Consider the following 57,671-nt stretch of genomic DNA (forward strand, 5'->3'; position numbering starts at 1 on the left):
AATAGGCATTTTGCCTTTTATCGAAGTCTGAAAAACTTTTGTCCTCGTGGCTATATCCTGTATTTCGCTTGGCAATACGGATAGCTTCTTTTAGGTCGGTTACTTCAATTTCGTAACCGTTCAAATCCGTTACTTTCATAGTGTTACAATTTTGCGTTCCAAAAGAGTTTCCAATATCTCATAATCGCTTTCGTACTCTTCTCCCTCAAAGTGGTAGAGGTCTGTTTCTTCATTCTGTTCGTAGGCTTCAAAATCATCATCGCCCAAAAATATATCGCTGAGTATGCCGTCCCGATAAGTTGCTCTGCCGTAAACAAGGTTTCCCATTTCCTCATAGTCCTGTACGAAATTCACTTTATAGAGGCTTGCTATTCCCTGCAACACTTCAATATTTGGCGACCACTTTGTTTCATATTGAAATTGTCCTTCATCGCCCTCGTGCCAATAGATATTGAAGAAATACCCACCGTTGGTATCTTCCATAAATTCGGGAAATTGCCCTTGCTCGGTTTTTTCTTCCTTTTCTTTCATTGATTGAAAAAGTTCCTGTATCGCTGTGATTGCTTCGGGAGTTCCCTCGAATACAACCGTATTACTGCACCAATTTGCCATAATGAATATTTTGATAGGCTACCACCGATTAAGGCGGTAGCCTGTTGTTAATTAATTAAGGTTTAGGATTTCTGCACCGTTCAAAGCAAAACCACTACACAATTCAAATGCTTTCTGTGATTTGAGTTGGGCAGTACCACCCAATACAATGCTCTGTAACTTGGCTTCATCGTTCTTATAATTTCTTACGTTCTGATAGTAGCCTGTAACAGCATTGTACGCTCCGAACAATGTGCCTTTGGTGGTGTCCATTTGCTGTGTGTCGCTTATCATCGCATAGGCAAAAGCATCCTCAACGGTATTTTTAAACACGGTGGAAATTTCATCTTCCGCACCTTTTTTAATTAAATCAAGGGTTTCCTTGTTCGGACAAAGTGCCAATTGGATTAACTTTCTTACTTCTCGGTCTGTTACCTTTACTTTTGCCCAATTGTTGAAAATGCCCTCCAATTGGTTACTCAAAGTATTCGCCAATCCCATAATCTTGTGAGCATTCTCGATACGTCCTTTTGCTCCCGATGTGTGTTTGATACGAACTACATTGGTCATACTGCGTAACGAAGCGTTCAGCGTGTTTTGGCAAACGATACGGATAGGAGTAAATGCGGCTGTGATACTTCCGCTACCATCGTGCGAAGTGGTTAGGAAAATGTACTTTTCCGTTACATCATCGCCATTCCCTACACGGATATAGTCGGGCAATTTGGCTGTGATAAAAATACGTTCCCCATTTCCCAATGCTCCTGCGGTTTCATAGAGAATACCCTCGCCACCGCCTACAATAGCATCAAAGAAATTAAAGGCTTCACGGTTTTGTACGATATGGTAATCCTTACCAACTACGCCCAATACTGCATTGTTATCGGTGCGTATGTTGGCGAAATAGTTAGGTACTGCCAATTCGCTACTACCTATCTCTATGCCGTTGGAGGTTTCGATAATGCCCGAACCTTTGGTAAATAGTGGGGATTTTACGACTTCGTAATCTAATCCTGCGTGTCTGATAGCTTCTTCACTCGTTGGGTATTGCTCCACGATTTGTCCTAAACCGTGCCACGCCTTTTGCTGAACGCTGAAAAATGAATAACGTCCTGTTCTTTCGTTGAAATTGATATTATGTGCCATAATGCTTAAAATTTTGATGTTAAAAAATGATTGAATACTCGTTGTTAAAATGGGAGGTCGTCATCTGTTCCCTGTGCTGTAACCTTGTTATTATCGTCTTGTGCAGTAGCCTGTGTGGTTTCGGTTCTCCTGCTACCTCCGTGCAGTTTGATGTTTGAGGTATGGAAATTCAGACCTGCTCTTGCTTCTCCGTCTTTGCTTACCCACGCCCTTGTACTTACTCGTCCTGTGAGTTCTACCAAAGTGCCTTTGGTCAGTAGCCTTGCCACCTTTGCAGAAATCCAATAGGCACAATCGAAGTAGGTTGTTTGCTCTACTCGTTCGCCCTGCTTGTTACGGTAGCTGTCGTTGGTCGCTACTGAAAAGTTTACTACCTGTTTTTCGTTTGACGTTGTGCGTACTTCCGCATCCCTTGTCAGTCTTCCTGTGATGTTCATAATCGTCTTGTTTTAAAAGTTTTACATTTTGTTACGTTCGCTTTTCTCGTTTCCTGCTTCCTGTTGTGGTTTGCTCCGCTTCGCTTCGCATAATTTTTTCCAAAAGAAAAACCGGAAAAAAGAAAGCAGATAATCCAAGCGGGAAACAGCGAAAACCAAGAAAAAAAATGATTTAATGGGGGTTCCTTTAGGGGGAAACCGTTCATTCATTTTTTTATTGGTGGGTGTGTGCGGTGGCTGCCCGCTATAACTTAGCTGCCTTTTTACCGGTTGATTGTGGAAATATTCTGTTCTAAATTTTATGGTATTAATGACCAGGCTATGATAGCCTGTAATTGAGATTTGAAAAACGGAATAGCAGGGCGTGATAGATGGGGATTTCGTTTTTCAATTTTCTATTTCGGAAGTAGGTAATAAGCTCTTTTACAGTGTTGGATTGAGTAGAGGAAAGTAAATGTGCTTTGCCTACACGAAAAGTATAGGCACAAAAAAAGCAGAACCGTTAAGTTCTGCTCTGTTGTGGAGTAATAATAGTTAATCAGATTGCTGCTAAAAATGCTTCTTCCATAGCCTGAAATTTTGGGGCAACTAAATCCATATCCTTACTTATTTTTTGGCTTGTGATTTTAGCATAAATCTGTGTAGTGGAAATGTTTTTATGTCCCATCATTTTGCTAAGGCTTTCAAGAGGTACGCCCTCGGTCAAAAACATTGTTCCGAAAGTATGCCTTGCCGTGTGAAAAGTTACCTTTTGCTCCGTAATGATTTCCGCTTCGACAATCAATTTACCTACGTGAGTATTGCAGGTTACATTGGTCGGAACCGGGAAGATAAATTCATTCCTTGTCGTACCTTGATATTTCTCAATGATGCGTTTAGGGATTTCCATTAATCGAACATTGGACGCAATATCTGATTTCTTTCTTCTGCTGATAATCCACTGATGACCGTCAAAGAAAGATTGAATGTTGTTCCTTGTCAGTTTTTTTATATCCGCATAAGCAAGTCCAGTAAAACAACTGAAAATGAAAAGGTCTTTTACAAGTTCATACCGTGTGTGCGATGGTACGCACATCATCAGCTTTTCTACGTCTTCTTTAAGAATATAACCCCTGTCGGTTTCTTCCATATTGATTTCGTAATCCTGAAACGGATTATCACGTATCAAGCCTTTCTTAATAGCCAGCTCCACCAGACTTAATACAGGCATCGTGTAAACCCAAACCGTATTATGCGCAGACTGTAAGTCGTACCGGAGGTAAAAATCAAATTCACGGATAAAATCGGCAGTCAATTCCCGAAAAGCCATATCATCACGATGATAGCGTTCTTTTATAAAGGTGGTAAGATGATTGTAAACTGTGATATACTTGTTATAGGTACTTTGCGAACGTTCTTCCTTTTCGACCAATTTTTTAAAATCCTCATTTTGGTCGTTGAAGACTTTTAGTATTGCATCATCCATTACACCAACACCCAAAAAGGACAGCTTTACTTTCTGTGAGGTAGCAAAGCCCTCGTGTTTCAGCATATCTTCATAAATCTTGTCGATACGCCCACGTATATTATCTAATTTTTGGTTGATGCTTAAAGCTGTTGCACTTTTACCTTCAACTCTTCCGTACTTTAAATCCCAATTATTGGGGTTTATTTCTAACTTTGTTCCGAAAGTTTTAGCTGTTCCATCAATGGTAATACGTGCCATAATCGGGGCATTACCATTCTTTTTCAGTTCGTTCTTTTTCAAATAGAAAAGTAGTTTGAACGTGGACTTTTTTGTCTGTTCCATAACTCAAATGTTTAATGTTTAAAATTAAATTACATTGAGTTACAAGGGAATGTAAAAAAGGGTGCAAAAGACTGAAATATAATCAGTTAAGCTGTGTGTTTACCTTTGTTAATCGGTAACGAATTAGTAACCTAACCTTGTATTTTCAAGCCCAAAACCTATCAGACACCGAGTTCCAAACTAAGACTACTGTTTTATAAAGCATTGTATAGCAACGGTTTTAATCGTTTTGCGTATTTTTGCTTTTTACTAATCTTTTTTTAATAAAAAAGAAAAAGCTTCACCTAATATATTCTTGATCTCTTTCGTATAATCTTCATTTGTATAACTGGTATTAAATAACATTTTTTTTGATTTTAGTTTACCATTTTTAAAACTTACAAAAACACCTTTTGTGATTTTTGTTTAATTATTATTTAAAAATAATAAACAAAATTAGTATTTTTATAATTGAATTTTTTTATTTAACTTTTTTTGTAGAATTAAGTTTTAAAAACTAAAGAATCAACCGTAATTTTAGAATATGAATTATTTAGTTATCGCTTTTCAAGCTATTGTCGGAATCAGTATTTTAAATGTATGGCTCTTACAAAATAATAAAGCAACACGGTGGCGAGGAGGAAGCGCTACTACGATTTTAGAAGAGTTTGAAAAATATGGAATATCAAAGACACTATGCTATATTACAGGCTTCTTAAAAGTAACCCTTGCTATTTCACTTATCGCTTCGATATGGTATCCTGTGCTAAAGCAACCAGCAGCTTTAGGTTTAGCAACTTTGTTATTAGGCTCTATAGCAATGCATGTCAAAATAAAAGACCCTTTACTTAAATCCTTTCCTGCAGCATTATTTTTAGTTATGTGCTTGTTTATTGCTTTCGTTTGAATTTTATACTAAAGAAAGTCTATCATAATATTCAAAACAGATATATAGGTTAATAAGTGCAAACACGAGTGATGGTAATGATTGTAAAAGACTGTCTCTTATTTTTATTCTTACTAGAAATCCCAAAAGCATTAGAAGTGTTAACCCTGCGGACGCTATAAAGACCAAATCTGGTAAAAGAAAGTAACCAAAAACCAAACCCAAAGAACCCAATAATTGAAAATACCCCGTTAATAATCTTTTTTGTGTATCAAGGCCAAATCGAATAAACTCTTGAGTCATTTTCTTCGAGCTTAAACAATTAATACCATAGAATAAGAAGGCACTACTTGATAAAAACACAGTAATATTTAAGATACTCATATTGTATAATTGTTTTTTAAAGGATGCTATTAACCAATTAACGATTTCATAACTGTAAAGTTTGTAAATAGGTCTCTCCATTTTCAAAATGCTTTTGCTGTTTCTCAGCAGGCATTTTGTCAAACATACGCACCAACATTCCTAATCGTGGATTTGACAAAAAGAAATCACGATGTGTATGCATAAATCGCCAAAAAAGACCATCCCAAGTCGCTTGCCAATCTCCATTTTTATAATTACTCATTTTCATTAGATAGTTACTGCCACTTATATAAGGTTTACTAGCCATTAAACCACCATCTGCAAATTGACTCATTCCGTAAATATTGGTAACCATTACCCAATCATAAGAATCAATAAAGAGTTCCATAAACCACTTATAAACTTCGTCTGGGTCGAACTCACAGAGCATCATAAAATTGCCTAGAACCATCAGTCGTTCTATGTGATGACAATAGCCCGTTTTCAATACTTTTTTAATGGTTTGGTCAATGGGTGGAATACCTGTAGCACCGACATAAAACGAAGCAGGAATTTTCTTTTTAAACTTCCAGAAATTAGTGGTACGTTCTTCGCTTCCTCTAGCTTCATAGATACCTCTTATAAACTCTCGCCATCCTATAATTTGACGTACAAAACCTTCTATGGAATTAATAGGTACATTGTTTCCTTCCGCATACGCTAAACAAGACTCAATAATCTCTTTAGGTGTAATTAAACCCACATTGAGCATAGGGGTTAATACACTATGATTTAGTATCGAATTTTCAGCTACAATGGCATCTTCATATACACCGAACTCCATAAAGCGTTGCTCAAAAAATTGATTGAGCCATGAGGTAGTTGCTTCAAAACTGGTTGGATATAATGAATGCTCTGTAATACTACCTAAATGTTTAGAAAAGTGTTTTTTAACATACTGTTTCGCCTCTTCATAAAAATCATCTACATCTGGAAATTGTATAGATGGTGGTGTCTTTTTAGGAGGGTATTTCTTTCTATTCTCGGTGTCAAATGTCCATTTTCCACCTATCGGTTTTCCATCAGAATCAATAAGTATATTTCGTTTTTTACGCTGTTCTGTATAAAAGGTGGTTTGATGGTATTTCTTTTTGTCGCTTCTAAAAAAAGTAGTTAGCTCTTCCTTCTTATTTAAAAATAAAGGCGAATGATATTGAGTGGATGTTATTCCGCTTTCACGAAAGCATATATCTAAACGTTTCTGAAGCCAGTTATCTGTTGGGTCAATATAGTTGATATGTTCAATACCTTGGCGTTTTAAATCAGGAATAAGCAGTCTGATATCTGAAATTTCTTCTATCGCTTCAACATAATGTACAACGAGGTTTTTACCGTTCTGAAGAAAATGGGCATAGCGTTTCATTGTCGCTCTATGGAATCCTATTTTTTGTTTGTGGAATAGGTACTGCTTAAAGAATAAGTATTCTTCAATTAAGTACACAGGAGCATCTACCTCAAAAATCGGTGATTCTTGAAATAATTGATGTGGAAATATAAGATTGACCTGTTTCATTTATTTCTTCTACAGCGTTCACTACAACATTTAACTTCTTCCCAATTCTTTTCCCATTTTTTACGCCACGCAAATGGACGTTGGCAAACAATACATATCTTTTGCGGGAGATGTTCTTTTTTCATAATTAAAATTCAGGTACTGCATTTACTCTCACAAAGGGGTGTTTTTCAATTTTACTCAACGAATAATAACTGTTCAAGCCTGAAATACCAACACTATTTGCAGCCTCCAAATCAATATCATCATCTACCAATGAAGTATCGGGAAAAATGAGGTGTTCTATTTCTCCAATAATTAAAACGGTCCCATTTTGTTTAATATCAAGCGCTTCTTTAAAACGCATTCCCATTTTAAATGTGCTTTCTTTTACAAACGGAGCTTTAAAATTTTCGATAGTTTCTTCGGAAAGATTACAACGTTCAAATTCTGAAACCGACGCATCAAATTTTGCCGAAGTATAGTGAGCATTTTTAACAAACTCTGGATGAATATGGTTAATCGTGTATACTCCGTTTTCTTGAATATTTCGATACGTATGACCAACTTCTGCAGTTTGAGGTCTAGACACAAAACCAATAAGTGCAGGATTACTTCCTAAATGCACTACCGAGCTAAAGATAGCTAAATTAGTTTGTCCTTTACTGTCTATAGAACCTATAAGATTTGCAGGTTTTATGCCTGTGACCGAATTAATGATTTTTAATCGAGTAATACGGTCTAACTGTTCTATATCTTTTTTAGTGTAAATCATTATGTGTTCTATTTACGTGTGTGTTTAAAAGTCGTTTCTTCTCTTTTTGCACAGCAGGATGCTTCTTATGTCCCCAAATTTTATCTCTTGCGATCCGTGCGCTTTCTTGCAAGTCTACAATGGGTAATGGATAATCTTCACCAATAGTAACACCACAAAACGTTTGTTCCATTTTTGTCATTTTCCAAGGCTCGTGAATGTGAGTTACAGGAATAGTAGCAAGCTCTGGAATCCATTTTTTTATAAATATACCTTGTGGGTCGTGCTCTTGTGAGTTTTTTACAGGGTTGTATAAACGTACGGTATTAATTCCAGTTGTACCTGCTTGCATTTGAAACTGCGGATAATGAATACCTGGTTCGTAATCTAAAAACTGTCTCGCCAAATGGTAGGTACCATCTCGCCAATCTTGGTCAAGATTTAGAGTTAAAAATGAAACGACCATTGCTCGCATTCTAAAATTAATCCACCCTGTTTGTTCTACAGCACGCATACAGGCATCAATTAGAGGATAGCCCGTAGTGCCCGTTTTCCAAGCTTTAATAAAGTTTTCATTTTTTTTATGAGGTAATAGTTCATAACCTCTATTGATACAATCTGTCTCATAGCTGCATTCTACTTCAAATTTTTGAATGAAATGACAATGCCAATGCAATCTGGTGAGCATAGCGGAGAAAGCTCTATTATTTTTGGTTCCGTTAGGATGTGTACCTATAAATTGAAAAGCTTGTTTTACACTTATATTTCCCCATGCCAAATAGGGTGATAGTCTGCTACACCCTGTTCTGCTTTCAGTTGGTTTAGAAATATGCTTTTGGTAATTAAAACCTCTTTTGGCTGTGAACGATTTTAAATACCGCCACGCATTTTGTTCACCAGCAGGTTGAAACTGTTTTTGGTATTCTTTTAGTTGATTCACTAATTTTTCAGGAAACACAAACGGGTGTTGAAGCCTTTCTTGCTTAGAAACTGAATAAGCGTTTTGAATCACTGGATGATGCATTGTAGTGCGCCAGTGTTTGTTCCAAGCATCTCTGTTTTTAATACCTCTTAGAATACCATCTCGCTGTGATTCTTCCCAAATGATACTATGCTGTTTACAAAACGAATTTATTTTTTTATCGCGTTGCCAGGTGAGTTGGGTTCCGCTTTCGCGAAAGCTAAATAGCGTTTTTATATTATAAGATAATTGCAAGTATTCAAATACATCAATGGCCTCGCCATAAAATACATCTACACCCCTATTAAAAGGCGATAGTGTCTTGTTTAATGCTGTAATAGAATGATAGATAAACTGTAAATGTCTTGGACTGGTATCTGGATATGCAATAAGAGAAGGCTCAAACAAATATATAATACGATATGGAATACCAGCACGTTCTGCCTTTAGTAGAGGCTCGTGGTCTTGAGAACGTATATCACGCTTTAACCAAACAATATGTATAGCTTTCCTTTTCAATAGGTTAGCTGTTTTTTACACTTTTTCCAAAAGGAAAAGAAAGAAGGGTAATAGCCTTGTACAGTAAACATCCAATCTCTCGGTTCTTCAATACCATCATAATACTTATTTAAAGGATGTTCCTTATAGTAGATATTTCCAAAGTTATGACTTGTAATAAGGTCATTAAATTCTCCAACATAAATTTGAATATTTGGTATGTTTTCTTCGGAAATAGTAATGATAAAATCAAGTGTCTTTTGCGAAATAGGATATTGATTAAAATGCGAAGGTTCTAATAGTAGAATTCTATTTGTTGAAATATCTTTTTTCCAAAGTGGGTCTAGATTGTAAAAGTTATAGATACAGGTAGGGAGTGTTTCATCAATTACAATTGACTCCAATTTAGGCAATGGTGTTTTTAATTTTAATAAAGGTGTATCCTTTAAAATCTCAGGAATCGTAATAGAAGTTAAAGCTTCATAGGGTACATCTAAAAAAGTGCCTTTTTGTTGTGTAAAACAATATTTATTGATGTTATCTTGATTGGCAACATATTTTTTATTTGCATTGGCTCCGGCCACCCATTGCCAACTCAGGGCATTACTCGCCCAATCTGCATCCAGTAAATGGTAGTACATCCATTGCGCAGGAACTTTCCAATGGCTTTGTCTCATATTACAAGCTATGGACGCTATGTACATTCTTAAGTGGTTGTGTATATATCCTGTTTTATAAAATTCTTGAATGCCTCTGTCTATAGCTTCAATTCCTGTATTGGCATCAACAATCGCCTTTGAAACAGCCATATTAGAAACAGGCTTTTGTTCGTGTTTTAAATCATTGTTTATGGCATCACCTTTGGCTATCCAAATTTGTTGCCAGTAATCTCTCCAAGCCAATTCTTGAATAAATTTTTCAATTTGAGTAGGTTTATAACCTCGGTTAAGAACTTCAGAAAGTATAAATTTTGTAGAGATAATGCCCCTAGAAATATAAGGGGACAAATAAGTGATTGAACCATTTATATAATCGCGAGTCGAACCATATTTAAGCGGGTCTATGTTTCTAACACGCTGAAGAATTTCTGCATAAGAAGTTGGAAATATGGAATCTTGATGTTCAAATAATTCCATTTAACGCTTACTTATTTTATTCCCTGAAATTGCCTTTTGGCGAGAACATTTAAAACGTGAGATATCAGGATTACGCTTTTTTAAATGCTTTTGGCTAACACCGCTATTTATACGCTTGCGCCAAAGCTTAAAACTCGATGCTTTAAGATTGCTACGCATCACTTTAATAACCTCTTTTTCAGGTAATTCAAACTGGAATAGAATCTCTTCAAAAGGAGTTCGGTCTTCCCAAGCCATTTCTATAATGCGGTCTAGTTCTCTCTCTGTGAATTGTTTTGTGTTTGCCATACTAGAGCTATATTTTTTTCCAAATTTGGTCTGTGTTCAAATAAAAACTACCAAGAGCATTGAAACTTAATTGTTCTGGCGCTATGATGGAAAGAAAGGATTCTACTTTTTCTCTTTTGTACCAATGATATACTTCGCCAAGGATGGGCTCAAAAGTAAATTTTGCATTAAGTAGGAGTTTATTATACTCAAACTCCTGCAATACTTTTTCGTATTCACCTTTAAGCTCTAAATATTTGGTTTCAACCTTGTGGTTTATTTTATAGATGCTTCCATTTTTCCAAGCAATTGTATCTGTAGTAGTTATTACTGGCGCACCAACAGAAGTAGCATAAGTCTTTATTGCAGCATCATATTTTTGAGTTTTTTTATCAAAAACTACATTATCTGGTTTTTTATCTTCTGCCATTTTTAATCAAAGCTTATTAACTCAGTTTTTCTAGTTGTTTCATTACTTCTTCTGCATCATAGGCTTTCTGATCGCTCATTTTTCTATTCGTAGTAGATAAACTGTGAGCTTCCCTTAAAAGCTTTTCATACTGAGCTTGTAATTTTTCTTTCTCTGATTTCTTTTTTAATAATCCGAACATATTGTTGTTTATAATATCTAGAAATAGGTTTCTAGAAAATACCCCACAAAGATACGATATGTTTAATTATTTTTAGTTAATGTTAAACAAAATGAATTCATTGTTATTATGAATCTTTAACAAAAAAAATCAGTTATGATATTATCATTATTAATGTAAATCAATAAGCGTTAATTGTTTTTTTTAAAATGTATTTAATGTTTGTATTGATATATCTCTTTTGTAGATCCGCTTATCGATAAGGAGCAAATAAACCACATTACCTCTAAATCTAAAGTTTATAATAAACTGAATGATAGTACAGGATACATTGTTTTTAGTAATAAGGTGTTTATACAAGTGTTAGAAGGAAAAGAAACCGATATAAGAAACTTGCTTGCGAAAATAAAAACAGATAATCGTCATATAGGAATTTCTTTATTGGCAAGTGGAGAGATAGAAGAGAAACCATTTACTGGATGGAATACCATTAGTGAAACTACTTATGGCTTGGATTTTAATCAGCATATCCATTTTGAAAATAACATAAGGGAATTAGCTAAGTCAGCCGATTAGAATACAAAAGCTTCAAGTATTTTTTGGAATTACTTGTATGATTTGTCAACTCCCAAACATTAAAATCTATTTAGTTGAATTGAAATTAGATTATCTAAAGCCAATCAGCACTTTCCCCTTCATTTCACGAAAAGCTACATTTTGAGAAAAGAGCTTCTTAAAAAATCTTGAACCCAGTCGCAGAAAAAGCGACAGCGTTCGCCTAGCAAAAAGATTACCACAACCCTTTCTTCACAAGAAAGAAAATTCTGCCCGAGACGAACTGCATAACCGTTCGCTAGCCCATTCGACTGCGCTCAGGACAAGATCACTTTTATAAGTTCTTACTCGTTCACAATTTTAGTGTTGGTTACCGAAAAGGTAACGGCGATGGCGCTATGGGAAGTAAGTGATTGAAATTGAATTGAACCTAATCTGTATCATTTTGCTATAAATGAAATCGGTAATTATATGGCAACATAGAATTCAATATCAAAAGAAAAGGAAAACGCTCAAGATATAATAAGTGTAATTTTAAAGGAAAAAGCATATCAAATTACATCAATATAAACCATCTATTATGGATTTATAAATTATATTAAATATTTGATCATCAATTAATTAAATTATACAACTTTCATTTAACACTAAAAAACAATGATGTTAAAAGCACCTAAAATTGCTTTTCAGCCTTAGTTAAAAAGTATAAAAATCCTGAAATGAAGGAATCGAATAGCAAGAGGGTAACGGGCAAAGCCACGTTACGAATATTAGATTTTTTTAAAAAAGCCTTATTTATAGGAGGTTCGTGAAGTTTTTGTTTTTTTAAGAATTTGACGTGATATACTGCTTTTTAGTAAAAACAATTGTTATTCGCCATAAGCAGGCATCTATTTTACTAAAAACCATGGATAAAGGATACGAAAAAGAAGAATTTGAAACTTTAAAAATCAAAAGTTCAGTAGCTGGTCAATTTAGAAAATTTAGTGAAATGTTGTCAAAATCTCAATCGATAACATTGCTCTTAATGTTAATTTTTTTTTTTAGGAAAATGGAATTTCACCAACGGAGCGTTTAGGACCTCGGATGGAAACCTTGGAAAACAGAATTTCCATACTTATCAAGAAACGAATGAACGACATGATCGCTATCATGAAAGATATCGAAAAGTCGCAGACCAAACCTACTAAGTAACAAGATCAATTATATAGTCCACTTAAATACTGTATTGACGCGTTTCAATAATGACCAATGTATTAGACAGGGTCACATTGCTTTGTATATGGCACTGTTCCAGAAATGGAATAGGTCATTCTTTAAAAAGATATTTATGATCAACCGAAATGAGATCATGTACATGGCAAAGTTCAGATCAAAAACAACGCATCTCAATCATATCAGAGATCTGTATGAGTGGAGTTATCTGAAATACCAACCATCTTTCGGTCCGAGAAAAGGTTCAAGAATCAACATGTCCAAATTTGGGACAAGTATCGAACATGCTCTGTACCCTACCTTACCAGAATCTAGCCAACAGTATCCCGAAACCAGGCCAAAAGTTGGTACTCTCTTTAAAAATAAAAACAATAAAAAACTATATAAACTGACTAAGCCAAAAAATGAAGAGGCTGTCATTAATTTTTTTAATAAAAATGGATGGCCAGAAATAGAAGGAATCAAATCTCACACATTCTTAAAATCCAAAAACTATCAAATTGAAAATGGCTCGAAAATAGATGATTGGAAAATAGCTGCACTAAAGTTCTCGAAAAATGATTTCCAAAAAATTTAACCCTGATTTGAGCTGACCAATTTTTGGCTGCGTAAATCGAATGAGTCAAGTGTGGAAAAAAAACAAGCGTTATTCGCTATGGAATTATTTAAACTTATTCCTCAAAATTTCCATATCCTTGCTTACTTTCATATCTAAGATTTTAGCGTAATGCTGTGTGGTTTTCAAATTAGTATGACCAAGCATCTTACTCACGGATTCAATAGGTACCCCATTAGTAAGCGTAACTGTAGTCGCAAAGGTATGTCTGGCTAAATGAAAGGTTAGGTTTTTAGTAATACCAGCTAAAGTCGCAATCTCTTTTATATATGCATTCATTTTTTGATTACTGAGAACAGGTAAAACCAAGTCTTTTTCTTTTAGTAGCTCATTATCTTTGTACTTTTCAATTATTGTTTGAGCAATGGGTAAAATCGGGATATTGCTTCTGGTATCGGTTTTAGAGCGTTTGGTCTTAACCCATTCTTCACCATCCACACTTAAAACGATGTCACCTTTATTCAATTTTTTGACATCGGCATATGCCAGACCCGTGAAACAAACAAAAGATAAAAATATCTCGTACTTGGTCGAGTCGTTCCATTTTGAGTTCTATCTCGATAATTCTTTGAATTTCTTCTTCATTCAAGAACTCACGCTCAACAATTTTTAGTTTGGCTTTCCAATATAAGAATGGGTCTTTATCAATCCAATCATTGGCGTGCGCAATTCGGATAATCTTTTTAAAGTTAGTGATGTATTTAATTGCAGAGTTGTGCGCACATTTTCGAGTTGTTTTAAGGTAGTATTCCAATCCTGTAATGAATTTATGATCTACATCCTTTACAGGAACATCATTTTTCTTGTATTTCTTCTTAATAAAATCTGTTACGTGTTTTTTGCATGTGCGATACCGTTCAGCAGTTCCAGCCGCAAAATCTTTTCCTATGAGGCTATCAACTTTATCATTATGCTCTTGTAATATTTCTAGAAGCATTTTTTTTGTTTTGTCTTTACCTACATATACATCGAGTAATTGAGCAGCAGTATACGTTGTTCCGTCTCGTTGAAACTTTTGTTCTATGGTGTAGATTTTATTTTTAATAAAGTCAATTTCTCTATTTATTTCCTGATTCTCTGACGAATTCCCTAATGCTTTCTGTAATCTACTATTCCATAAATCGGTATGCACTTTTCGATTAATACTACACTCGGCCCGCTTACCGTCTATAGTTATACGCAGATAAATATTGGTATAACTCTGAAGATTAGCTTTACTTTTTTTGACATAAAATAATATGGAGAGCTGAACTGACACCGAATGAATTTAAAACTTACTTCAATGTAGTAAAAAATAATCAAATCAGTATTATTTTAAACAACTGTATATCAATTATTTAACATCTATTCGGTGTCAGTTTTAGATAGTTTTTAAGTGACACCGAATTAGCCCCTTTTAGATTGCTATTATTTGATATTAAATGAAATCAATAAAAATGAAAAACCCTCTAAATCAATGATTTAGAGGGTTTTTGTTGCCGTTTATAGGACTTTCTGCGGAGAAAGAGGAACTATCCATTATATTTAAAGGTGCTGATAATCAAGTAGTTGATTTTTCAAAAACCATAATTACGCACCGAACTACGCACCTATTTTTCAACCACTTGAAATACAGTGATTTACATTTTATTTTTTACGTGATATTATTTTAGCTACAAAAAATGAATAAATTATTTTGAAACAAATTGGGCGCAAAATTATTTTTGCATTTTCTTAAACTTTAACATTTAAAAATCTTTTACTCCGAGGGTTCGAATGTTTTTATCTAGGTTCGGGAGTAAATTAATTTTATCCGTAAATTCCGAAATAATAGGAGAATATATTTCTGAGTTTTTGACCAAATTTATTGAAACGTTAAGCTGACTATCATAACCCGAAGGTAAGTGGTTCGAGTCCAGTTCCGGCTACTAGTAAAATCAAGCCTCTCAGTTTCCTGAGAGGCTTTTTTGTCTTGGGTACAGTTTAGGTACAGAATTGACATTGCTTTTGATAAATAAATTTTAGCTCAAAGTCAATTTATACGAGTAAAACCGATACCTAGTTTAAAATTCTATAACCGTTATTAATTTCTAATTTAATTGACCCTTAAATTATTACATTGACAAAATTTTAGCAATTTATTTTTTTTATTTATATTTAGAACTTAATCCTAATTTTTATTTAAAAATATGGCAAATGTTTTATGGTTACAAGGAGGGGCTTGCAGTGGCAACACAATGTCTTTTCTTAACGCAGAAGAACCAACTGTTGTAGAACTTATAACAGACTTCGGTTTAAATATTCTCTGGCACCCAACTACGGGTTTGCAAATTGGAGACCAAGTTCAAGACTTACTTAAAGATATTCTAGCAGGAAAGGTCCAAATGGATATTCTTGTGTATGAAGGTTCTTTAATTCAAGGTCCAAATAACACAGGTACTATGAATTACTTTGCCGATAGACCAATGATGGACTGGATTAAAGAATTATCAGAGGTAGCTGGTTATGTGGTTGCTATTGGGGATTGTGCAACTTGGGGAGGAATTCCTGCGGTAGCGCCCAATCCAAGTGAATCTACAGGACTGCAATTCCATAAAAAGAAAAAAGGTGGTTTCCTAGGGCACGATTATGTCTCTAAAGGAGGATTGCCTGTTATAAATATTCCCGGTTGTCCAGCACACCCAGATTGGATTACTCAAATACTAGTAGCAATTTCTGTAGGAAGAATAGGAGATGTTTTAATTGATGATTACCACAGGCCAAAAACATTCTTTACAGACTTCGTTCAAGATGGCTGTACAAACGTGACCAACTTTGCCCAAAAAGTAGACGGAAACTTCGGAAAACGTGGTGGATGTCTATTCTATGAAGTAGGATGTCGTGGACCAATGACGAGAGCAAGTTGTAATAACATTCTTTGGAATCGTCAATCAAGTAAAACGCGTTCTAATCACCCTTGTTTAGGATGTACAGAACCTGGTTTCCCTCATAACGATTTGATGAAAGGTAGTGTGTTTAAGACTATGAAGCATTTAGGGGTTTTTCCTAAAGAAGTTCCAGAAGGAAGAAGCAAGCTAGCATATTATATGGAAGCAGGATTCCAAAAAGTATTACCAACTAATAGGAAAATAACAGAAGCTTCTAAATAAGCATCATAAACTACACAAGAAAATGTCAGTAAAAGAATTAAATATATCGCCTGTAGGACGTGTTGAAGGAGATTTAGATGTGAAAGTTTACATCGACGACGGAAAAGTGACACGTGCTCATACTCAAGCAGCAATGTTTAGAGGGTTTGAGAAAATAATGGAAGGTAAAGACCCACAATCAGGGCTTATCGTAACACCTCGTATTTGCGGAATTTGTGGAGGGTCGCACTTGTATTGTGCATCTTCTGCTCTAGATACTGCTTGGGGAACAAAATTAACTCCTAATGCACTTCTTCTAAGAGCTATAGGTCAAGCTACTGAAACCATACAAAGTATACCAAGATGGTTTTATGCAATTTTTGCTACAGATTTAGCAAATAAAAAATATGCAAACCAACCTCTTTATAAAGAGGTCGTAAAAAGATGGTCTGCCTATGTTGGTGAAACCTTTCAGATAGGTTTAACTGCTAGTGGATTACCAGTACAAGTATATGCATTGTTTGGCGGTCAATGGCCACACTCAAGTTATATGGTACCTGGTGGAGTAATGTGTGCGCCTACTTTAAAAGATATTACAAGAGCACACGCTATTATGACACAGTTTAAAAATGACTGGTTAGAACCAGTATGGTTAGGCTGTTCCATTGAGCGCTATCTAGAGATTAAGTCTTGGGATGATATGCTTGCGTGGGTTGAAGAAAATGAATCACAAAAAAATAGTGATTTAGGACTACTAATTAGAGCAGGTATAGAGTTTGGCTTAGATAAATTTGGTCAAGGTGTTGGTAAATTTATAGCCACAGGAACGTACCTACACAAAGACCGATATAATAATCCAACAATAGAAGGCAGAAACGATGCCTTAATTAGTTCTAGCGGATTTTTTGATGGAGAAAATTATCACGAGTTTGACCATATGAAAGTGAGCGAACACGTTAAGCACGCTTGGTATGATAATCAAGCAGATGGTTTACACCCTTGGGATGAGCCACTTCCTACACCAGCTAAATCACAACCATTGCACCATACAGATTTTGATGGGCAATACAGTTGGTCTAAAGCACCGCGCTATGATGGTCAAGCTGCAGAAGCTGGCCCATTAGCACGTTGCATTATGAATGCAAATCCTAATAACAAAGACCATCAAATTAAAGACCCATTATTTGGGGATATAATGAAAAAGATGGGGCCAAGTGTATTTACTAGAGTTTTAGCTAGAGTACACGAAGCACCACGTTTATATAAATTTATAGACCAGTGGCTTTCTGAAATTGACCTTGATGCCCCTTTCTACACAAAACCTGTAGAAAAAGATGGAAAAGGTTTTGGAGCTACAGAAGCGGCTCGTGGCGCATTAGCACACTGGATAGAAATTAAAGACGGTGTTATAAAAAACTATCAGGTAATGGCACCTACAACGTGGAATGTAGGACCTAACGATGCAAATGGCAATCCTGGACCTATTGAAGCTGCCCTTGAAGGTATTGATATAGAAGACCCTAGTGACCCAGTAGAAGTAGGTATTGTAGCAAGGTCGTTTGACTCTTGTCTCGTATGTACGGTACACGCACACGACCAAAATTCGGGTGTTGAGCTATCTAGGTTCAAGCTGTAGAAGTCTTAAATTCAAACAATTATTGAAAACTTTCTCAGGACTTTGTTTTGAGGAAGTTTTTATTTAACAGCAATTTTTAAAACAAATTACGCTTTCGCGAAAGCGGTAAAGTGTAAAAAAGAATATAAAATGAAAACAGCAATAATGGGTTTCGGAAACCCAGTACGAAGCGATGATGGTATAGGAATGTACGTAATTGAGAAGTTACAGAAAATTATAGGTCAGAATGATGATATCAGCATTTTTGATATGGGAACGGCTGCTTTTGAAGTGTTATTTGGCTTAAAAGGCCATTCTAAAATTTTAATGGTAGATGCTGTTATTAATACTAACGAACCTGTAGGAACATTATTTAAAGTTCCTGCCGAAGAGGTTTTGAGAACACCTCAAGACGACCCTATGGTTTTCTTACACGGTATGAAGTGGGACCAAGCATTGTCTTATGCAAAAAAAATACTTGGTGATGAATATCCAGAGGACATACAGGTGTATCTTATCGCGGTAGAAAATACAAAACTAGAAACTGAAATCAGTGACGCAGTAAAAAAAGCGGGTGACAAAGTGGTACAACATATTTTAGAAGATATTAAGTTTGTTAATGTATAATGGAAGAAGATAAGGTTATACTCAAATCATCGCACGTGTATTTAAACGCTGCTATTGTTGAGCGTATTTTTGAAACCATTCATTATGCCTATGTAACCTATGTGCCAGAACAAAAAAAAATGTTGATTACACCTGTGAGTAGCCAGTGGTTTGTGAAAATGCACGAACCTACTCAGTTTTTACTCAAGTCAAGGAATCTCAAAGGAGATAGAACCCTAGCGATTAGAGAAATTTTAATCGACAATGATTTAGATACAACTGATAGAGATTTAGAATATGAGATTGTAGAAAAAACAAACCTCATTAAAATATCAATGTGATGGCAGGAAGAAACGACCCAAAAGATGCTTGGTTATTAGATGCAGAAGTGCGTACTAAAATTGAAGAAATCAAAGGGCGTTGGGAAGTATCATTGGTATTTGTAAATACCACAGACCCAAATCAATTATTAGTTAGAAAAATAGGTGATTACAGGTCAAAACAATTAGCTGAAATTTATGCACGTAATATGCAAAAGACTGCAGCAAAAGATATAAGAGGAACGCAAAAAGTAGATAAAAGTGCTTACAATTTTAACAACAACTAATAAAAACGATGCAATACTGGCAGCAATAGCGACTATTGAGAGATTGAGCGAACTTGTGACCGTTGAGCAAGACGAAACCCAATTATCTAATACCCATAAAATAATCGTTGTTACAGATACTTCAATTACTTCACATTTAGATTGGGATGATACGGAGCCACCCTATCTCTTTCCTGAACTAGAGTTTACACAAGAGAACCTATTAGCGATGATTTTCTATAAATTAGGAAACCATCAAAAAGCATTTGAGTTTGTTTCTCAAGAAAACTCATTTTATAATCATTTACTCATTGCTACGCATTTGCAATTTGGTTATGACATTAATGAAGATATGTACGCTTTCGCGAAAGCGGAATCTCAACATAATGGATGTATTGTACAACAATACGGCGCAGGACAAATAGAAAAAGATAGTGACAGATTGAAGGCGAGTTATGCAGAAGCCATAGCCAGTGCGCCTAATGACGAGTATCGCGTATTTACCATAAAACATTTTGTAAATTTTCTGTTAGACATAAAGGCTTATGATGAAGCTGAAAAAGTGATACGCATAGCAATGCCCAAAGCAATCTCTACAGATGCTCAAAATGCAATGCGAACTCTACTGTCTACAGCGCTAATGGCGCAAATTAAAATGCCCTATGACAAAAATGCGCTTCTAGAAGTACAAGAGTTACAGCAAGCAAGTATTGCTTTTTATGAAGAAAAAGAACTCAAAGTAAATGCAGGTTTGTTATTAATAGACGCTTCTGAAATCGCAAATTTTCAAGAGGATTTTATAGCTTCAAAAAATTATATCAACAAAGCAATTTTATATTTTAAAGAAGTAGATATTCAAGAATTTCTTGGAGAAGCAGGGTTACGTAAAGCAACATTATTATATACCTGGTCTAAAAATGGAAGCCCGCAATATTACAAGCCTGCTATTAATGCATTTCAGGATACTTTAAAAGTGTTTAAACGTGATACACATCCTCAGAAGTTTGCAGATGTACATCATAATCTAGCGCTGATTTATTCAGAGATTCCTGTGTCGCCAGAAGAAAAACCTATTTGGACTGCCTTCTGTGCTTCTTCATTTAAAGAGGTATTAGCTTTTTATACTAAGGAAGCCTATCCTTATGAAAACGCAATGGCTAGTCACAATTATGCCACAGCTTTGATGAATTTCCCTGAAGCCAAATTACATAACAATCTAGATAAAGCCTTTGGTTTATTTGAAGACGCACTTACTGTTAGAACCGAAAAAAAATATCCTTTTGAAAGAGCATTAACTTTATTAAATCAGCTAGAATTATATTGGTTAATGCATAATGAAGATGAAGCTTCTGAACGTAAGAAATACAATCAAATGGTTGAAAAAGCAACATCTATTGCTAAGATTGTTAATGATGAAAATTTAATAGCGCAAGCAAATCAGCATTTAAACCAACTTAAAAACCTAAAAACAATTTTAAACTAACGATGCACGAAACCTCAATAGTCAACGGAATATTTAGAACCCTTGAACAAGAGTTTGAAGAAGAAAAGCTGAATAAATTGACGGGTATTTATGTGAAAGTGGGTATCCTCTCTAACATAGAACCGCGTCTTTTACTAAATGCCTATGAAGCCTCTCATATGACTAATCCCAAGTATCATCACTCAAAATTACATATTGAGATGGTAGAACTAAAAATACAATGTGAAAGTTGTAATCATATAACAGATGTAAAGAACTATCGCTTTATATGTGAAAAGTGTGAGAAGCCCAGTAAAAATGTGATTCAAGGCGAAGAGATGCTAATTCACAAAGTAGAATTTGATGATTAAAAAATGCTTAAAAAAACACTGACATATGCAGAACCAATTTTTAATTGGAGTAGAGACTTTTACGAAAGTAAAAACAGTCTTTATGCTACCAGTTATGTTCTTGTTACTGTATTTATTGTTTGTTCGTTATTAAGCGTTTTAGTGATTTCAGACTATATTAACTTAGGATACTATCAAGAGAAATTTGAAAATCCTTTTTTTTCTATTGAGATTGTGTTTACCCTACTTTTAATCGTTGAATTATTTGGACTCATCTTTATACTGCCTCAGTCTGTTGCTAAATCAGTAAGTAAACAATTTGAGTTGCTTTCACTTATTTTTCTAAGGGATGGCTTTAAAGAGTTCAGCCATATCGGAATTAATTTTGAATGGAGTGTAATGAAAGATTCTTTGATACCTATGGTAGTATATGGTTTTGGAGCAATCATCATTTTTGCTCTCATTAGTTTTACAGGGTCACTCCAAAAACGCTATAAATTAACATCCACAGAACAAGACCAAACACAGTTTATTCGTCTAAAAAAACTATTAGCACTGTTGCTTTTAGTCGCTTTTGCTGCTGTAGGAGTTAATGATTTAAGAATATTATTTTCTACAGGAAGTTACCTGCATTCGTTTCAGACCTTTTATACTGTTCTTATTTTTAGTGATATAATTATCGTTTTAATCGCCTTGCGATACACACTTAATTACTATCGCATATTTAGATATTCTGCATTTGTTTTAGCAACCATTCTAATCCGTATTTCACTCTCTGCAGAGACTTATTATAATGTAGGAATAGGTGTAGTAGCTTGCTTATTCGTACTTGCACTAACAATTGCATATAATCACTTTTTAAAAGAAACACCTCAAAAAAAATTAATATAACTATGAGTATAGAAAAATCAACAAAAGCCGCTCGCGGTACCGTACAGTGTGAAAACACAAATATTAATCTATTAAAGGCTAATGATTTTGTAGCAGATATCATTAAGCAAGAAATGGTAAAATCTAAAACACTTTTGGTAAACATTACATCTTCTGCTGGAAGCGGAAAGACCACTTTAATGCAAGAAACAGCAAGACGCCTTAAAGACAAACTCAAAATGGCTGTAATGGTGGGTGACTTAGAAACCGAACGTGATGCAGAGCGTATTAGAGAAACAGGAATACAAGCTTTGCAGATAGTTACTGGAGGAATTTGCCATCTTGAAGCTCAAATGATTCATCAGGTATTACCAGAATACAAACTAGATGATATTGATTTATTATTTATTGAAAACGTAGGCAATCTTGTATGTCCAGCTTCGTTCGACCTTGGAGAAGACTATCGTGTTACGCTTATGGCAACTACAGAAGGAGATGATAAACCAAGGAAGTATCCTAGAATGTTTTTGACCAGTGATATGATGCTAGTTTCAAAAGCAGACTTATTGCCATATGTTCCATTTTCTGTAGAAGCAGTAACTAAGGATGCTCGTGAAGTAAATCACGAGTTAGAGGTACTACAAATATCATCTACGAGTGGAGAAGGTATTGATGCGTGGTGTGACTGGTTAGTAGAGAAAGTAAACGCTAAAAAAGAAGCCTAAAAGATTGCAAGAGCATACATTTAAAATACAAATAAAAGGACGGGTTCAAGGAGTTGGATTTCGTCCTTTTGTATTTAATTTAGCTCGAGAACAAGGGCTCGTTGGTAGCGTTTCTAACAATGGAAGTGGTGTTATTATCAGAGTCCATACAACCGAAGAAAGAGCAAATACTTTTTTAAGAACACTCCTGGAAAGCCCACCTCCTGTTTCAGTTATAAGCTCCTACCAACTAGAGAAAACCACAAAAGAGAATTTCAAAGAATTTAGCATTGTTCCTTCAGAAAAAGAGCAATCTATAAATATACCTTTAACACCTGATTTTGCGGTTTGCGAGACGTGTAAAAAGGAAGTCAAAGACAAAGAGAATAGGCGCTATGGATATCCTTTTACTACCTGTGTAAATTGTGGCCCGAGATATGCTATTACTACAAAATTTCCTTTTGAAAGAGCGCATACATCACTTGCTGGTTTTGAAATGTGTCCCGCGTGCAAGAACGAATATACAGACCCATCTAATCGTAGGTTTCATTCACAAACTAATAGTTGTTCTGACTGTGGTATACAATTACAGCTCATTGATAGTAAAGGGAAAACACTTAATGTTAGTAAAAATCAAATAGTTGAGAAAACGGCAGCACTAATTCTAGAAGGACACATTGTCGCTATAAAAAACACAAATGGTTATCTCTTATGTTGTGACGCTACAAATCCATCGGCAATTGCAGAACTACGTAAAAAAAAGAAACGACCTAACAAGCCATTTGCGGTATTGTACGATAGCATTGATACTGTAAAGAAAGAATTTGAAGTATCAGAACAAGAAAAAGAGTTGCTCACAAGTAGCATTGCACCTATATTAATACTAGAGAATACAAAGAACACGCAAATTGCAGCACATACTATTGCACCAGGTTTAAACCAGACAGGTGTACTTTTACCTTCCTCTTCGCTCTTGGAATTATTAATGTATATCATTAAAAAACCGATAGTATGCACTAGTGGAAATATTCACGGTTCTCCAATAATTTCAGAAAACGAAATTGCTCAAGAGCATTTAAAAACAATTGCTCACTATTTTCTTCATCACAATTTGCCTATTCATTTTCCTCAAGATGATTCTGTGGTAAAAATAATAGATGGGAAGCAACATTTTATAAGACGTTCACGTGGTTTAGCGCCAAACTATTTGATGCCAAGAAGTAAAATGGAATCAGGTGTTTTGGCAATGGGTGCACACTTAAAAAGCGCTTTTTCTTTAGTGCCGAATACGCATATTTATGTGAGTCAGTATTTTGGAAATTTAGATAATTATGATGTGCTAGAGCGCTACAAAAATACTATAGGAAAACAGTTAGGAGTCTTTAGTTGTAGTCCTAAAACTGTTCTTGTAGATGCGCATCCCACCTATCAAAGCAGTATTGCTGGCGAGACAATAGCAAAAGAGTACAATACTCAAATTTTTAAAATTCAGCATCATAAAGCGCATTTCGCCAGTGTATTAGGAGAGCATCAACTTTTTGAAAGTGAAGAGCGAATATTAGGAGTAGTTTGGGATGGCACTGGTTATGGAGATGATAATGCTATTTGGGGTGGTGAGTTTTTTATTTATGAAAATCACACAATGGAGCGCATTAGTCATTTTGAATACTACGATTGGTTAACAAATGATAAGATGGCAAAAGAGCCACGAATTGCTTTATTGAGTCTGCTAAATAATGAAAACAGGAGAGATATATCAGATAAGTTCTCTGACACTGAATGGAAGATTTATACAAAAATGTTAGATAATAATGTTTTAAAAACATCATCGATGGGAAGATTGTTCGATGCAGTGGCTTCAGCTTTAGACATAAAAGACTCAAACACTTTTGAAGCAGAGGCGGCTATGTTGCTTGAAAATTGTGCCAAGACCTACTCAAAGAGTTATTACATAGATTTTTTACACAATGTATCCTATGACACTATCCCATCAAAGCAAATCATAAATGAGCTTTTTAAAGCATATAATGAAGGCTTTTGCAAGGAGCGATTGGCATACAGTTTCATTTACACACTTGCAAAAAGTATTATTACGCTTTCGCGAAAGCATAACACACATACGATAGCTTGTAGTGGAGGTGTTTTTCAAAATAGTGTTCTCATTCAGGTACTTGCTCGATTGTGTTTAAATAGTAAAATAAAGTTAAAATTTAATCGTAAATTGTCTGCAAATGATGAAAATATTTCGTTTGGACAGCTTATGTATTTTCAGAATATTAAGAATTAATACCAGTTAGAATATGTGTTTAGCAATCCCAGGAAAAATAAAGAGTATTGAATTACAATATGGTGGTGCGGTACGGATGGCAACAGTTTCTTTTGGCGGGATTACTAAAGAAGCCAGCTTAGAAATGTTACCAGATGCAGATGTAGATGACTACGTTTTAGTACACGTAGGTGTAGCCATTAGCAAAGTAAATGAAGAAGAAGCGCATAAAACTTTTAAATATCTCGAAGAATTAGGAGAAATAGGCGAACTCACAGATGTAGACGAATATTTACCTAAATAAGAGTTTGCTATGAAGTATATGTCAGAATATCGAGACCCAGAACTCGCAAAAAAATATCTTGAAGAAATAAAAAAGACAGTCACACAACCTTGGTCTATAATGGAGGTTTGTGGAGGACAAACACACAGTCTAGTAAAAAACGGAATTATTGAGATGTTGCCTAAGACGGTAACAATGATTCACGGTCCAGGTTGTCCTGTTTGTGTAACACCATTAAATATTATAGACAAAGCGATTCATCTAGCGCTAGAGGAAAATGTCATTTTATGCTCTTTTGGCGATATGCTTCGTGTTCCGGGTTCTAAGAAAAACTTACTCGAAGCTAAAGCAGAAGGTGCAGATATCCGCATTTTATATTCGCCATTAGAAGCAGTGAGAATCGCCGAAGACAATCCAGAGAAAGAGGTCGTATTTTTTGCAGTAGGCTTTGAAACCACAGCGCCAGCAAATGCACTATCAGTAATTCACGCACATCGTAAAGAATTAAAGAACTATTCTATACTCACGTCTCACGTTTTAGTGCCTCCCGTGATTAAAGCAGTAATTGATGATGAAGAAAGTAAGATAGACGGTTTTTTAGCAGCTGGTCACGTCTGTACTATTATGGGTAACTCAGAATATCATCCACTATCAAAAACTTATGAAGTACCTATTGTAGTCACTGGCTTTGAGCCGTTAGATGTATTACAAGGAATCCTAATGGTAGTGAGACAGTTAGAAGCTAACGAAGCGCAAGTTGAAAATCAATATGCAAGAATCGTTAAAGAAGAAGGAAATCCTGAAGCTCAGAAAATGATTCATCAGATATTTGAAATAAAAAACCAAGTATGGAGAGGTATCGGAGAAATTCCAGATAGCGGTTATCAAGTACGTCCTGAATATGCTGACTTTGATGCTAAGCGGAAATTTAAAATTGAAATACCTGAAGCACCAGAAAATCCAGATTGTATTTCTGGTCAAATTATGAAAGGCTTAAAGAAACCTTTTGAATGTTCACAGTTTGGCAAAAAATGTAAGCCTACAAACCCATTAGGAGCACCTATGGTAAGTAGCGAAGGTGCTTGTGCAGCATACTATCATTTCTCTGGACTGGTAGAAGCATAGCCTTAAAATCTAAATTATTTAATGACAGATAAAAAAATACGAATGCAATTGCAATGCCCAATGCCTAAATTGGACTTTGACGTAATTACCCTTGGTCACGGAAGCGGTGGTGTACTTACCAACAAATTATTAGATAGTGGTGTTTTTGATGTACTCAGTAATCCTATCTTAGATGAACGTCACGATGGTGCAATCTTTCAACTAGAAGGCAAGATGGCTTTCTCTACAGATAGTTTTCTAGTCTCACCTATCTTCTTTCCAGGTGGAAATATTGGAGAATTAGCTGTAAACGGTACTGTTAATGACCTTGCTATGTGTGGGGCAATTCCAAAGTATTTATCTCTTAGTTTTATTATTGAGGAAGGACTTAAAGTTTCTGAGTTTTGGGACATTTTAATTGCTATAAAAAGTGCTTGTGAAGAAGCGGGCGTTCACGTGGTAACGGGAGATACGAAAGTGGTTGAAAAAGGAAAAGGCGATAAGATATTTATCAATACTTCAGGAGTTGGGAGCATTCATTCTAAAGCTAATATTTCAGCAAAAAATATAAAAGCAGGTGATAAAGTTATTGTGAGTGGTAATATCGCATCTCACGGTATGGCTATTATGTCTGTTAGAGAAGGGCTTGAATTTGATTCTGAAATTTTAAGTGATACCATTAACCTCAATCATACCATAAGTAGTCTGCTAGATAGCTTTGGAGAACACATACACTTACTCACAGACCCAACACGAGGTGGTATTGCAACCGTACTCAAAGAAACCGCACAGTCTATTAATTTAGGAATAGATATGGCACAAAGAGATTTGCCTATTGATAATCAAGTAGCTAGTGCCTGTGAATTATTAGGTTTAGACCCAATATATGTGGCAAATGAAGGATTGTTTATTGCTTTTGTAGATGTATCTATTGTAGATGATTTTCTGGAAGCACTACATAAAGATGAAAATGGCGCAAATGCAAAAATTATTGGAACTGTTACGGAAGAGCATCCCAAACAAGTGATTATGGAAAGTGCCATAGGTGGAAAGCGTGTGGTAAGTATGTTACCAGGAGAACAGTTACCAAGAATCTGCTAGCCTATGGATTTTAAAACACTAGGCGACCAAGTCATTAATGGACGTATTTTTAGAGGTTCAGAACAAAAACCATTTCTAGCACCTAGAGGCGTTTTTGTAGCAAAAGAAATGCTTTTTGTTTCAGACACAGGACAGAATCGTGTCTTTATTTGGCATACAATCCCAACAACAGAATTTCAAGAACCTGATGTTATTTTAGGTCAACTAGAAGTTGAAGATAGTGGAAGAAATTCAGGAGGCGATGTAAACGCTAGTACGCTGCAATATCCTTCTGGTTTATGGAGCGATGGCGAAACCCTAATTGTTGCAGATGCTTGGAATCACAGAGTACTTATATGGCATTCTATACCTACATCAAATGCACAACCAGCAGATGTTGTTTTAGGGCAGCCTAATTTTGATACCAATTTACCGAATGTAAAAGGGATAGGAAGTGACCCAACTGCTCAAACACTTAATTGGCCATACGGCTTATTTTCTGATGGGAAAAGCCTCTGGATTGCAGATACAGGAAATAGACGCATACTTGTTTATAAAAATATTCCAAAAGAAAATTATGCTTCTGCAGATGAAGTAATAGGGAAACCTGCATCCACGACGCGAGATTATAATAACGACGACCCTATTTGGCCCTATTCCATTAAAATAAATAGTAAAGGTCAAATGGCAGTTGCCGATACGCAGTTTTATCGCGTGCTTCTTTGGAATTCTAAAGAAGACGCACTTTCAAAACCAGCTGATATTATTATTGGGCAAGATAATTTTGATGCCTGCGGGCAAAATCAGTTTAGACTAGCACCAGAAGCAAATACGCTGAATTGGACGTATGATGCTTGCTTTTATAAAGATGGCATCTTAGTGAATGACACAGGGAACAGTCGCATTTTAAAGTTTGACACCATACCTACTGAAAATAACGCTTTCGCGAAAGCGGTTATAGGCAGAAAAGATTTTACTACAAGTAGCGAATTTAAAGGCAATATGCACGGAACTAAAAGTGCTATCTATTGGCCATTTTCAATAACTACGGAAGGCGACACTTTATTTATTGCAGATACAGGAAACCACAGATTGGTTATTTGTGATTTAAAAGGTGAGGTATAACCAATAAATTCCAATAACTATAGCAAATAAACCGCCTGCAAATCGAATACCTTTAAAGAATATTGGGTCATTTGCTTTTTTAGAATATCTAGCAATATTACCGAGTATAAATGCATAAGCTGTCATTGCTAAAACTGTACCTATAGCGAATCCTATTATGTACTGAACACCTTCAAGTTTTGTTTCAAAAGCAAGTACAGGAAGTAGTAATATAAAATGTGCTACCCCAGCAAGTCCGTGTAAAAACCCTATACTAAGTGAAGAAAGAATATTCTGTTTCATTTCCTTTTTATGGGAATGATGTTCACTATCACTTTCATAGCTGTGAATGTGTGTGTGTCCGTCAGAATGTGTGTGTGGTTGGGAATACTTTTTCTTTTCATTAAATATTCGGTAGAACGCCCAGAGACCTACAATAATTAAAACAATAGCAACAAGCTGCTCACTATAACCAGATATAGTTTCAATAGGAATAACCTCTTTAAATAGTAAAAACAGTACACCTATAAGAAGCATTCCTATTAAATGTCCAAAACCCCAAACGAGACCTACTTTCCATCCTTTTTTCTGTGAAGAAATAGCAAGTGGTGTAACAGCAGCAAGATGGTCAGGACCTGAAATAACGTGGAGAATGGATGCAAGTATAGCAGAAAATAAAGTTGTAATCAAAATTTAAAATCAGGTATTTTGTAATATGTGGTAAGTTAAAAATTTATTTTAAATATCGTACTCTTCGAGAAGATGTCCCTGATTTTGATTTATTATTAATAGTATATCGTCTCAGCACATTTCCCTACATTTGGCGAAAAGCTACATTTCGGGAAAAGAGCTTCATTCACAATAGTCTTGGACACAATTTCAAAGTAGCTATCATTACTTTCAGTCGCTATTAAGCCGAACAAGCGAACTACATCTGAATAGAACCCTATCAACTTTGAAATAGAGTCCGATAATTAATTTCACTTACACCTTTCACTTCACAAAGTTGTAAAATTCTGTCCGAAACGAACTGCATAACCGTTCGCGCACTCACTTTTATAAGTTCTTATTCTCTCAAAATTTTAGTGTTGGTTACTGAAAAGGTAACGGCGATGGCGCTATGGGAAGTAAGTAGATATTAAATCATCATCGGCTACTTTCATCTCAATCTTACCTAATAAATAGATAGCAAAACGTATCAAATCCCTGCTTTTTGAGCTAAAAGAAAAGGAAAACGCTCAAGATATAATAAGTATGCAGATAAATGCCATTGTGGCAATTAATTAACACCAATCTAAACCATATATAATTGGCTTAACTATTGACCTAATATACTCATAATCATTATTAAGTAATTTCAATGGTCTCCAGTATTTATTACGAATACTTTAAAAAGTTGATTAGATTTTTCTTAAAAAATGCAAGGTGCAGTTTAACAACTCTTAGGCTTTTTAGCTTTAGATAAAAAGTACTGCAAACCCGAAATGAAATGGAGGGATTGTATAGCAAGAGGGTAACACGCTGGCGCGATGTTACGATATTCAGTTTTTTCAAAACACCAGTAAAATTAGCACTTGACAGCGATTGATTGTTTTGTGTTTTAAAAATTGAAGCATTGTTTTTCACGGAAAAACGCCCATAGCCCAATAAAAACAATAAATTTTTCACGGAAAAATGGATAAAGGATATGAAAAAGAACAATTTAAGAGCCTAAGCATCAAAGCTTCAGTAGCAGAAAAATTCAATGGATTTTGTAAAGAAATGTCACTTTCAAAATCAATGACATTATTAGTGATGATTGAATTTTTTGAAGAAAACAGTATTTCCCCAGTAGAGTCAATAGGGCCAAATATGGAAACCTTAGAAAAGCGCATTTCATTACTCATTAAGAAACGAATGAATGGAATGATTGCCATAATGAAAGATATCGAAAAGAACCAAACCAAACCAACAGTAGCAATGCTACAATCGCTTTTCGAACAAGCCGAACCAAAGAAAAAAGTACGAATGGTGGAGAAAAATGACCCTTATCTGGAGAAAGAGGTTCGCTTTCGCGAAAAGAAATATTTGAATAACAATGATGATGCATAATGAGAAGTGTAAACTACATTATTCACCTCAATACCATATTGGAAATATTCAATAACGATGAACGTATTAAACAAGGTCATATCACATTATACCTTGCCTTCTTCTATTTATGGAACAAAAAGTTTTTCAAAGAGACCTTAACCATAAATCGGGAGCTCATAATGGAGCGAGCAAAGATTAAATCAAAAACTACGTATCATAATCATTTACGAGATTTAGATGCCTGGGGATATCTTAGCTACTATCCATCGCATCATCCATCAATAGGTTCTAAAATTAAGATGACCAGAGCTTGTCCCAAAAGTGGTACAACCTCTGGTACACAGCTAGTCCAAAATTTGGACAACTCCGTTCCAAAACATAGCCAAAATTTGGTATCTTTTTATAAACATAAAACAAAAGAAAACTTAAATAAACAGTCTGACCTAATTTTTAATGAAAGTGAAGTCATTTCATTTTTTAAACAAAATAGTTGGCCAGAGATAGAAGCACTAAAATTTCACGCCTTTATTCAATCGAAAAAATGGAAAACAGACAATTGGCAAACTATAGCAAGGATTTTTGCTAAAAACGATTTTCAATTAAAAGCACCTAAAATGAGGAGTCCAATTTCTGGCTATGTAGAAAAACTAAGAAACGACGGGGATAGGGACAATTGAATGCCTCTTTGAAAAGGCTATTTTACCTTTCTTTCTGCTGCTTGGGTTGATGCCTGCATTTTAGCCTTAAGCACTTTCATATCTTCACTCACTTTTCTGTCCAATATTTTAGCGTAATGTTGTGTAGTTCGTAAAGATTTGTGACCAAGCATTTTGCTTACAGATTCAATAGGTACGCCGTTTGACAATGTTACTGTAGTGGCAAATGTGTGTCTCGCCAAATGAAAAGTAAGGTTCTTTCTAATTTTACAAAGTATCGCTATTTCCTTGATATAGGCATTCATTTTTTGATTACTTAATACCGGAAGTAATCTTCCTTTATTAGAAACATCAGGATGGTCGTTATACTTCTTTAGGATATCAATTGCAGTCGGTAATAGTGGAATGCTACTTCGAGTATCGGTTTTAGAACGTTTTATCTTAATCCACTTATCACCATCGATACCAATTACTATATCGTTGCGTGAAAGCTTTTTAACATCTGCATAAGCAAGTCCTGTAAAGCAAGAAAAAAGAAATATGTCTTTTACTTGGTCCAAACGTTCTGTATGTAATTCCTTTTCCACCATCTTTTGAATCTCTTCTTCGGTAAGAAACTCTCTTTCAACTATTTTAAGCTTAGCTTTCCAATTTGCAAATGGGTCTTTTTGAATCCAATCGTTAGCAAAAGCAATGCGTATGATTTTTTTAAAATTAGTGACATACTTGATAGCCGTATTATGTACACACTTCCGTTCTGTTTTTAGGTAATATTCTAAACCAGATATAAATTTATGGTCTACATCTTTAACAGGAATATCCTCAAGGTTATATTCTAAATTTATATAGTCCGAAACGTGTTTCTTCGCTGTTTTGTAGCGTTCTATAGTTCCAGGAGCAAATTCTTTCCCTACTAAACGCTCTATTTTATCATTATGGTTTTGGAAAATTTCGAGTAGCATCTTATGATGTATTCCTTTGCCTAAATAAACATTCTTAATAATATCTGCTGTGACCAGCTCTTGATTCTCAGATAACATTTCTTGAATCTTATAGATTTTAACTTTAATAGTGTCCATATACTTATTAAGCTCACGAACATCAGTTGTTGTTCCGCGAACCTTTCCAGCCTCAGAGTTCCATCTACTCAATAACACCTTTCGTTTTATGCTTAACTCGCTACGTTTTCCATTAACCGTTATTCTTAGGTAAATGGGAGCATTACCGTTTTTGTCGATGTCATTACCTCTTGGGTAAAATAGGATTGAAAAAGTAGTTTTCATCGGTGCGTGGTTTTTACTGCACCATAAGGTACAAAAAATACAAATACGAATTACACGTAAATCCTTGTACATCAATAGTTAACGACTTATTAGGTGCGTATTTTAGTATAAATATTTACGCACCGAATCACGCACCTTTTATTTGATATTATATGGTTTTGGATGATATTGTAAAAAATCAAAAAAGCCCGAAAACATAGTGTTTACGGGCTTTTAGCGGAATTTGGTAATTCCTAAGCGGAGAAAGAGGGATTCGAACCCCCGGAGGTGTGACCCTCAACAGTTTTCAAGACTGCCGCATTCGACCACTCTGCCATTTCTCCTGAGTGCCTCATCAGGTATTCCCTGAATGCGGGTGCAAATATAGAAATGATTTCTTATCTAATAAAGCCTTTTCTAATTTAATTTTCATCCTAATTACTTTCACTTAATTAATTTTAGTGTAAAAAGCCTGAGATTCAGTTTTTAAGTAACTTGGCAACATGACAAATTCATTAGTAAGTATATTAATTCCTTTTAAGAATGTTGAGGAATATTTTGAAGAATGTTTAAAATCTATACGCAACCAAACCTACCAAAAATGGGAGGTTCTTGCAATAAATGACCATTCTGATGATAATAGCCTAGCAATAGCCGAACGCTTTTCAAAATTAGATAATCGTTTTAAAATATTCACTAATGATGAATCGGGTATTATAACTGCTCTTCGAAAAGCATATAGGCACAGTGATGGTGAATTTATAACCCGAATGGATGCTGACGACTATATGAGCCAAGACAGAATTAATACCATGCTAGTATCTTTGAAAGAAAAAGGAAAAGGTTCGTTGGCTATCGGACAAGTAAAGTACTTCGCTAAATACGGAGTAAACGACGGCTATGCCCGATATGCAAAATGGCTGAACGAATTGACTGCTGGCGGAAGTAACTTTGAAGAGATTTATAAAGAATGTGTTATTCCCTCCCCTTGCTGGATGGTTCATAGAATGGATTTAGATAAATGCGGAGCTTTTGCACACAACCGATATCCAGAAGATTATGATCTTGCATTTCGGTTTTATGAAAAAGGTCTTACCTGTATCCCTTGCAACAAAGTAATTCACCATTGGCGCGATTATGATACACGAACTTCACGAACCAGCGAGCACTATGCTCAAAATTATTTTTTAGAAATTAAGCTTCATTATTTTCTAAAATTAGAATACAACCCCAACAAAACCCTTGTAGTATGGGGAGCTGGGAAGAAAGGGAAATCAATAGCCAAATTACTCACGGAAAACAACATACATTTTAAGTGGGTATGTGATAATCCGAAGAAAATCGGAAAAGATATTTACGGAGTAAAATTGATTCACTTTTCTGAACTGAAAACCATTAAAAATTCTCAAAGTATTATTACCGTAGCAAATGAGGAAGAACAGATAAGTATACAATCCTTTTTCTGCAATTTAAAGCAAAAGCCTGCAAAAGATTATTTTTTCTTTTGTTAGATATATTTGGTTTACAATATCAGTTTTGAAATGTTTAAATAATAGTTGTTATCTAATAAGCTCGTAAATTCAAAATAATTATCTTTGACCTAATCAAAAACAGGAATGCAATTTAAATATCCAGAAATTCTTTGGGGTCTTTTTCTACTACTTATTCCTATATTAATTCATCTTTTTCAATTACGTCGTTTTAAGAAAACACCTTTTACCAATGTAAAATTCTTAAAACAAGAGGTTACAGAATCACGAAAAAGCAGCACCTTAAAAAAATGGTTGTTACTTCTTGCACGTTTAGGCTTACTTGCGGCCCTAGTAATTGCCTTTGCACAACCCTACATTGCGAAAAAATCCGCCCTACAAGAGAAAGAAACTGTTTTCTATTTAGATAATTCTTTTAGCATGAATGGTCAAGTTGAAAACGGCAATCTTTTTAAAAATACAATTCAAGAGTTTATAAAAGCCATACCAAAGGATCAGCATTTTAGCCTATTTACAAATAATCAAGTTTTTAAAGATGTAGAAATCAAGGATATTCAGAACGATCTACTTAACCTTAATGTAACCTCTGAACAACTTGGCATTTCCGAAATTACACTTAAGGGCAACACCTATTTTTCTAATAAGGGTGGTATTCAAAAAAACTTAGTCCTCATATCAGATTTTCAACAGCGAATGGGCACAATTAAAAAAACAGAAAGTATTAACAACGTTACTATCACCTATGTAAAACCATCGGATCATAAAATTATCAATACCTCTATAGACTCTATTTTTATTGGTAACAAAACTAATGAGACTATAGAATTGGTTGCACAATTATCAACTAATTCTTCTGAACAGACAGTTCCTGTTTCTCTATTTAACAAAGAGGTACTTATCGCTAAAACAGCCGCTAACTTTGATGACAACAAAAATGCCGAAGTACGATTTACTGTAAATGCCAATGACGTAATTTTAGGAAAAGTAGCACTAACCGATACAGGGCTAGAATATGATAATCAGTTTTATTTTAATCTGGATAAAAAGTCTAAGATAAAGGTCTTGGTAATTAGTAATACCTCAGCAGATTTTTTAAATAGAATTTATTCAAATGATGAGTTTACTTTAACAATTAGCACATTAGAGCAACTAAATTATAGTGCTATCGATTATCAAAATTTGATAATCTTTAACGAAATACAAAAATTACCTAATTCACTTATTACTGCCATAAAATCGTTTAGTTTAAATGGTGGCAGCTATGTTTTAATACCCGCTATTGATGGGGACTTAAATTCATACAACGAATTGGCCATTACAAACAATAGTCGATATGTAAATACTATAGTTCAGGATATGGCTATTTCTACCATTAAAACGGAGCACCCGCTTTTTTCTAATGTATTTGATAAAAAAGTGACAGATTTTCAATTCCCTACAGTTAAAGAACGTTTTAAATTGACTTCAAAAGCACCTATTGCGATTCTGTTTCAGAATAAAGATCCCTTTTTAATAGGCACTAATAATGCCTATTTCTTTACTGCATCTATCAATAATGATAATTCTAACTTTAAAAATTCACCCTTAATAGTTCCTACATTCTACAATATGGGAATAAACAGTTTAAAATTGCTTCCTTTATACGCAAGCCTTGGTAATAAGTTTGAAATAGAATTACCGATCACTTTGCAACAAGATGATGTCATTAAAATATCAAACGAAAAAAATGATTTCATTCCCCAGCAACGCGTATTACCAAAAAAAGTTAAAGTCAATTTTATAGAAAACCCTAAAGAAGCAGGTATTTATAAAATTATGCACAACGAGAATATTTTAAGACATATAAGTTTTAATAACAATAGAAAAGAAAGTGAATTGCTCTATTCTCAAATACCCGATGAAAAAAACAACAACTCATTATCAAATTTCTTTATGGAAAGTCAAAAGAATAACTCCATAAATGAGTTTTGGAAATGGTTTGCTATTTTAGCATTAGCATTTGTTCTTATAGAAACATTACTTCAAAGATTTTTAAAATAAGTAATAACTGAACCACCCTTTGCCCTATGAATACACTTTTAAAATCAGTAACGATAGTAAATGGGAGCGCTAAGAACCTGCATCTTAAAAAAAGAGATATTCTTATAAGAAACGGAGTAATTGAAGCCATTGAAACCACTATTGAACCTACAGGTAAAACAAAGGTGATCGATGTTAAGAACCTACACGTTTCTATCGGTTGGTTTGATAGTGGTATCTGCTTTGGCGAACCAGGTTATGAAGAAAGAGAAACTATTGAAAACGGTTTGCTAACTGCGGCTAAAAGTGGCTTCACAGATGTTATTTTAAATACTTGTAGTCACCCAACACCAGATTCGTCTTCAGACATTGTATATCTTAAAAATGCAGCCAAAGACCAATTGACAAGTTTATATCCCTTAGGCAACCTTACCGTTAATGGTGATGGTATTGCACTTGCCGAGCTTTATGACATGAAGAATTCAGGTGCATTAGGTTTTTATGATTACAAACAGCCGGTTAGCAATGCCAACCTTCTAAAAATTGCATTACAATATGCTCAGAATTTTGATGGTTTAGTTTTTTCTTTTCCGATGGATAAAAGTATCTCAGGAAAAGGAATTGTAAATGAAGGAGTTACAAGTACAAAACTAGGTTTAAAAGGTATTCCTACATTGTCGGAAGAATTACAAATAGCGCGAGATTTATTTATTTTAGAATATACAGGGGGTAAATTATTCATACCAACAATATCAACTGCAAATTCGGTAAAGTTAATAGCAGAAGCCAAGAAGAAAGGCTTAGAAGTCTATTGCAGTGTTGCTGCTCATAATTTATTAATTACAGATGATGAACTTCAAGATTTTGATACACAGTATAAAGTAATGCCGCCTTTAAGAACTTCATCAGATATTAAAGCGCTTCTAAAAGGAGTAAAAAACGGTACTATTGATTTAGTAACCTCTGATCATACACCTTTAAACATTGAATTAAAACATGTTGAATTTGACAATGCCGATTATGGTTCTATTGGACTTGAAAGTTCTTTTGGATTGATAAACGAATTACTCGACATTGAAGAAACGATAGCTTTATTAACCAAAGGAAGGTCTATTTTCGGAATCGAAACTCCTAAACTTGAAGTTGGCGAAAAAGCGAATTTAACACTTTTTACTCCCGAAGAAACCTACAAATTTTCTGAGGAAAATATTTATAGCAGTAGTAAAAACTCTATTGCATTAGGTAAGAATATGAAGGGCAAGGTAATAGGTACAATTGCAAACAATCAATTAATGGTCAATTAATAGTGATGGAAAATAAGAACAATATACCCGGAAAAACTACAGCTGTAATCGCTTACTTAACCATTATTGGTGCCATCATAGCAATGTCTATGAATATGGAACCTAAACATAGTTTTGCAAGATTTCATACACGCCAAGCATTTGGGCTTCATTTAATGTTTCATGGTTTTGCCATATTTTCAAGTGTCTGGTTCAACCAATATGCACTTTATGGTCTTTACCTATGTTACATAGTTCTTTGGGTTTATGGCTTTTTAGGAGCGCTAAGCGATAAAGAACAAGAGGTTCCAATTGTTGGACCATACTTTCAAAAATGGTTCACTTTTATTCAATAATTAAATGACAACGGCTCCCCTATCTTTAGAACATATTATTAGACCTTCTAGCCTAACCGATAAAAAACCTCCAGTGCTTTTTATGCTTCATGGTTATGGAAGTAACGAAGAAGATTTATTTTCCTTTGCACCAGAATTACCAGAAGAATTGTGCATAATTGCAATACGTGCACCTTACATTTTACAACCTTATGGATATGCTTGGTATGCCATAAATTTTGATGCCGAAAAAGGAAAATGGAGCGATGATGACCAAGCAATAGAATCTCGCGAAAAAATAATAAATTTTATTGATGAGGCTTGCTCTACTTATGGGTTAGATGACCAGAATGTAAATTTATTAGGGTTTAGTCAAGGTACCATTCTTAGTTATGCCGTAGCACTATCATACCCTGAAAAAATTAAAAATATTATTGCTTTAAGTGGATACATCAATGAAAAAATATTAAATGATTCCTATGTAAAAAGTAATTTTAAAAATCTAAATTTCTATTGCTCTCATGGTGACATGGACCAAGTTATACCAATCGACTGGGCAAGAAAATCTCCTGAATTTTTAAGAAAGCTAGACATCAAACATGTATATGAAGAGTTTCCTGCAGGACATGGTGTCTTACCTCAAAACTTCTATTCATTTAAAAAATGGATTTCCGATAAAATTTAGTTGCTACGAGTATATAATAAATGATCAACTAGGGTGAAATCTACCCCTAAATCATCTTTTAACTCATATTTAATTAATAATTCGCCCCAATATTTTCCATCAGAAAAATCGGTTAGAATCCATTTGTGGTTCAATACCTTAATTTTATTTATCTTAAAATCGTTCTGCATACCTTCATATGGTACTAAAGGATTATCTCCTTTTTGCTCATTGGTTTCCAATAGCTTGTCAGCAATAAATCCTGATGGATTCTCCAATTTAAGATGGTCAAAATAAGCAAGGGCATCGTCGTTATTCTCCAATGAAAAATACTGCATATCTAGCACCTTCAAATTAGATTTCTGAACTGAATCTTTAAGTAACTCTATTTCATTTTCCAATTTAGAAATTCTATTTCCACTTGCCTCAGCCATATTACCACTACTTACAAATAGATATAGGCATATTAAAGAAACAAATAAAAACAGGTATAGAAATATTTTACTTTTCATAATTATAAGGTAATAGTTAAATTATCGTAGGCCAAATGTACATTCTTAGGTAAGCTTTTTTCTACTTCATCATGAAAACCTAGTAGGTGACTTATATGTGTAAAATAAGCTTTCTCTGGCTTTACCTTATCAATAAAAGCCAATGCTTCTTTTAAATTAAAGTGAGATAAATGTGGCTCTAATCGCAATGCGTTTACAACAACTACTTTAGAGCCTTTAATTTTTTCAATTTCCTTTTCCTTCATTGTTTTTACATCTGTAAGATATGTAAAATCCCCTATCCTATATCCAAAGACTTGAAGCTTGTTATGCAGCACATTTATAGGTATTACCTCTAAATCGCCTATAAAAAACGGTACATTGTTTTTCACCTTATTAATATGAACCGAAGGTGCACCAGGGTATTTGTCTTTCTCATTTAAAATATAGCCAAACCGTTTCTTCAATGATTTAACTACACGTTTATGTGCATAAATGGGAATATCACCTTGTTTAAAGAAAAAAGGTCGAATATCATCCAGGCCAGCAGTATGATCCGAATGCTCATGTGTATACAAAATACCATTCAGGTGATTTATATTCTGTAGTAGCATTTGTTGTCGAAAATCTGGACCACAATCAATCACATAATTATAGTCTTTCCATGAAAGTAATACAGAAACTCTAAGACGCTTGTCTTTAGGATTATCACTTAAACAGACAGGATGGGTACTACCAATAACTGGAATACCTTGAGAAGTTCCCGTTCCTAAAAAAGTAACATGTAAATCGTCTATCATGTACTACAAATTTAATTCCTTTTTAGTAAAATAAAGGTTTGAAAATAAGAAGATCCCTGTAATTAAATTGCATTAGAAATAATAAGCAAATCTTATACCATTTATTTCGGGCTATTGCCCTTTGTCACAACCATTCTTTATAACTTTGTTAAAAGTTAAACAGGTAAAAAATGGCATCGGTATTAAAAAGAGATAGTGTCTTTGAAAACATTCCTTCAATAAAAGCAAAGACCTTACGTATTAATCTTAATCCAGATATATACGGAACTTTCGCAGAAATTGGTGCAGGACAAGAGACTGCCCGTCATTTCTTTAGATCCGGTGGAGCCTCTGGTACCATCGCAAAAGCGATGAGCGCATATGACAAAGATTTTAGTGACGCTATTTATGGTATTGAGAAAGATGGTAGATATGTGACACAAGCACGTTTAAAAACGATGCTTTCTCATGAAATGCAGTTGATGGAAGAACGTATTAGTCGTAAAAACCATCCTGACAGGTTATTCTTCTCATATGCCAATACTGTTGCTACTATCGATTTCTCAAAACGATATAAAGGTCATGGTTGGATTGGTATTCGTTATCAATTAGACCCGAAGCAAAAGGAATTTGATGAAATTATACTCCACATTCGTTTTAAGCAGAACGAAGCAAGATTACAACAAGAAACACTTGGTATTCTTGGGGTTAATTTAATATATGGTGCCTTTTATAAATATGACAAACCTAAGAAAATGTTGAAATATTTATATGATCATATAGATAAGGATACATTAGAAATTGACATGGTTAATTTTTCTGGCCCAAATTTTAAAGATGTCGATAACCGTTTAATGAGTTTACAGCTTATTAAAAATGACATGACAGATGCAGTAATGTTCGGCCCTGATGGTAATAACCTTTTACCTGCAGCTGTGCTTTACAAGAAAAATATTTTGGCACTACGCGGTAGTTTTAGGCCGGTAACTAAAGTAAATTTAGACATGTTTGAGAAATCTTATGACATATTCATAAGAGATCCCCAAGTAGACCAAAATAATACCATCGTAATTTTTGAAATCACACTTTCTAACTTAAAAGCATCTGGAGAAATTGATGAGCAAGATTTTATGGACCGTGCAGAACTGTTATGTTCTCTAGGCCATTCCGTAATGATCTCTAAATTTCAAGAGTATTATAAACTAGTTGAATACTTTAATAATTTCACCAAAAATAGAATAGGCCTTACCATGGGTGTCAATAACTTGGTAGACATATTCGATGAAAAATATTATCGCCATTTAAGTGGAGGTATACTTGAAGCATTCGGTAAACTGTTCTTTAAGGATTTACAGGTGTATCTATATCCAATGAAGAACCCCGATACTGGTCAAATAATGACAAGCAACAATGTTAAGGTTCATCCACGTATGAAAGAATTATATAAATTCTTCAAATACAATGGTAAGGTTATGGATATCATAGATTACGAACCTGATGTCATGCATATTTTCTCTAGAGATGTACTTAAGAAATTAATGAATAATGAAGAAGGATGGGAAAAAATGTTACCTGAAGGAATTGCAGAAATTATAAAGGAAAAAAATCTATTCGTTAGAAAAACGATTGAAATAGACACTGAAGAAACTTAGCGCAAAGAGTTAAAGTCTAAAAAACATTAAAAGAGCGACCATTAAAAATGGTCGCTCTTTTTATTTTAGCATATAACCTTCTATTCTAATAATTGAGCAGTGTGGTCTTTTGTCTTTACTTTGTCAATTATCTTAGTAACAATAGCATTACCATCGACTACAAATGTTTTTCTATGAATACCATCATATTCTCGACCCATAAACTTCTTTGGGCCCCAAACCCCGAAAGCATTAATTACCGTATGGTCTTCATCTGCCAATAATGGAAATGGAAAATTATATTTTTCCTTAAACTTTGCTTGTCTAGCCTCCGAATCTGCACTTACCCCTAAAAGTTCATAACCTTCGGTTTGTAATTCCTTATAATTATCCCTTAAATTACATGCTTCGGCAGTGCAACCAGGTGTGCTGGCTTTTGGATAAAAAAATACAATTATTTTTTTTCCTTTATAATCATCTAAACTAATCGTATTACCATCTTGGTCTTTAGCTGTAAATGCAGGTACTTTATCGCCTATTTTTAACGTATTCATAAATGAAGTTTTATAAATTTGTGTTTAAATATTTTCATTCAAAATTAAACAATTAATGACTAAGGCAGAAAAAATAGCTTTTACAATTTCAACACTTCAGGAACTTTATCCTGAAATACCCGTACCCTTGGACCATAAAGACCCCTATACCCTGCTCATTGCTGTTTTAATGTCTGCACAAAGTACTGATGTCCGCGTAAATAAAATTACTCCGCTTCTATTTGCAAAAGCTGACAACCCATATGATATGGTAAAATTAACTGTAGATGAAATAAGGACTATTATAAAACCCGTGGGATTATCTCCTATGAAGGCAAAAGGTATACACGGACTTTCAAGAATTTTGATTGATAAACATAATGGTTTTGTACCCCAAGAACTAGAATATTTAGAAGAACTTCCTGCTGTTGGTCATAAAACTGCTAGCGTAGTGGTATCCCAAGCATTTGGCATTCCTGCATTTCCTGTAGACACACATATTCATAGATTACTTTATAGATGGGGCTTTACTAATGGTAAAAATGTAGTACAGACAGAAAAAGATGCAAAGAGATTATTTCCGAGAGAACTATGGAATGATCTTCATCTACAAATAATATGGTACGGGCGCGAATACTCACCTGCTAGAGGCTGGGATATGGATAAAGACATTATCACAAAGACAATTGGGAGAAAAAAAGTATTGAATGAATACTATAAAAAGAAAAAGACCCGCTTATAGCGGGTCTTTTTCTTAATTTAAAAATGTTTCGAAACTTAAATCTTCGTACTCAAATTCAAAAAGTGCCTGTGAATAACTTAACAAAAAGTTAATTGTCTTGGGACATACTTTATTAAATTCGGTCTGTTCTTGGTAATTAGAGTAAATTTTTTCCATACTTCCTACGTTGTTACAATAAAATAACGACGCAAATTTGGAAATATTGTTTATTCTAAATTTATACCACTGTTAATTAGTAAGAACTATATTATTTTTCTCAATGATTTTTCTAAGATTAATTAATGCATATCGCATTCTACCTAAAGCCGTATTGATGCTAACACCTGTGTTTTCTGAGATTTCTTTAAAACTCATATCTTTATAGATACGCATTAAAAGAACTTCTTTTTGATCATCTGGTAATTCTTCAACCAATTGTCTTAAATCGGTGTCGATTTGATTTTTTATTAATTGTTTTTCAGCATTTAACTTATCATCTCCTATTACAGAGAAAATATTAAAGTCATCGCTACCTTCAAATATTGGCATTCTCTTATTTCTTCTGAAGTGATCTATAATAAGGTTGTGAGATATTCTCATTACCCAAGGTAAAAATTTACCTTCCTCGCTGTACTTACCTCTTTTCAAAGTTTTGATAACCTTAATAAAGGTATCTTGAAATATATCTTCGGTGATATCCTTATCTAAAACCTTAGAATAAATAAAACTTGTAATACGCTGATTGTGTCTGTTGATTAAAACTTCTAAGGCACCTTCATCACCGCTGATGTAATCCCTTACTAATTCTGAGTCTTCAATTTGTAGTTTCATACGAGTTACTTTCTTTAAATGGTTAAGGTTAGGATAATCTTGTTAGTTAAATGGTTTATTTCTTATTTCTGATATAAAACTAGAGAAAAGGGGTGCTGTGCAAAAAAGTATGTTGTCAAACCACGCATTTTTGATGTGAAACATCGAAAACGTATATTTCGATACAATAAAAGCAACTTTGGAAAGTTCAGAGTGCAATTTTAGAAGCCTGAAATTCTAAACATAAATAAATAGAACAAGTAATTACTATATAATAGACATGTTATTTTATAAAATCTAAGTGTGTAAAATCTACTTACAAACATGTTACAAGAGCACCTAATCACCTTTCATCATGGGTTTAAACTAAAAAACCCCTAGGCAAAGCCTAAGGGTTATATATAATTGATCGGTAATGTTAGTTTAAGTTACTTTCAAATTGTAAACCTTTAACTTCTGTTATCTCTAAGGATTTAGAATATGATAGTAAAAACTGAATTGTTTCAGGTTTAGCTTTAACTAAAGCAGTATTATTATTATCCTCTTTGTAAATTTTTTCCATGGTACTTGTTGTTTAGGTTCAACTAAAGAACGACACATGAATGAAGATAGTAGATCCACTCGACCTTTAACCTATTAATTCGTTAAAACAATACTATTTGCTTCTACCAACTTTCTAAGGTTAATTAAAGCGTAGCGCATTCTCCCTAATGCAGTATTAATACTGACACCAGTATTATCAGAAATTTCTTTAAAACTCATGTCCTTATATATCCGCATTTCTAAAACCTCTTGCTGGTCTTCTGGCAGTTCTTTAATCATCTTAAGTAAGTCTGAATCTATTTGCTCTTTAATCAATTGCTTTTCAGCATTTAATTTATCATCACCTAATAAAGAAAATATATTATAGCTTTCTTTACTATTATACATTGGCATTCTATTATGCTTTCTAAAATGGTCAATAACCAAATTATGTGCTATACGCATAACCCAAGGTAAAAATTTACCTTCTTCATTATATGCTCCCTTTTTTAAGGTGCGTATAACTTTCATAAATGTATCTTGAAAAATATCTTCGGTTAATTCGCGGTCACCTACTTTAGAATAGATAAAACCGGTAAGACGAGAATTATGACGATTGATAAGGGCTTCAATCGCTCTTTCATCTCCTTGAATATATTGCTTTACTAATTGGGAATCTTCAATTTGTACTACCATAAACTTTACTTTAGGGGTTAAAATGTAGTCCCAAATTCAATGAATAAGGGTCTAGTGGTTAAATTCTAACTTTAAAAAGTAATGTTGCTTTATAGGCTAATTGAATATTTGTATTATTCCAAAGATATAAAAAAATAGATACTCTTATAGAAATGTGAAAATTTCTTATGTTATTTTAGATAAACTGCATTTTTTAGTTCAGAAAAAAGGCAAAGCGTATCTTTGTAAGCTTAGAAATTCGTATGCCTACACTATCCCAAATAAATCCGAAAGAAAACATCATAATTAAGGGTGCCAAACTGCACAATCTTAAAAATATAGATGTGGTTATTCCTAGAAACAAACTGGTTGTAATTACAGGACTATCTGGTTCTGGTAAATCTAGTTTAGCTTTTGACACACTATATGCAGAAGGTCAAAGACGTTATGTAGAAAGCCTTTCTTCATATGCAAGACAATTTTTGGGTAAGCTCGACAAACCGAAAGTTGACTATATAAAAGGTATTGCACCCGCAATTGCTATTGAGCAAAAGGTAAATTCAACCAACCCTAGATCAACAGTTGGCACGACTACAGAAATTTATGATTATATAAAACTTCTATATGCCCGTATCGGTAAAACATTTTCTCCTATTTCTGGTTACGAAGTAAAAAAGCATACCGTAACAGATGTTGTCAATCATGTTAGATCCTTTGAAGAACAAACTAAGCTTTTACTTCTTGCCCCTATTACCATTCGTGATGATAGAGATGCAATTAAATCATTGGAGTTATTTTCAAAACAGGGCTATGCTCGTATTAAATATAAAAATGAAGTTTTACGCATTGACCAAGCTCCAAAAGATATAGGTAAAAACTTTGATCTTGTTATTGATAGAATAATCACCAAAGATGATGAAGACTTTTACAATCGATTAGCAAATGCCGTGGATACAGCATTTTTTGAAGGCAAGGGAAATTGTATCGTTGAAGAATTAAGCAATGGCAATCAAACACCATTTAGTAATAAGTTTGAGCTTGATGGAATAACCTTTCTAGAGCCAAATGTGCATTTGTTTAGTTTTAACAATCCTTATGGTGCATGTCCGAAATGTGAAGGCTACGGTGATGTAATTGGTATAGACCAAGATTTAGTAGTACCGAACACTGCATTATCTGTTTATGAAAATGCAATTTTTCCGTGGCGTGGTGAAAGCATGAACTGGTATCGTGATCAATTAGTTAACTCTGCCTATAAATATGATTTCCCTATTCATAAACCTTGGTATGAACTCACAGAAGAACAACAACAACTTATATGGAAAGGCAATGCTCATTTTATAGGTTTACACAAGTTCTTTGGAATGTTAGAGGAGAAAAGTTATAAAATACAGAACAGGGTAATGTTATCTAGGTATCGAGGTAAAACAAAATGCGATGTCTGTAATGGAAAGCGATTACGGCCCGAGACTGATTATGTAAAAGTTGGTGGAGCTTCAATTTCATCGCTAGTAGGGTTATCTATAGAAAAACTTATTGTATTCTTTCATGAACTAAAACTAAATGATAATGATGCTACGATTGCCGCTAGGTTATTGATAGAAATAAATACTCGACTTGGTTTTCTAGAAAAAGTTGGCTTAGATTATCTTACCATAAATCGTAAATCGAACACGCTATCAGGTGGTGAAAGTCAACGAATAAACCTTGCTACATCATTAGGAAGTAGCTTGGTAGGATCAATGTATATATTAGATGAGCCAAGTATAGGGCTTCACCCAAAAGACACTGAGAACCTTATTGAAGTTCTTATATCACTACGGAATTTAGGCAATACGGTAATCGTTGTTGAGCATGATGAAGATATCATGAAGGCCGCTGATATGGTTATTGATATAGGACCCGAAGCAGGAACACATGGCGGAAAGGTTGTCGCACAAGGTACCCTGAACGAGATACTAAAATCTAAATCCCTTACAGCTCAGTATCTAAATGGAAAAATGGAAATTAGGGTTCCTAAAGAACGAAGAACTTCTCAAAACCATATCACCATAAAAGGTGTACGGGAACATAACCTTAAAAATATAGATGTAACCTTTCCACTAGATATGCTCACCGTGGTAACTGGAGTCTCTGGAAGCGGAAAAAGTACGTTGGTAAAAAAATTGCTTTATCCCATTATATTAAAAGAAGTAGGTGGCTATGGTGAAAAATCGGGTCAATTTACTTCTATAGAAGGTAAATACAAACACATAAAGCATGTAGAGTTTGTTGATCAAAACCCAATCGGCAGGTCTTCTCGTTCTAATCCTGTCACGTACATTAAAGCATATGATGATATTAGAAATTTATATGCTAGTCAAAAATTAAGCAAAATCAGGAATTATCAGGCCAAACATTTTTCATTTAATGTTGATGGCGGACGTTGTGAAAAATGTAAAGGTGAGGGTGAGATTACTGTAGAGATGCAGTTTATGGCCGATGTTCATTTAGAATGTGAAACATGTAGCGGTAAACGTTTTAAGAAAGAAGTACTAGAAGTTACCTTCAACAATGCCAATATCGATGATATTCTTAATATGACCATCGACGATGCAATTCTATTTTTTGAAACTGGAGAACAGACTAAAATTGTTACCAAACTTAAACCATTACAAGATGTAGGACTTGGCTATGTTACTTTGGGACAATCGTCTTCTACTCTTTCCGGTGGCGAAGCTCAACGTATTAAATTAGCATCTTTCCTTATTAAGGGAAGCACCAAGGATAAAGCGCTATTCATTTTCGATGAACCTACAACAGGCTTACACTTCCATGATATTCAAAAACTATTAAAATCATTTAATGCTCTTATTAAAAAAGGACATTCAATTGTGGTGATCGAACATAATATCGATTTAATAAAATGTGCCGACTATATTATTGACCTTGGTCCTGGTGGTGGTGAAAATGGTGGACAATTATTGGCTGAAGGTACACCAGAAGAGGTAGTTAAAAACAAAAAATCTTTTACAGCCGGTTACTTAATGGAAAAATTACATTAGTTCTTCAAAGGCAAAACAACATATAAGTAACTGATTGTCAATTAAATAATTAATTACCTTTTTTTTTGGCACGCTGTTTGTAATAGGATAATCGAGTATGAATATTTATACTCAGAATTTAAAACCTTATATCATGAAGAACTTTGTACTCCTTTTTACGGCGATGATTTTAGGCACCACAGGTGTTTTTGCCACAGGTATTAATGAAGATAAGGTTGCTACCAGCAATGCTTATAGATACGACAACTCATTTATTTTTGTTGAAAATGGAATTACATTTTCTGTATATCCTGACGGAGAATTTGATTTTTATATAGAGAATCAAATATCAGGCAGAAGAGATGGCATAACTTTTAACTCTGGTTTTGACTATAGTCCATATGCTCAATATGATGATTATGGCGCTGTAATACAAGTTGAAAATGTACCAATTTATTATGATTATTATGGTCGCGTAAGTCAAATTGGAGAAGTAGATATCAATTACCTTAACAATCGTGTTCGTAGAGTTGGCGGTATGTATGTTTACTATAACAACCGTGGTTTTTATGATTACCACACTGGCTATATCAATATTTACAATAGAAACTATGTGTATCAACCTTTTCACAGATGGTTCTCAAGACCAATAATTGGTTTTAGTTTAGTATATAACCGTCCATATAGAAGATATTATACGCCAGTACGATATTCTTACTACAGTCCTTATAGAAATAATTATAGAAGAGCCTATGTTAATATTGGTAAGCAACATAGATATAACAAGGTAAGAAACGAAAGAACTACTGTTTACAGAAATGACAAGCGAGTTGCAGTTAGAGATAATTCTTATAGAAGCAATGGAAATGTAGCTAAAAGAGATAATGGTTTAAGAACTAACAGATCTTTAGCTTATAATAAGACTACAACTAATAGAGATGCTGTATCAACTAGATCTACTACATCACGTAGCAATCAAGATAGAACAGTGACCAAAAGAGAGGATACAAAATCTACAAGAAATAAGGGTACAGTGAACAGAGCAAATAATTCTGCGGCACGTAGTAGTCAAGGTAGAACAGGTACCAATAGAGAGGTAACAAGCACACCTAGAAGTACAACTGTAAAAAGAAGTACTACTACGTATAAAAAACCTGTAGCCAGAAGTACAGAGTCAAGAACTCAACGTAGTACCACTGCTTCTAGAACATTGACCAAGAGTCCTGCGAGAACTCAAAAAACAGTAAGTAGAAGTACAACATCAAGATCAGTAAGTAAAGCTCCTTCAAGAAGCACAACTTCAAGATCGGCTACAGCTAAAAGCAGTAGAAGAAATTAAGATAGTTTTTAGGTTGGTTAGTTGTTTAGCGCCGTGATGAATACGTTCATTACGGCGCTTTCTTTATGAACCATTTGTATCTGAAATGTAGTTTGGAAATAATTTAATAATTTTTTTAGGGCTTAAAGCTGTTATAAACATTCTCTCTTCATAAATAGGATGAAGAAATTCCATAGAATGTGCATGTAAATAAAGCCCCTTTCCTGTTAAAAGTAAATCTTTTAAAAAGTATGATGCATCACCTAGGATAGGATTTCCAATTGCTAACATATGCTTTCTTAACTGATGCCGACGACCTGTTTTAGGAGTTAATTTTACCAAATTCAAAAATTTAAATCTATGGGAAACAATCGTTTCTATAACTTGAAAAGTTGAAATAGCGGGTTTTCCATCTATAGGTTCAACAATAATACCTGAAGGTTTCATATTTCCAATAGTGACAGCATAATAGTTTTTATGAATTTTCTTGCTCTCAAATAATTGATTCAATGCAATTATTGATGTACTCGTTTTACCTACTAAAAGACAACCTGTGGTTGCATAATCTAAACGATGAACAGGTTGTGGTTGTACCGGATCTAAAATAGGGCTTGTCTTTAAGTTTTGGTTTAAAGCTTTTGCTACTGTCTTAAAGCCGTTTCCACTTACCAATATACCAGCTGGCTTATTGATTACCGCTAAGTGATCGTCTTCATAAATAACGTTTAAATTTAATTTAAGACGCGTTTCCAAACTATTATCTGCGGTATATCGATATTCAATTCTTTCTCCTCCCTTTATAAAGGTCGCAGTAGACGCAACTTTACCATCAACAAAAACCATTTTCTTTTTAATAGCCTTTTTTAAAGCAGACTTTGTGGTAATTCTTTTGAACACCCCTACCCCATATTCTTGCAATCTTTTTACTTCTAAAGAAATTACTGCAATATGTGTTTCTACTAATCCCATATATAATTGTCTGTACTGTAATTATAATCTCCGCTAAGGTTATTAAGTAATTTTTGAATCACAAAATTAAGTATGTGAGTTAATTAAAGTTGTATTCTATATATACCTTTCACAGTGTTTTATTTTCTCAAGAAAATCCCCAAAAATGAAAAGAATTAACCATAAGATTATTAGACAGCTTATAATTCTATCGCTTATCCTATATCTAGGTGGGTTGATTATAACATATATGCTTCCTTATATCTCTGTGGTTCTTTGGGGCACTTACTTTATATGTAATTCTAAGAAAATGGATGTTAAAACTAATCAATAAAGGTTTAAAAAGGACATGGGTGGCCTTACTACTTATTATTGTTTCGGTCATCGGTATTTTTTTTCCTTACCAGGTGCTGATTTCATGCTAAGTACTAAACTAGGAAACTTAGCCGATAAATCTGAACAAGTAACAAAAGCACTTAAAGAGCAAATATTCCAACTTGAAAAATATATGCAATACGATGTTTCCTCTACCATAGATCCTGAGCAAGCACCAGGTTGGTTAGCAGAAAATATTTAAGGTTTCGCGAGCGGAACATTCAATATGTTCATTTCATTTGGCATCCTTTAATTTCACTAAACTATATGTTAAAAAGTCCGCAGCAATTGAAAGATTCACTTTTGGAATACATTTCCTTAACCAATAAAACACTGTTGATATTGGGTAAGGAAATAGATAGTGTTGTGCGTTCAAAAGCAATTGCAATTCCTTTAGTAGCATTGGCAAAAAGCATAATTGCCCTTATCGGCTTTTTATTTTCGGTATTGAAAATCCGTTATCCTGGTTTGTTATTGTAACCATTGAATCAATGATGCCTTTTATTGGAACGTTCATTGGTATATTTTCGATATTTGTTTTAAGCATGGCTAGTGGAAACGATTTTCAAGCTTGGGCGATATTACTATACAGAATTTTGATGGTTGGTATTACAGATAATGTTAATTGACTATTTGTATAAAAAAACTAGATAGTACTCATCCACTAATTACTTTAATCGGCGTATTGATCGGTATTCCTTTGTTCGGATTTGTGGGTCTTATTTTTGGCCCATTAATTCTAAGTTTTTCTTAATTATAATAAAAATCTATAAGCAGCAATACGGTATACAAACCTCTCATAAAAAGGTAGAAACCAAAATATAATTATTTACTTAAGTATTTACTCAAAAAAATAAATACATCTTCAGATATCTTAAATCTGTACAGAATACCTAGATACGTAATTATCATCAATAGGCTTTTGATTGTAATATTTATGATGGAATGAAAAGGAAGAGAGAACGTGGTGAATAATACGCCGACAACAATCAATAAAGCAAAAACTTTCCAAGTTTCGTGGGTGAAAGGAACAATTTTAAACTTTGCTTTCACATAAACCAATTTCAAAGTATTGTATATAAAAAACGCAGTGAAACTTGCTATTGCAGCACCATCTATACCATAAGTCGGTATAAGCCATAAATTAAAAACTATGGCCAAGACAGCCAATAAAACTCCAAACAACAATATGGACCTGTAGTAGTCTGAACTGAATAATATGGAATTATTATTACCTAAAAGAGCATCGTAAACTTTTGCCAGTCCTATCCAAAAAACAATCATAAAACCACCTGAATATTTCTTAGGAAGCAATTCATATAATTCACTTAGGTTAACAAGGATTAAAAGAAAAAGTAGCCCTGAAACTATGAAAAGTGTCAATGAACTTTTTTGATACAATTCTTTTAAAGCCGACTTGTTTTTATCATTTAAATATGTTGCTGTTAATGGATACGTTATTTGATGCATAGCTCTAGATGGAACCGCAATTGTCGAAGCAATAAACCCAGCAACAGCATAATAGGCTACATTTTCAATCTTTAGATAATTATTCAACATAACCTTATCCACCTCCATAAGTACAATGGCGGTCGAACCTCCTAAAATTATCAAAGCACTATATTTTATAATGCCCTGCCAATTTTTTGGAAAGTTAAAATTAAGTTTAGGTTTACGCAGTTGGTAGGCATACAATTTCATGATAATGGTTCTTACAAGGTAGCACCCAACCAAGCCATTAATAAAGAACTCAATATCAATAATCTTGAACCATAATAGCATAAGTAGAATAGATTGAGCAACTCTACAAAAAACCTCTTTCATAAAATTGCCAAACATAGACTTCATTCGAATTCTTGCCCAAGCATAAAACACTTCGAAATAAGCCATAGCCATACCTACAAAGAAAATATGCCATACATAACCTCTTACTATATTATTCTCTTTTGAGAGCAGGTTACCTATAGTTTCATTTGCAAAATAACTAAGTATACCTATAGGAACTATGAGCACTAAGGGAAGAAGCAACATTAAGGTCAAAAAGCCGTCTTGAGCACTATCGTTCTTAAAACTAGAATAGAATTTCACCAAACTATTGGGTACCCCAAATGCAAGAATCGGCATAAGCACCGCAGAAACCGATAAAATAACTTGGATAAGTCCATAATTATCGGGCTGCATAAAATTGGTGTACAAAAACAGGGTATTGACCGCTCCTATTGCAAAACCAATGTAGGTAACAATAGTATTATTCAATGATTGTTTTAGTACGATTCCCATTAAATATATTCAGCCAATTTTCGAGTGAGTTCCCTTCTGCTATATTGCTCTATATTTTTAGAGGTTACTGATAATTCTCCTTTCTGAAATTGAGCAAACCAATCTAAAAGTAAGCTTTTAAGGGCAATATCATCCGAATGTTCAAATATGCGACCTGATTTGGTATGAGATACCATATCAGCAACTTCCCAATTTTCAGGACCTACCCCTAAAATAGGTCGTTTTGCCGCCATATATTCGAATAATTTTCCTGGTATTATTCCAATAGTTTCCTGTGAATCGATTTCTACCAAAAGCAAAATTTGCGATTTTTTTTGATATTCTAACGCTCTTTCATGCGAAACGTAACCAATAACATTAATATGATTCTGTAAACCCAAATCATTCAACGACTGTAAAACATCATCACTGATAACACCAATGAATTGTAACTGCAAGGCATTTTTAAATTCACTATTTTGTTTCGACAATTCTGATAAAACCTCCCATAATTTAATAGGATTACGACCTGTAAGCATAGACCCAATGTGAGAAATAGTAAATTTTTCATCAAGATTTTGATTCATTGAGATACTACCATCAAAGCCATTGGTTATTACTTGAATAGGCTGATTCGTAATTTGCTGAAACTCATCTCTTGTAGTGGCACTTGTTACAATAATTTTATCGGCAGAATTTAGAACGTTAAATTCTAACACCTTATGCTTACGTTTCGCAGAAGAAGTGAGCTTTAATTTTTTATGATAGCCTATACTTGTCCAAGGATCTCTGAAATCTGCAATCCAACGTACAGGTTTTGTTTGCCTTAAATAATATCCAATAAGATGAACACTGTGCGGCGGTCCAGTTGTAATAATGGTATCGACCCCTTCTTTTTCTAACACACCTTTCAAATAATTCACCGATGGTTTTATCCAATATTTTCTTGCATCAGGAACAAAGAGATTACCCCTAATCCATAAAAAAGCTTTTTCAACAAACGACTGATTTTTAGACTGAATAATACCAGAACTAATACGTTTAGTCTTCTTACTTGAAAATAAAGAAGCCAATCGATATGGTTCCTTTATTGGATGTTTGTAGATAATTAAATCGTTCGGAATGTCCTTTAAAAATGTTTTGTCGGTAAGGGGGTAATGTGGATTATCAGGTATATATAATACCGGTTCAATATCAAAATCTCTAAGATACTTTACGAATTTTAGCCATCGTTGCACACCAGGTCCGCCAGCGGGTGGCCAATAATACGTAATGACCAGAACTTTTCTCATTACGCTGTTTCCTTCCTTCTAGGCTTCCAAAAGGTAAAACCTATACCACCTACAATTACAAAACCTAGCAATATTGTGCTTGCCAAGGTTATTTTACTACCCTGTACTACAACATCTGGTTCAAACTTAAATTCTATTTTATGCTCTCCTGAAGGAATTGTTAAAGCTCTAAGTACATAATCAACTTTAAAATATTCGCTCTCTTTACCATCTATATAAGCATTCCATCCTTTCTTATAATACATTTCTGAAAAAACAGCTACACCTTCATTACTATTCTTTGATTCGTATGTAAGATGATTTGGTTCATAATCGATTAAAGAAATTGATGCTGTAGAATCAATTTGAAATTCTAATTGCGTTATATCCTTAAATGTAGATGCATTTACTACCGCAACATTCTTGGTATCTAAACTGTCTAGCGCCATAATCTCGGCGTTGGCATTTTCAACAGGCTTAAGCTGTTTTACAAACCAAGCATTACCATTTCCATTCGGATTTTCGATTGGAAAAGAATTACCATCTTCATCTTGTCTAATTACATATTTAACATTCAACATATTCAAAACTGACAGATTACCATTGTATACATGAAAATTAAATAAATCTTGCATACCAGCAGGTTTCGCGGCATGGTAGCCTGTTATACTCTGATGAAAATATGCAGTTTTCGCTGAGTCAAAACCATCGGTTTGGTCAAAAACACGAAACACACTATTGTCTTGAGCAATCAGCTTGTTTGCAGTAGATTCTTGAAAAGGCTCTAACATTTTACGTTTAGACACAAAATTATCGTTGTTTACATAACGTAAATCAACTCCGACCAAATCAACCACAACTAGAACTCCAATAGCAATTATTATGAAATTCATTTTCAATTTCTCCTTCAAATAAAACCATAGCAATACTGCAGTAACCAAAACATACCCCAGCGAGCGCAATAAATCACTTGTATAAACACTTTTACGATCCAAGCGCAACATTTCAGGCAGCTCCTCTAAACCTGTCATTCTCAAATTATCATCGTTTGCACCAACGAAATCAAAAGCTCCCTTAAATACAAATAATAATACACCTAATCCAAAAACAGTACCCGTAGCAAAAGTCAAAGATTTAATTTTATCCGCTTGCGGAACTTTATCCATGAATAATTTTTTCAAAGCAATAATTGCCAAAATAGGTACACAAAGTTCTAATACAATTTGTATAGATGAAACAGCCCTAAACTTATCATATAATGGAAAATAGTCGATCATGAAATCGGTAAGTGTACTGAAATTTTTACCCCATGACAAAATCAACGATACCAATGAACCAATCAAAAGCCACCATTTATGCTTTCCTTTTACTAAGAACAAACCAAAAACAAAAAGAAAAAATAGTACCGCCCCTAAATATGCTGGACCAGAGGTAATCGGTTGCTTTCCCCAATATAACGGCAAACCACTGACAAAATCTAAAGCACTTGATCTAGGCAAGCCTTTGTCTATCAAATAATTAAAAGACTTCGAATCTTCGCCTAAATTTTCTTGACTTGCGCCACCAAAAAGGCGTGGCACAAACAAATTCAATGATTCTGTAATACCGTAACTCCATTGAGTTATATATCCTTTACTAAGACCACCCGTATCTTCTTTTGCAGAACCATCGGGGTTTATGGTCAATTCACTTTTTCCACGTGTACTCCAATCCGCATACTCTTTTGTCGCCATTAAGCCAGTAGCATTTGCCGCGATACCTAGAGTAACTGCCAGTAATAAGATACCCACAGAAATGAAAAAATGCTTGATTTGCTTTTCCTTAATTGCATAAACCAAATACACTATGCCCAAAATAAGCACAAGTAGCATAAAGTAATAGGTCATTTGATAATGATTGGCTGTGATTTCTAATGCCATTGCCAAAGCCGTTAAAACAAAACCCCAAAGATATTTTTTCCTAAAGACAAGAACAATGCCTGCCAAGAGAACAGGCAAGTAGGCAATAGCATGAGCTTTTGCGTTGTGCCCCGCACCTAATATAATTATAAGGTATGTTGAAAAACCAAAAGCTAAAGCACCTACTATAGCTAAACGATAATCAACTTTCAAACAACAAAGAAGAATATAAAATCCTATCAAATATAAAAATAGATAATCGGCAGGTCTTGGTAAAAATCGAATTAATCGGTCTAATTGTTTAATATAATTATGAGGATAATTTGCACCTAATTGATACGTGGGCATGCCACCAAATGCGCTATTTGTCCAATATGGTTCTTGGTCCTTCGATTTTCTGAAATCGTTCTGTTCCTTTGCCATCCCTGTGTATTGGACAATATCGTGCTGGTACATTACCTTACCTTGAAGCACAGGGCTGAAGTATGCCAATGCGGCAATGATAAAAAATACGATTACGAAAAAATGGATGAAAAAGAATTTTAAGCCTTGCTTCATGTGCTAAATAAGTAGTGTTTTAGCAAAGATAACTAGTCTAGCTCTTCAAAATCAATGTATTCGCCTACTTTTTCTGAATTGGCTTTTTTCTTTGAAGACTTCTTATTTATAATAACGTCTCCAATATTATCCTCTTCTGAAGAATGTTGATTATCAAATGCTTGTTTAAAATGCGATTCAGTTTTCTTTGCCGCGTAGCTCAAAATTTTTGGCGCAAATAACTTTACTAAAAATTTTAGTAAGTAATACACCAAAAGAATTATCAATAAAGTTTTAAAAAAAGCCATTTTATTAGTGCTTAAGTATATCAAAAATACAATTATCACGTTGTATAACTAGAATCATAATATTAAAATAAATATAAAATCGTGTTCATGAATAGTCTATTGGTCTACTCAAAATCATATCAATACGTATTAAGTATTCTACTATTACTGCCTTTGGTTGGTATTTCACAATATACAGATGTTATAAATTCTAACAGACCAGGTCTTTCGGTAAGTGCATACGCCGTTGGTAAAAATGTTGTCCAGGCCGAGTTAGGAGTATTCTACGAACAGCGTGACCACACTTTATTGAACACCCAATCTGATATTTGGGCTAGTGACATTTCTTTACGTTACGGATTATTGTTTGAACGATTAGAGATCAATTTTGAAGGTACTTTTCAAGATCAAGATATCACATACACAAATTTTAATCTCTTAGCTAAGCGAAGAGATTTTTCAAGAAATCGTTTAGGGCTAAAGTATTTAGTTTACGATCCATTTAAAAATCCAGAAGCGAATAAACCAAATTTATATAGCTGGAGAGCAAATAATAAATTTCAATTTAAAAATTTAATACCTGCTGTTTCCCTATATGGCGGAGCCAATTTCGTACTAGGTGACAACCCATTTTATGTTGGTGAACCAACCTTATCATACCGAGGTATGATTGCTACTCAAAGTCGAATTACACCAAGATTCGTTCTTATTACAAATACTGCTTATGACCGTATTAGTTCTGATGATCCAGAATTAAGCTATTTAATTTCCCTGTCTCACGCTTTTAGAAATCCTAAGTGGAGTGTATTTGTTGAACACCAAGGAATACAAAGTGATAGATATGCCGATTTATTAATTAGAGGAGGTATTGCACATTTGCTGAAGGAAAACCTTCAATTAGATTTTAATATGGGGGCTAGTTTAAAAAATACACCTTCTAGAATTTTCATTGGTCTAGGTGGTTCATATAGAATGGATTTTCACAAAGACAGTCTAATTGCAATTGAAGATCAAGAAGCTGACCAAAATGGTGGTGCGATTGATAAGGATACCATGAAAAAACAAAAAAAGAAAAAGAAACAAGGTAATGGCATCGGAGCTGAAGATATTGACCTTGGACCTTCAAAAAAGCAACTAAAAAAATTAAAGAAGGCAGAGAAGAATAAAAAGAAAAATAGTGGCGAAATAGACTTTTAAGCCACTAATTTCTATTTGATTTTCATTACTTACCTCTTTTCAGTTCTAATTAATATTCCTAATATTGATACTTCTAAAGAAGTTCAATGATTACACTACATGAAGCAAAATCAAAGCAAGACTTAAAACGCTTTGTAACCTTTCCTTTTTCACTTTACAA

At 34.2% G+C, this 57,671-nt stretch carries 62 protein-coding genes and 1 tRNA gene (1 of these 63 running past the window's edge); 34 read left to right on the top strand and 29 right to left on the bottom strand.

All coding sequences use genetic code 11. The features are described 5' to 3' along the window. Positions 1-135: 135 nt before the first annotated feature. The 4 genes from AACZ49_RS10520 to AACZ49_RS10535 form a co-directional block, all read right to left on the bottom strand. The gene (locus AACZ49_RS10520) at positions 136-612 is read right to left on the bottom strand and encodes a hypothetical protein (protein WP_225603983.1); all 477 of its coding nucleotides are present in this window, start codon (positions 610-612) and stop codon (positions 136-138) included. 51 nt (positions 613-663) lie between these two features. Beyond that, positions 664-1,737: a DUF932 domain-containing protein gene (locus AACZ49_RS10525; RefSeq protein ID WP_225603984.1), complete on the bottom strand. Its 1,074-nt coding sequence runs from the start codon at positions 1,735-1,737 to the stop codon at positions 664-666. 44 nt (positions 1,738-1,781) lie between these two features. Next, a complete protein-coding gene (locus AACZ49_RS10530) occupies positions 1,782-2,174 on the bottom strand; it encodes a single-stranded DNA-binding protein (protein WP_225603985.1) in 393 nt (130 codons plus the stop codon). Between the two features lie 538 nt (positions 2,175-2,712). Next, entirely contained in the window at positions 2,713-3,963 is a 1,251-nt protein-coding gene (locus AACZ49_RS10535; protein WP_225603986.1) for a site-specific integrase, read from the bottom strand. 523 nt (positions 3,964-4,486) lie between these two features. Here AACZ49_RS10535 and AACZ49_RS10540 point away from each other — a divergent pair. Next, a complete protein-coding gene (locus AACZ49_RS10540) occupies positions 4,487-4,849 on the top strand; it encodes a DoxX family protein (RefSeq protein WP_339654371.1) in 363 nt (120 codons plus the stop codon). A 3-nt stretch (positions 4,850-4,852) separates the two neighbouring features. On the opposite strand, the gene AACZ49_RS10545 is transcribed toward AACZ49_RS10540, so the two are convergent. The 9 genes from AACZ49_RS10545 to AACZ49_RS10585 are packed head-to-tail and all read right to left on the bottom strand — an operon-like array spanning position 4,853 to position 10,952. After that, positions 4,853-5,212, bottom strand: coding sequence for a DoxX family protein (locus AACZ49_RS10545; RefSeq protein ID WP_339654372.1), 360 nt, complete (start codon positions 5,210-5,212; stop codon positions 4,853-4,855). A 46-nt stretch (positions 5,213-5,258) separates the two neighbouring features. Beyond that, positions 5,259-6,746 (bottom strand): cryptochrome/photolyase family protein, encoded by a 1,488-nt coding sequence (locus AACZ49_RS10550; RefSeq protein WP_339654374.1) that lies wholly within the window; start codon positions 6,744-6,746, stop codon positions 5,259-5,261. Further along, positions 6,743-6,871, bottom strand: coding sequence for a DUF2256 domain-containing protein (locus tag AACZ49_RS10555; protein ID WP_339654376.1), 129 nt, complete (start codon positions 6,869-6,871; stop codon positions 6,743-6,745). Before AACZ49_RS10555 ends, AACZ49_RS10550 begins: the two co-directional genes overlap by 4 nt. A 2-nt stretch (positions 6,872-6,873) precedes the next feature. Beyond that, positions 6,874-7,500, bottom strand: a complete 627-nt coding sequence (locus AACZ49_RS10560) for a flavin reductase (protein WP_339654379.1) — start codon at positions 7,498-7,500, stop codon at positions 6,874-6,876. Next, complete coding sequence (locus AACZ49_RS10565; protein WP_339654381.1) at positions 7,487-8,959, bottom strand: FAD-binding domain-containing protein; 1,473 nt, start codon at positions 8,957-8,959, stop codon at positions 7,487-7,489. The genes AACZ49_RS10560 and AACZ49_RS10565 overlap by 14 nt, the downstream gene beginning before the upstream one ends. Then, positions 8,956-10,074, bottom strand: a complete 1,119-nt coding sequence (locus AACZ49_RS10570) for an FAD-binding domain-containing protein (protein ID WP_339654383.1) — start codon at positions 10,072-10,074, stop codon at positions 8,956-8,958. The genes AACZ49_RS10565 and AACZ49_RS10570 overlap by 4 nt, the downstream gene beginning before the upstream one ends. Continuing rightward, positions 10,075-10,362: a TIGR03643 family protein gene (locus tag AACZ49_RS10575; RefSeq protein ID WP_339654385.1), complete on the bottom strand. Its 288-nt coding sequence runs from the start codon at positions 10,360-10,362 to the stop codon at positions 10,075-10,077. A gap of 7 nt (positions 10,363-10,369) precedes the next feature. Beyond that, positions 10,370-10,771 carry a DUF2452 domain-containing protein gene (locus AACZ49_RS10580; RefSeq protein WP_339654387.1) on the bottom strand — a complete coding sequence of 134 codons (402 nt, stop codon included), beginning with the start codon at positions 10,769-10,771 and terminating at the stop codon, positions 10,370-10,372. A gap of 16 nt (positions 10,772-10,787) precedes the next feature. Further along, positions 10,788-10,952, bottom strand: a complete 165-nt coding sequence (locus AACZ49_RS10585) for a Lacal_2735 family protein (RefSeq protein WP_339654390.1) — start codon at positions 10,950-10,952, stop codon at positions 10,788-10,790. A 213-nt stretch (positions 10,953-11,165) separates the two neighbouring features. Here AACZ49_RS10585 and AACZ49_RS10590 point away from each other — a divergent pair, with 213 nt between their 5' ends. From AACZ49_RS10590 to AACZ49_RS10605, 4 genes are all read left to right on the top strand, one after another. Beyond that, the gene (locus AACZ49_RS10590) at positions 11,166-11,507 is read left to right on the top strand and encodes a BLUF domain-containing protein (RefSeq protein WP_339654744.1); all 342 of its coding nucleotides are present in this window, start codon (positions 11,166-11,168) and stop codon (positions 11,505-11,507) included. Positions 11,508-12,393: 886 nt separating this feature from the next. Continuing rightward, positions 12,394-12,564, top strand: a complete 171-nt coding sequence (locus tag AACZ49_RS10595; RefSeq protein ID WP_339654393.1) for a BfmA/BtgA family mobilization protein — start codon at positions 12,394-12,396, stop codon at positions 12,562-12,564. Between the two features lie 8 nt (positions 12,565-12,572). Continuing rightward, positions 12,573-12,680: a BfmA/BtgA family mobilization protein gene (locus tag AACZ49_RS10600; RefSeq protein ID WP_339654396.1), complete on the top strand. Its 108-nt coding sequence runs from the start codon at positions 12,573-12,575 to the stop codon at positions 12,678-12,680. A gap of 136 nt (positions 12,681-12,816) precedes the next feature. Beyond that, positions 12,817-13,278, top strand: coding sequence for a hypothetical protein (locus AACZ49_RS10605; RefSeq protein WP_339654398.1), 462 nt, complete (start codon positions 12,817-12,819; stop codon positions 13,276-13,278). An 84-nt stretch (positions 13,279-13,362) separates the two neighbouring features. Here AACZ49_RS10605 and AACZ49_RS10610 read toward each other — a convergent pair whose 3' ends face one another. Together AACZ49_RS10610 and AACZ49_RS10615 are read right to left on the bottom strand one after the other, a co-directional pair. Further along, on the bottom strand, positions 13,363-13,836 hold the full coding sequence (locus AACZ49_RS10610; RefSeq protein ID WP_339654747.1) for a site-specific integrase: 474 nt from the start codon (positions 13,834-13,836) through the stop codon (positions 13,363-13,365). After that, positions 13,775-14,575: a phage integrase SAM-like domain and Arm DNA-binding domain-containing protein gene (locus AACZ49_RS10615; RefSeq protein ID WP_339654399.1), complete on the bottom strand. Its 801-nt coding sequence runs from the start codon at positions 14,573-14,575 to the stop codon at positions 13,775-13,777. The genes AACZ49_RS10610 and AACZ49_RS10615 overlap by 62 nt, the downstream gene beginning before the upstream one ends. A gap of 910 nt (positions 14,576-15,485) precedes the next feature. Here AACZ49_RS10615 and AACZ49_RS10620 point away from each other — a divergent pair. From AACZ49_RS10620 to AACZ49_RS10685, 14 genes are all read left to right on the top strand, one after another. Beyond that, the gene (locus AACZ49_RS10620) at positions 15,486-16,445 is read left to right on the top strand and encodes a hypothetical protein (protein ID WP_339654402.1); all 960 of its coding nucleotides are present in this window, start codon (positions 15,486-15,488) and stop codon (positions 16,443-16,445) included. Between the two features lie 22 nt (positions 16,446-16,467). Next, positions 16,468-18,060, top strand: a complete 1,593-nt coding sequence (locus AACZ49_RS10625; protein ID WP_339654404.1) for a nickel-dependent hydrogenase large subunit — start codon at positions 16,468-16,470, stop codon at positions 18,058-18,060. A gap of 129 nt (positions 18,061-18,189) precedes the next feature. After that, entirely contained in the window at positions 18,190-18,666 is a 477-nt protein-coding gene (locus AACZ49_RS10630) for a hydrogenase maturation protease (RefSeq protein WP_339654407.1), read from the top strand. Next, positions 18,666-18,986: a hypothetical protein gene (locus tag AACZ49_RS10635; protein ID WP_339654410.1), complete on the top strand. Its 321-nt coding sequence runs from the start codon at positions 18,666-18,668 to the stop codon at positions 18,984-18,986. Before AACZ49_RS10630 ends, AACZ49_RS10635 begins: the two co-directional genes overlap by 1 nt. Continuing rightward, complete coding sequence (locus AACZ49_RS10640; protein ID WP_339654413.1) at positions 18,986-19,252, top strand: hypothetical protein; 267 nt, start codon at positions 18,986-18,988, stop codon at positions 19,250-19,252. Before AACZ49_RS10635 ends, AACZ49_RS10640 begins: the two co-directional genes overlap by 1 nt. Continuing rightward, entirely contained in the window at positions 19,227-20,714 is a 1,488-nt protein-coding gene (locus tag AACZ49_RS10645; RefSeq protein ID WP_339654415.1) for a hypothetical protein, read from the top strand. The genes AACZ49_RS10640 and AACZ49_RS10645 overlap by 26 nt, the downstream gene beginning before the upstream one ends. Before the next feature lie 2 nt (positions 20,715-20,716). Beyond that, positions 20,717-21,064: a hydrogenase maturation nickel metallochaperone HypA gene (locus AACZ49_RS10650; RefSeq protein ID WP_339654418.1), complete on the top strand. Its 348-nt coding sequence runs from the start codon at positions 20,717-20,719 to the stop codon at positions 21,062-21,064. Positions 21,065-21,067: 3 nt separating this feature from the next. Further along, entirely contained in the window at positions 21,068-21,934 is an 867-nt protein-coding gene (locus tag AACZ49_RS10655) for a hypothetical protein (RefSeq protein WP_339654420.1), read from the top strand. Positions 21,935-21,936: 2 nt separating this feature from the next. Beyond that, positions 21,937-22,638: a hydrogenase nickel incorporation protein HypB gene (gene hypB / locus AACZ49_RS10660; RefSeq protein WP_339654422.1), complete on the top strand. Its 702-nt coding sequence runs from the start codon at positions 21,937-21,939 to the stop codon at positions 22,636-22,638. Positions 22,639-22,642: 4 nt separating this feature from the next. Then, complete coding sequence (gene hypF / locus AACZ49_RS10665; protein ID WP_339654424.1) at positions 22,643-24,904, top strand: carbamoyltransferase HypF; 2,262 nt, start codon at positions 22,643-22,645, stop codon at positions 24,902-24,904. A 13-nt stretch (positions 24,905-24,917) separates the two neighbouring features. Beyond that, positions 24,918-25,187: a HypC/HybG/HupF family hydrogenase formation chaperone gene (locus AACZ49_RS10670; RefSeq protein ID WP_339654427.1), complete on the top strand. Its 270-nt coding sequence runs from the start codon at positions 24,918-24,920 to the stop codon at positions 25,185-25,187. 9 nt (positions 25,188-25,196) lie between these two features. After that, positions 25,197-26,291 (top strand): hydrogenase formation protein HypD, encoded by a 1,095-nt coding sequence (gene hypD, locus AACZ49_RS10675; protein WP_339654429.1) that lies wholly within the window; start codon positions 25,197-25,199, stop codon positions 26,289-26,291. 21 nt (positions 26,292-26,312) lie between these two features. Then, entirely contained in the window at positions 26,313-27,371 is a 1,059-nt protein-coding gene (gene hypE / locus AACZ49_RS10680) for a hydrogenase expression/formation protein HypE (protein WP_339654432.1), read from the top strand. Between the two features lie 3 nt (positions 27,372-27,374). Then, complete coding sequence (locus AACZ49_RS10685) at positions 27,375-28,475, top strand: hypothetical protein (protein WP_339654433.1); 1,101 nt, start codon at positions 27,375-27,377, stop codon at positions 28,473-28,475. Here the strand turns inward: AACZ49_RS10685 and AACZ49_RS10690 are convergent. Continuing rightward, on the bottom strand, positions 28,458-29,144 hold the full coding sequence (locus AACZ49_RS10690) for a sulfite exporter TauE/SafE family protein (RefSeq protein WP_339654435.1): 687 nt from the start codon (positions 29,142-29,144) through the stop codon (positions 28,458-28,460). The genes AACZ49_RS10685 and AACZ49_RS10690 overlap by 18 nt on opposite strands. Positions 29,145-30,128: 984 nt before the next feature. On the opposite strand from AACZ49_RS10690, the gene AACZ49_RS10695 reads away from it, so the two are divergent. Both AACZ49_RS10695 and AACZ49_RS10700 read left to right on the top strand, forming a co-directional pair. After that, positions 30,129-30,545, top strand: coding sequence for a BfmA/BtgA family mobilization protein (locus AACZ49_RS10695; RefSeq protein ID WP_339654438.1), 417 nt, complete (start codon positions 30,129-30,131; stop codon positions 30,543-30,545). Next, positions 30,545-31,204: a hypothetical protein gene (locus AACZ49_RS10700; RefSeq protein WP_339654440.1), complete on the top strand. Its 660-nt coding sequence runs from the start codon at positions 30,545-30,547 to the stop codon at positions 31,202-31,204. The genes AACZ49_RS10695 and AACZ49_RS10700 overlap by 1 nt, the downstream gene beginning before the upstream one ends. Before the next feature lie 17 nt (positions 31,205-31,221). Here the strand turns inward: AACZ49_RS10700 and AACZ49_RS10705 are convergent, their stop codons facing one another. Beyond that, complete coding sequence (locus AACZ49_RS10705; protein WP_339654443.1) at positions 31,222-32,466, bottom strand: site-specific integrase; 1,245 nt, start codon at positions 32,464-32,466, stop codon at positions 31,222-31,224. 238 nt (positions 32,467-32,704) lie between these two features. Next, positions 32,705-32,789, bottom strand: a tRNA-Ser gene (locus tag AACZ49_RS10710). A 159-nt stretch (positions 32,790-32,948) separates the two neighbouring features. Here AACZ49_RS10710 and AACZ49_RS10715 point away from each other — a divergent pair. From AACZ49_RS10715 to AACZ49_RS10735, 5 genes are all read left to right on the top strand, one after another. Then, positions 32,949-33,956 carry a glycosyltransferase family 2 protein gene (locus AACZ49_RS10715; protein ID WP_339654446.1) on the top strand — a complete coding sequence of 336 codons (1,008 nt, stop codon included), beginning with the start codon at positions 32,949-32,951 and terminating at the stop codon, positions 33,954-33,956. A 105-nt stretch (positions 33,957-34,061) separates the two neighbouring features. Next, a complete protein-coding gene (locus AACZ49_RS10720) occupies positions 34,062-35,975 on the top strand; it encodes a BatA domain-containing protein (RefSeq protein ID WP_339654449.1) in 1,914 nt (637 codons plus the stop codon). A 26-nt stretch (positions 35,976-36,001) separates the two neighbouring features. After that, positions 36,002-37,258, top strand: coding sequence for a dihydroorotase (locus AACZ49_RS10725; protein ID WP_339654452.1), 1,257 nt, complete (start codon positions 36,002-36,004; stop codon positions 37,256-37,258). A gap of 5 nt (positions 37,259-37,263) precedes the next feature. After that, a complete protein-coding gene (locus AACZ49_RS10730) occupies positions 37,264-37,593 on the top strand; it encodes a hypothetical protein (RefSeq protein ID WP_091624773.1) in 330 nt (109 codons plus the stop codon). Between the two features lie 4 nt (positions 37,594-37,597). Continuing rightward, a complete protein-coding gene (locus AACZ49_RS10735) occupies positions 37,598-38,257 on the top strand; it encodes an alpha/beta fold hydrolase (RefSeq protein ID WP_339654455.1) in 660 nt (219 codons plus the stop codon). Here the strand turns inward: AACZ49_RS10735 and AACZ49_RS10740 are convergent. Beyond that, positions 38,254-38,748 (bottom strand): hydrolase, encoded by a 495-nt coding sequence (locus AACZ49_RS10740; protein ID WP_339654458.1) that lies wholly within the window; start codon positions 38,746-38,748, stop codon positions 38,254-38,256. The genes AACZ49_RS10735 and AACZ49_RS10740 overlap by 4 nt on opposite strands. A gap of 2 nt (positions 38,749-38,750) precedes the next feature. Continuing rightward, positions 38,751-39,527: an MBL fold metallo-hydrolase gene (locus tag AACZ49_RS10745; RefSeq protein WP_339654461.1), complete on the bottom strand. Its 777-nt coding sequence runs from the start codon at positions 39,525-39,527 to the stop codon at positions 38,751-38,753. Positions 39,528-39,697: 170 nt separating this feature from the next. Between AACZ49_RS10745 and AACZ49_RS10750 the strand changes: the two genes are divergently transcribed. Further along, complete coding sequence (locus AACZ49_RS10750) at positions 39,698-41,158, top strand: TonB-dependent receptor (RefSeq protein WP_339654463.1); 1,461 nt, start codon at positions 39,698-39,700, stop codon at positions 41,156-41,158. A gap of 80 nt (positions 41,159-41,238) precedes the next feature. Here the strand turns inward: AACZ49_RS10750 and bcp are convergent, their stop codons facing one another. Continuing rightward, positions 41,239-41,691, bottom strand: coding sequence for a thioredoxin-dependent thiol peroxidase (gene bcp, locus AACZ49_RS10755; protein ID WP_339654466.1), 453 nt, complete (start codon positions 41,689-41,691; stop codon positions 41,239-41,241). 55 nt (positions 41,692-41,746) lie between these two features. On the opposite strand from bcp, the gene nth reads away from it, so the two are divergent. Continuing rightward, a complete protein-coding gene (gene nth / locus AACZ49_RS10760) occupies positions 41,747-42,412 on the top strand; it encodes an endonuclease III (RefSeq protein WP_339654468.1) in 666 nt (221 codons plus the stop codon). A gap of 228 nt (positions 42,413-42,640) precedes the next feature. On the opposite strand, the gene AACZ49_RS10765 is transcribed toward nth, so the two are convergent. From AACZ49_RS10765 to AACZ49_RS10775, 3 genes are all read right to left on the bottom strand, one after another. Beyond that, positions 42,641-43,222, bottom strand: a complete 582-nt coding sequence (locus AACZ49_RS10765; RefSeq protein ID WP_339654470.1) for a sigma-70 family RNA polymerase sigma factor — start codon at positions 43,220-43,222, stop codon at positions 42,641-42,643. A gap of 397 nt (positions 43,223-43,619) precedes the next feature. After that, a complete protein-coding gene (locus AACZ49_RS10770; protein WP_339654472.1) occupies positions 43,620-43,763 on the bottom strand; it encodes a hypothetical protein in 144 nt (47 codons plus the stop codon). 74 nt (positions 43,764-43,837) lie between these two features. Then, the gene (locus AACZ49_RS10775; RefSeq protein ID WP_079512031.1) at positions 43,838-44,419 is read right to left on the bottom strand and encodes a sigma-70 family RNA polymerase sigma factor; all 582 of its coding nucleotides are present in this window, start codon (positions 44,417-44,419) and stop codon (positions 43,838-43,840) included. 242 nt (positions 44,420-44,661) lie between these two features. Between AACZ49_RS10775 and uvrA the strand changes: the two genes are divergently transcribed. After that, positions 44,662-47,442 carry an excinuclease ABC subunit UvrA gene (gene uvrA / locus AACZ49_RS10780; protein ID WP_339654476.1) on the top strand — a complete coding sequence of 927 codons (2,781 nt, stop codon included), beginning with the start codon at positions 44,662-44,664 and terminating at the stop codon, positions 47,440-47,442. A 133-nt stretch (positions 47,443-47,575) separates the two neighbouring features. Continuing rightward, a complete protein-coding gene (locus AACZ49_RS10785; protein ID WP_339654479.1) occupies positions 47,576-48,760 on the top strand; it encodes a hypothetical protein in 1,185 nt (394 codons plus the stop codon). Positions 48,761-48,823: 63 nt separating this feature from the next. Here AACZ49_RS10785 and AACZ49_RS10790 read toward each other — a convergent pair whose 3' ends face one another. Next, positions 48,824-49,708 carry an RluA family pseudouridine synthase gene (locus AACZ49_RS10790; RefSeq protein ID WP_339654481.1) on the bottom strand — a complete coding sequence of 295 codons (885 nt, stop codon included), beginning with the start codon at positions 49,706-49,708 and terminating at the stop codon, positions 48,824-48,826. 397 nt (positions 49,709-50,105) lie between these two features. On the opposite strand from AACZ49_RS10790, the gene AACZ49_RS10795 reads away from it, so the two are divergent. Next, a complete protein-coding gene (locus tag AACZ49_RS10795) occupies positions 50,106-50,264 on the top strand; it encodes a hypothetical protein (protein ID WP_339654484.1) in 159 nt (52 codons plus the stop codon). Between the two features lie 86 nt (positions 50,265-50,350). Further along, positions 50,351-50,542, top strand: coding sequence for a hypothetical protein (locus tag AACZ49_RS10800; protein ID WP_339654486.1), 192 nt, complete (start codon positions 50,351-50,353; stop codon positions 50,540-50,542). A 345-nt stretch (positions 50,543-50,887) separates the two neighbouring features. Here AACZ49_RS10800 and AACZ49_RS10805 read toward each other — a convergent pair whose 3' ends face one another. From AACZ49_RS10805 to AACZ49_RS10820, 4 genes are read right to left on the bottom strand one after another with little or no spacing between them, the layout of a single operon-like run. Continuing rightward, positions 50,888-52,342 (bottom strand): polysaccharide biosynthesis C-terminal domain-containing protein, encoded by a 1,455-nt coding sequence (locus tag AACZ49_RS10805; RefSeq protein ID WP_339654489.1) that lies wholly within the window; start codon positions 52,340-52,342, stop codon positions 50,888-50,890. After that, the gene (locus AACZ49_RS10810; protein ID WP_339654492.1) at positions 52,342-53,613 is read right to left on the bottom strand and encodes a glycosyltransferase family 4 protein; all 1,272 of its coding nucleotides are present in this window, start codon (positions 53,611-53,613) and stop codon (positions 52,342-52,344) included. Before AACZ49_RS10810 ends, AACZ49_RS10805 begins: the two co-directional genes overlap by 1 nt. Next, on the bottom strand, positions 53,613-56,048 hold the full coding sequence (locus tag AACZ49_RS10815) for a YfhO family protein (RefSeq protein ID WP_339654495.1): 2,436 nt from the start codon (positions 56,046-56,048) through the stop codon (positions 53,613-53,615). Before AACZ49_RS10815 ends, AACZ49_RS10810 begins: the two co-directional genes overlap by 1 nt. Before the next feature lie 32 nt (positions 56,049-56,080). Next, positions 56,081-56,335, bottom strand: coding sequence for a DUF4834 domain-containing protein (locus AACZ49_RS10820; protein ID WP_339654497.1), 255 nt, complete (start codon positions 56,333-56,335; stop codon positions 56,081-56,083). Positions 56,336-56,422: 87 nt separating this feature from the next. On the opposite strand from AACZ49_RS10820, the gene AACZ49_RS10825 reads away from it, so the two are divergent. Both AACZ49_RS10825 and AACZ49_RS10830 read left to right on the top strand, forming a co-directional pair. Then, positions 56,423-57,511, top strand: coding sequence for a transporter (locus AACZ49_RS10825; protein ID WP_339654500.1), 1,089 nt, complete (start codon positions 56,423-56,425; stop codon positions 57,509-57,511). Positions 57,512-57,597: 86 nt separating this feature from the next. Beyond that, positions 57,598-57,671: the 5' portion of a GTP cyclohydrolase gene (locus tag AACZ49_RS10830; protein ID WP_339654503.1), read on the top strand. Its footprint extends 1,048 nt past the window's final position; only the first 74 of its 1,122 coding nucleotides appear in the window; its start codon is at positions 57,598-57,600; its stop codon lies off the right edge, out of view.

The organism is uncultured Maribacter sp., assembly GCF_963975365.1.
In the GTDB taxonomy this organism is placed as follows: domain Bacteria; phylum Bacteroidota; class Bacteroidia; order Flavobacteriales; family Flavobacteriaceae; genus Maribacter.

Coding starts and splice junctions, on each gene's coding strand:
- uvrA (WP_339654476.1), top strand. CDS start 44,662: ATGCCTACACTATCCCAAATAAATCCGAAAGAAAACATCATAATTAAG.
- AACZ49_RS10530 (WP_225603985.1), bottom strand. CDS start 2,174: ATGAACATCACAGGAAGACTGACAAGGGATGCGGAAGTACGCACAACG.
- AACZ49_RS10630 (WP_339654407.1), top strand. CDS start 18,190: ATGAAAACAGCAATAATGGGTTTCGGAAACCCAGTACGAAGCGATGAT.
- AACZ49_RS10525 (WP_225603984.1), bottom strand. CDS start 1,737: ATGGCACATAATATCAATTTCAACGAAAGAACAGGACGTTATTCATTT.
- AACZ49_RS10650 (WP_339654418.1), top strand. CDS start 20,717: ATGCACGAAACCTCAATAGTCAACGGAATATTTAGAACCCTTGAACAA.
- AACZ49_RS10620 (WP_339654402.1), top strand. CDS start 15,486: ATGGCAAATGTTTTATGGTTACAAGGAGGGGCTTGCAGTGGCAACACA.
- AACZ49_RS10640 (WP_339654413.1), top strand. CDS start 18,986: ATGGCAGGAAGAAACGACCCAAAAGATGCTTGGTTATTAGATGCAGAA.
- AACZ49_RS10820 (WP_339654497.1), bottom strand. CDS start 56,335: ATGGCTTTTTTTAAAACTTTATTGATAATTCTTTTGGTGTATTACTTA.
- AACZ49_RS10550 (WP_339654374.1), bottom strand. CDS start 6,746: ATGAAACAGGTCAATCTTATATTTCCACATCAATTATTTCAAGAATCA.
- bcp (WP_339654466.1), bottom strand. CDS start 41,691: ATGAATACGTTAAAAATAGGCGATAAAGTACCTGCATTTACAGCTAAA.
- AACZ49_RS10595 (WP_339654393.1), top strand. CDS start 12,394: ATGGATAAAGGATACGAAAAAGAAGAATTTGAAACTTTAAAAATCAAA.
- AACZ49_RS10740 (WP_339654458.1), bottom strand. CDS start 38,748: ATGAAAAGTAAAATATTTCTATACCTGTTTTTATTTGTTTCTTTAATA.
- AACZ49_RS10685 (WP_339654433.1), top strand. CDS start 27,375: ATGGATTTTAAAACACTAGGCGACCAAGTCATTAATGGACGTATTTTT.
- AACZ49_RS10585 (WP_339654390.1), bottom strand. CDS start 10,952: ATGTTCGGATTATTAAAAAAGAAATCAGAGAAAGAAAAATTACAAGCT.
- AACZ49_RS10750 (WP_339654463.1), top strand. CDS start 39,698: ATGGCATCGGTATTAAAAAGAGATAGTGTCTTTGAAAACATTCCTTCA.
- AACZ49_RS10540 (WP_339654371.1), top strand. CDS start 4,487: ATGAATTATTTAGTTATCGCTTTTCAAGCTATTGTCGGAATCAGTATT.
- AACZ49_RS10765 (WP_339654470.1), bottom strand. CDS start 43,222: ATGAAACTACAAATTGAAGACTCAGAATTAGTAAGGGATTACATCAGC.
- AACZ49_RS10655 (WP_339654420.1), top strand. CDS start 21,068: ATGCTTAAAAAAACACTGACATATGCAGAACCAATTTTTAATTGGAGT.
- AACZ49_RS10605 (WP_339654398.1), top strand. CDS start 12,817: ATGATCAACCGAAATGAGATCATGTACATGGCAAAGTTCAGATCAAAA.
- AACZ49_RS10600 (WP_339654396.1), top strand. CDS start 12,573: ATGGAAACCTTGGAAAACAGAATTTCCATACTTATCAAGAAACGAATG.
- AACZ49_RS10745 (WP_339654461.1), bottom strand. CDS start 39,527: ATGATAGACGATTTACATGTTACTTTTTTAGGAACGGGAACTTCTCAA.
- AACZ49_RS10815 (WP_339654495.1), bottom strand. CDS start 56,048: ATGAAGCAAGGCTTAAAATTCTTTTTCATCCATTTTTTCGTAATCGTA.
- AACZ49_RS10545 (WP_339654372.1), bottom strand. CDS start 5,212: ATGAGTATCTTAAATATTACTGTGTTTTTATCAAGTAGTGCCTTCTTA.
- nth (WP_339654468.1), top strand. CDS start 41,747: ATGACTAAGGCAGAAAAAATAGCTTTTACAATTTCAACACTTCAGGAA.
- AACZ49_RS10805 (WP_339654489.1), bottom strand. CDS start 52,342: ATGGGAATCGTACTAAAACAATCATTGAATAATACTATTGTTACCTAC.
- AACZ49_RS10770 (WP_339654472.1), bottom strand. CDS start 43,763: ATGGAAAAAATTTACAAAGAGGATAATAATAATACTGCTTTAGTTAAA.
- AACZ49_RS10775 (WP_079512031.1), bottom strand. CDS start 44,419: ATGGTAGTACAAATTGAAGATTCCCAATTAGTAAAGCAATATATTCAA.
- AACZ49_RS10705 (WP_339654443.1), bottom strand. CDS start 32,466: ATGAAAACTACTTTTTCAATCCTATTTTACCCAAGAGGTAATGACATC.
- AACZ49_RS10625 (WP_339654404.1), top strand. CDS start 16,468: ATGTCAGTAAAAGAATTAAATATATCGCCTGTAGGACGTGTTGAAGGA.
- AACZ49_RS10795 (WP_339654484.1), top strand. CDS start 50,106: ATGCTAAGTACTAAACTAGGAAACTTAGCCGATAAATCTGAACAAGTA.
- AACZ49_RS10695 (WP_339654438.1), top strand. CDS start 30,129: ATGGATAAAGGATATGAAAAAGAACAATTTAAGAGCCTAAGCATCAAA.
- AACZ49_RS10785 (WP_339654479.1), top strand. CDS start 47,576: ATGAAGAACTTTGTACTCCTTTTTACGGCGATGATTTTAGGCACCACA.
- AACZ49_RS10560 (WP_339654379.1), bottom strand. CDS start 7,500: ATGATTTACACTAAAAAAGATATAGAACAGTTAGACCGTATTACTCGA.
- AACZ49_RS10825 (WP_339654500.1), top strand. CDS start 56,423: ATGAATAGTCTATTGGTCTACTCAAAATCATATCAATACGTATTAAGT.
- AACZ49_RS10535 (WP_225603986.1), bottom strand. CDS start 3,963: ATGGAACAGACAAAAAAGTCCACGTTCAAACTACTTTTCTATTTGAAA.
- AACZ49_RS10635 (WP_339654410.1), top strand. CDS start 18,666: ATGGAAGAAGATAAGGTTATACTCAAATCATCGCACGTGTATTTAAAC.
- AACZ49_RS10715 (WP_339654446.1), top strand. CDS start 32,949: ATGACAAATTCATTAGTAAGTATATTAATTCCTTTTAAGAATGTTGAG.
- AACZ49_RS10580 (WP_339654387.1), bottom strand. CDS start 10,771: ATGGCAGAAGATAAAAAACCAGATAATGTAGTTTTTGATAAAAAAACT.
- hypB (WP_339654422.1), top strand. CDS start 21,937: ATGAGTATAGAAAAATCAACAAAAGCCGCTCGCGGTACCGTACAGTGT.
- AACZ49_RS10790 (WP_339654481.1), bottom strand. CDS start 49,708: ATGGGATTAGTAGAAACACATATTGCAGTAATTTCTTTAGAAGTAAAA.
- AACZ49_RS10725 (WP_339654452.1), top strand. CDS start 36,002: ATGAATACACTTTTAAAATCAGTAACGATAGTAAATGGGAGCGCTAAG.
- AACZ49_RS10720 (WP_339654449.1), top strand. CDS start 34,062: ATGCAATTTAAATATCCAGAAATTCTTTGGGGTCTTTTTCTACTACTT.
- AACZ49_RS10810 (WP_339654492.1), bottom strand. CDS start 53,613: ATGAGAAAAGTTCTGGTCATTACGTATTATTGGCCACCCGCTGGCGGA.
- hypE (WP_339654432.1), top strand. CDS start 26,313: ATGACAGATAAAAAAATACGAATGCAATTGCAATGCCCAATGCCTAAA.
- AACZ49_RS10555 (WP_339654376.1), bottom strand. CDS start 6,871: ATGAAAAAAGAACATCTCCCGCAAAAGATATGTATTGTTTGCCAACGT.
- AACZ49_RS10570 (WP_339654383.1), bottom strand. CDS start 10,074: ATGGAATTATTTGAACATCAAGATTCCATATTTCCAACTTCTTATGCA.
- AACZ49_RS10575 (WP_339654385.1), bottom strand. CDS start 10,362: ATGGCAAACACAAAACAATTCACAGAGAGAGAACTAGACCGCATTATA.
- AACZ49_RS10730 (WP_091624773.1), top strand. CDS start 37,264: ATGGAAAATAAGAACAATATACCCGGAAAAACTACAGCTGTAATCGCT.
- AACZ49_RS10735 (WP_339654455.1), top strand. CDS start 37,598: ATGACAACGGCTCCCCTATCTTTAGAACATATTATTAGACCTTCTAGC.
- AACZ49_RS10670 (WP_339654427.1), top strand. CDS start 24,918: ATGTGTTTAGCAATCCCAGGAAAAATAAAGAGTATTGAATTACAATAT.
- AACZ49_RS10700 (WP_339654440.1), top strand. CDS start 30,545: ATGAGAAGTGTAAACTACATTATTCACCTCAATACCATATTGGAAATA.
- hypD (WP_339654429.1), top strand. CDS start 25,197: ATGAAGTATATGTCAGAATATCGAGACCCAGAACTCGCAAAAAAATAT.
- AACZ49_RS10520 (WP_225603983.1), bottom strand. CDS start 612: ATGGCAAATTGGTGCAGTAATACGGTTGTATTCGAGGGAACTCCCGAA.